Annotated in this window: 54 protein-coding genes and 1 pseudogene (2 of these 55 cut by a window edge); 35 read left to right on the top strand and 20 right to left on the bottom strand. The window is 70.1% G+C overall.

Annotated features, from left to right (window positions below):
- Positions 1–255 carry the 5' portion of an HAD family hydrolase gene (locus CP970_RS18630; protein WP_055549423.1) on the bottom strand. 705 nt of this gene lie to the left of the window's left edge, so 255 of the gene's 960 nt are visible here — the first part of the coding sequence; it begins with the start codon at positions 253–255; the stop codon falls past the left edge of the window.
- Between the two features lie 139 nt (positions 256–394).
- On the opposite strand from CP970_RS18630, the gene CP970_RS18625 reads away from it, so the two are divergent.
- From CP970_RS18625 to CP970_RS18595, 7 genes are all read left to right on the top strand, one after another.
- Positions 395–742: a glutaredoxin family protein gene (locus tag CP970_RS18625; RefSeq protein ID WP_079043644.1), complete on the top strand. Its 348-nt coding sequence runs from the start codon at positions 395–397 to the stop codon at positions 740–742.
- 317 nt (positions 743–1,059) lie between these two features.
- Complete coding sequence (locus CP970_RS18620) at positions 1,060–1,818, top strand: redox-sensing transcriptional repressor Rex (RefSeq protein ID WP_055549421.1); 759 nt, start codon at positions 1,060–1,062, stop codon at positions 1,816–1,818.
- On the top strand, positions 1,815–3,491 hold the full coding sequence (locus CP970_RS18615; RefSeq protein ID WP_055549419.1) for a glutamyl-tRNA reductase: 1,677 nt from the start codon (positions 1,815–1,817) through the stop codon (positions 3,489–3,491). Before CP970_RS18620 ends, CP970_RS18615 begins: the two co-directional genes overlap by 4 nt.
- A complete protein-coding gene (gene hemC, locus CP970_RS18610; protein WP_055549417.1) occupies positions 3,488–4,447 on the top strand; it encodes a hydroxymethylbilane synthase in 960 nt (319 codons plus the stop codon). Before CP970_RS18615 ends, hemC begins: the two co-directional genes overlap by 4 nt.
- On the top strand, positions 4,444–6,102 hold the full coding sequence (locus CP970_RS18605) for a bifunctional uroporphyrinogen-III C-methyltransferase/uroporphyrinogen-III synthase (protein ID WP_055549415.1): 1,659 nt from the start codon (positions 4,444–4,446) through the stop codon (positions 6,100–6,102). Before hemC ends, CP970_RS18605 begins: the two co-directional genes overlap by 4 nt.
- 143 nt (positions 6,103–6,245) lie before the next feature.
- Positions 6,246–7,235, top strand: coding sequence for a porphobilinogen synthase (gene hemB / locus CP970_RS18600; protein WP_079043643.1), 990 nt, complete (start codon positions 6,246–6,248; stop codon positions 7,233–7,235).
- 122 nt (positions 7,236–7,357) lie between these two features.
- Entirely contained in the window at positions 7,358–8,338 is a 981-nt protein-coding gene (locus tag CP970_RS18595; protein WP_055549411.1) for a zinc-binding dehydrogenase, read from the top strand.
- A 7-nt stretch (positions 8,339–8,345) separates the two neighbouring features.
- Here the strand turns inward: CP970_RS18595 and CP970_RS18590 are convergent, their stop codons facing one another.
- Entirely contained in the window at positions 8,346–9,233 is an 888-nt protein-coding gene (locus CP970_RS18590; RefSeq protein WP_055549409.1) for an NAD(P)-dependent oxidoreductase, read from the bottom strand.
- 277 nt (positions 9,234–9,510) lie between these two features.
- On the opposite strand from CP970_RS18590, the gene CP970_RS18585 reads away from it, so the two are divergent.
- Entirely contained in the window at positions 9,511–10,107 is a 597-nt protein-coding gene (locus CP970_RS18585; protein ID WP_055549407.1) for a DUF4232 domain-containing protein, read from the top strand.
- On the opposite strand, the gene CP970_RS18580 is transcribed toward CP970_RS18585, so the two are convergent.
- From CP970_RS18580 to CP970_RS18570, 3 genes are all read right to left on the bottom strand, one after another.
- The gene (locus tag CP970_RS18580) at positions 10,101–10,337 is read right to left on the bottom strand and encodes a DUF397 domain-containing protein (protein WP_055549405.1); all 237 of its coding nucleotides are present in this window, start codon (positions 10,335–10,337) and stop codon (positions 10,101–10,103) included. The genes CP970_RS18585 and CP970_RS18580 overlap by 7 nt on opposite strands.
- The gene (locus CP970_RS18575; RefSeq protein ID WP_079043641.1) at positions 10,337–11,242 is read right to left on the bottom strand and encodes a helix-turn-helix domain-containing protein; all 906 of its coding nucleotides are present in this window, start codon (positions 11,240–11,242) and stop codon (positions 10,337–10,339) included. Before CP970_RS18575 ends, CP970_RS18580 begins: the two co-directional genes overlap by 1 nt.
- A 170-nt stretch (positions 11,243–11,412) precedes the next feature.
- Positions 11,413–11,946 (bottom strand): DUF4232 domain-containing protein, encoded by a 534-nt coding sequence (locus CP970_RS18570; protein WP_055549403.1) that lies wholly within the window; start codon positions 11,944–11,946, stop codon positions 11,413–11,415.
- Positions 11,947–12,122: 176 nt separating this feature from the next.
- Between CP970_RS18570 and CP970_RS44975 the strand changes: the two genes are divergently transcribed.
- Together CP970_RS44975 and CP970_RS18560 are read left to right on the top strand one after the other, a co-directional pair.
- The gene (locus tag CP970_RS44975) at positions 12,123–13,685 is read left to right on the top strand and encodes a helix-turn-helix domain-containing protein (RefSeq protein ID WP_224058511.1); all 1,563 of its coding nucleotides are present in this window, start codon (positions 12,123–12,125) and stop codon (positions 13,683–13,685) included.
- Between the two features lie 24 nt (positions 13,686–13,709).
- Positions 13,710–14,918 carry an aminotransferase-like domain-containing protein gene (locus CP970_RS18560; RefSeq protein ID WP_150493569.1) on the top strand — a complete coding sequence of 403 codons (1,209 nt, stop codon included), beginning with the start codon at positions 13,710–13,712 and terminating at the stop codon, positions 14,916–14,918.
- A gap of 171 nt (positions 14,919–15,089) precedes the next feature.
- Here the strand turns inward: CP970_RS18560 and CP970_RS18555 are convergent, their stop codons facing one another.
- Positions 15,090–16,298: an esterase/lipase family protein gene (locus CP970_RS18555; protein WP_063806296.1), complete on the bottom strand. Its 1,209-nt coding sequence runs from the start codon at positions 16,296–16,298 to the stop codon at positions 15,090–15,092.
- 258 nt (positions 16,299–16,556) lie between these two features.
- Positions 16,557–18,323, bottom strand: coding sequence for an arginine--tRNA ligase (gene argS, locus CP970_RS18550; protein ID WP_055557167.1), 1,767 nt, complete (start codon positions 18,321–18,323; stop codon positions 16,557–16,559).
- Positions 18,324–18,511: 188 nt separating this feature from the next.
- Between argS and lysS the strand changes: the two genes are divergently transcribed.
- From lysS to CP970_RS18535, 3 genes are all read left to right on the top strand, one after another.
- Entirely contained in the window at positions 18,512–20,281 is a 1,770-nt protein-coding gene (gene lysS, locus CP970_RS18545) for a lysine--tRNA ligase (RefSeq protein WP_079044107.1), read from the top strand.
- Between the two features lie 111 nt (positions 20,282–20,392).
- Positions 20,393–20,602, top strand: coding sequence for a hypothetical protein (locus CP970_RS18540; protein ID WP_150493567.1), 210 nt, complete (start codon positions 20,393–20,395; stop codon positions 20,600–20,602).
- A 492-nt stretch (positions 20,603–21,094) separates the two neighbouring features.
- Complete coding sequence (locus tag CP970_RS18535) at positions 21,095–22,711, top strand: trypsin-like serine peptidase (RefSeq protein WP_224058509.1); 1,617 nt, start codon at positions 21,095–21,097, stop codon at positions 22,709–22,711.
- A 17-nt stretch (positions 22,712–22,728) separates the two neighbouring features.
- On the opposite strand, the gene CP970_RS18530 is transcribed toward CP970_RS18535, so the two are convergent.
- The 5 genes from CP970_RS18530 to CP970_RS18510 all read right to left on the bottom strand — a co-directional run bounded on the left by CP970_RS18530 (position 22,729) and on the right by CP970_RS18510 (position 27,474).
- The gene (locus tag CP970_RS18530; RefSeq protein ID WP_150493565.1) at positions 22,729–24,081 is read right to left on the bottom strand and encodes a DUF2637 domain-containing protein; all 1,353 of its coding nucleotides are present in this window, start codon (positions 24,079–24,081) and stop codon (positions 22,729–22,731) included.
- 154 nt (positions 24,082–24,235) lie between these two features.
- Positions 24,236–25,054: an enoyl-CoA hydratase/isomerase family protein gene (locus CP970_RS18525; RefSeq protein ID WP_150493563.1), complete on the bottom strand. Its 819-nt coding sequence runs from the start codon at positions 25,052–25,054 to the stop codon at positions 24,236–24,238.
- Positions 25,051–26,262: a beta-ketoacyl synthase N-terminal-like domain-containing protein gene (locus CP970_RS18520; RefSeq protein ID WP_055553078.1), complete on the bottom strand. Its 1,212-nt coding sequence runs from the start codon at positions 26,260–26,262 to the stop codon at positions 25,051–25,053. Before CP970_RS18520 ends, CP970_RS18525 begins: the two co-directional genes overlap by 4 nt.
- Positions 26,259–27,134, bottom strand: a complete 876-nt coding sequence (locus tag CP970_RS18515) for a hypothetical protein (RefSeq protein ID WP_055553077.1) — start codon at positions 27,132–27,134, stop codon at positions 26,259–26,261. The genes CP970_RS18520 and CP970_RS18515 overlap by 4 nt, the downstream gene beginning before the upstream one ends.
- A gap of 91 nt (positions 27,135–27,225) precedes the next feature.
- Positions 27,226–27,474 carry an acyl carrier protein gene (locus CP970_RS18510; RefSeq protein ID WP_055553076.1) on the bottom strand — a complete coding sequence of 83 codons (249 nt, stop codon included), beginning with the start codon at positions 27,472–27,474 and terminating at the stop codon, positions 27,226–27,228.
- 287 nt (positions 27,475–27,761) lie between these two features.
- On the opposite strand from CP970_RS18510, the gene CP970_RS18505 reads away from it, so the two are divergent.
- The 11 genes from CP970_RS18505 to CP970_RS18455 all read left to right on the top strand — a co-directional run bounded on the left by CP970_RS18505 (position 27,762) and on the right by CP970_RS18455 (position 41,175).
- Positions 27,762–28,619 carry a 2OG-Fe dioxygenase family protein gene (locus tag CP970_RS18505; RefSeq protein ID WP_317987155.1) on the top strand — a complete coding sequence of 286 codons (858 nt, stop codon included), beginning with the start codon at positions 27,762–27,764 and terminating at the stop codon, positions 28,617–28,619.
- A gap of 21 nt (positions 28,620–28,640) precedes the next feature.
- Positions 28,641–29,774 (top strand): class-II aminoacyl-tRNA synthetase family protein, encoded by a 1,134-nt coding sequence (locus CP970_RS18500; RefSeq protein ID WP_150493561.1) that lies wholly within the window; start codon positions 28,641–28,643, stop codon positions 29,772–29,774.
- Positions 29,762–30,013, top strand: a complete 252-nt coding sequence (locus tag CP970_RS18495) for a hypothetical protein (protein ID WP_055553072.1) — start codon at positions 29,762–29,764, stop codon at positions 30,011–30,013. Before CP970_RS18500 ends, CP970_RS18495 begins: the two co-directional genes overlap by 13 nt.
- Positions 30,010–31,413, top strand: coding sequence for an MATE family efflux transporter (locus tag CP970_RS18490; protein WP_206188686.1), 1,404 nt, complete (start codon positions 30,010–30,012; stop codon positions 31,411–31,413). The genes CP970_RS18495 and CP970_RS18490 overlap by 4 nt, the downstream gene beginning before the upstream one ends.
- Positions 31,414–31,454: 41 nt before the next feature.
- Positions 31,455–32,666 (top strand): ATP-grasp domain-containing protein, encoded by a 1,212-nt coding sequence (locus CP970_RS18485; protein WP_055553071.1) that lies wholly within the window; start codon positions 31,455–31,457, stop codon positions 32,664–32,666.
- Positions 32,663–33,943, top strand: a complete 1,281-nt coding sequence (locus tag CP970_RS18480) for an aspartate aminotransferase family protein (protein ID WP_055553069.1) — start codon at positions 32,663–32,665, stop codon at positions 33,941–33,943. The genes CP970_RS18485 and CP970_RS18480 overlap by 4 nt, the downstream gene beginning before the upstream one ends.
- A gap of 90 nt (positions 33,944–34,033) precedes the next feature.
- A complete protein-coding gene (locus CP970_RS18475; protein ID WP_150493559.1) occupies positions 34,034–37,933 on the top strand; it encodes a non-ribosomal peptide synthetase in 3,900 nt (1,299 codons plus the stop codon).
- A gap of 9 nt (positions 37,934–37,942) precedes the next feature.
- Positions 37,943–38,647, top strand: a complete 705-nt coding sequence (fabG, locus tag CP970_RS18470; RefSeq protein ID WP_055553641.1) for a 3-oxoacyl-ACP reductase FabG — start codon at positions 37,943–37,945, stop codon at positions 38,645–38,647.
- Positions 38,648–38,678: 31 nt separating this feature from the next.
- Positions 38,679–39,323, top strand: coding sequence for a 4'-phosphopantetheinyl transferase family protein (locus CP970_RS18465; RefSeq protein WP_055553639.1), 645 nt, complete (start codon positions 38,679–38,681; stop codon positions 39,321–39,323).
- Positions 39,320–40,159 carry a dimethylargininase gene (gene ddaH / locus CP970_RS18460; protein WP_055553637.1) on the top strand — a complete coding sequence of 280 codons (840 nt, stop codon included), beginning with the start codon at positions 39,320–39,322 and terminating at the stop codon, positions 40,157–40,159. The genes CP970_RS18465 and ddaH overlap by 4 nt, the downstream gene beginning before the upstream one ends.
- Before the next feature lie 5 nt (positions 40,160–40,164).
- On the top strand, positions 40,165–41,175 hold the full coding sequence (locus tag CP970_RS18455; RefSeq protein ID WP_055553635.1) for a hypothetical protein: 1,011 nt from the start codon (positions 40,165–40,167) through the stop codon (positions 41,173–41,175).
- Positions 41,176–41,265: 90 nt separating this feature from the next.
- Here the strand turns inward: CP970_RS18455 and CP970_RS18450 are convergent, their stop codons facing one another.
- Together CP970_RS18450 and CP970_RS18445 are read right to left on the bottom strand one after the other, a co-directional pair.
- Positions 41,266–42,183, bottom strand: a complete 918-nt coding sequence (locus CP970_RS18450) for a DUF3558 domain-containing protein (protein WP_055553633.1) — start codon at positions 42,181–42,183, stop codon at positions 41,266–41,268.
- Positions 42,184–42,327: 144 nt separating this feature from the next.
- Positions 42,328–43,266 carry a DUF3558 domain-containing protein gene (locus CP970_RS18445; protein WP_150493557.1) on the bottom strand — a complete coding sequence of 313 codons (939 nt, stop codon included), beginning with the start codon at positions 43,264–43,266 and terminating at the stop codon, positions 42,328–42,330.
- A 181-nt stretch (positions 43,267–43,447) separates the two neighbouring features.
- Between CP970_RS18445 and CP970_RS18440 the strand changes: the two genes are divergently transcribed.
- The gene (locus CP970_RS18440) at positions 43,448–44,641 is read left to right on the top strand and encodes an RtcB family protein (RefSeq protein ID WP_150493555.1); all 1,194 of its coding nucleotides are present in this window, start codon (positions 43,448–43,450) and stop codon (positions 44,639–44,641) included.
- A 39-nt stretch (positions 44,642–44,680) separates the two neighbouring features.
- Here CP970_RS18440 and CP970_RS18435 read toward each other — a convergent pair whose 3' ends face one another.
- From CP970_RS18435 to CP970_RS18425, 3 genes are read right to left on the bottom strand one after another with little or no spacing between them, the layout of a single operon-like run.
- On the bottom strand, positions 44,681–44,890 hold the full coding sequence (locus CP970_RS18435; RefSeq protein WP_150494814.1) for a hypothetical protein: 210 nt from the start codon (positions 44,888–44,890) through the stop codon (positions 44,681–44,683).
- A gap of 2 nt (positions 44,891–44,892) precedes the next feature.
- A complete protein-coding gene (locus CP970_RS18430; RefSeq protein ID WP_150493553.1) occupies positions 44,893–45,660 on the bottom strand; it encodes an SDR family NAD(P)-dependent oxidoreductase in 768 nt (255 codons plus the stop codon).
- A gap of 55 nt (positions 45,661–45,715) precedes the next feature.
- Positions 45,716–46,051 carry a YnfA family protein gene (locus CP970_RS18425; protein ID WP_055557193.1) on the bottom strand — a complete coding sequence of 112 codons (336 nt, stop codon included), beginning with the start codon at positions 46,049–46,051 and terminating at the stop codon, positions 45,716–45,718.
- 144 nt (positions 46,052–46,195) lie between these two features.
- On the opposite strand from CP970_RS18425, the gene CP970_RS18420 reads away from it, so the two are divergent.
- Positions 46,196–46,588 (top strand): hypothetical protein, encoded by a 393-nt coding sequence (locus CP970_RS18420; RefSeq protein WP_224058505.1) that lies wholly within the window; start codon positions 46,196–46,198, stop codon positions 46,586–46,588.
- 95 nt (positions 46,589–46,683) lie between these two features.
- Here CP970_RS18420 and CP970_RS18415 read toward each other — a convergent pair whose 3' ends face one another.
- On the bottom strand, positions 46,684–47,205 hold the full coding sequence (locus tag CP970_RS18415; protein ID WP_150493551.1) for a GNAT family N-acetyltransferase: 522 nt from the start codon (positions 47,203–47,205) through the stop codon (positions 46,684–46,686).
- Positions 47,206–47,257: 52 nt separating this feature from the next.
- Positions 47,258–48,085: a helix-turn-helix domain-containing protein gene (locus tag CP970_RS18410; RefSeq protein ID WP_150493549.1), complete on the bottom strand. Its 828-nt coding sequence runs from the start codon at positions 48,083–48,085 to the stop codon at positions 47,258–47,260.
- Between the two features lie 113 nt (positions 48,086–48,198).
- Here CP970_RS18410 and CP970_RS18405 point away from each other — a divergent pair, with 113 nt between their 5' ends.
- The 3 genes and pseudogenes from CP970_RS18405 to CP970_RS45970 all read left to right on the top strand — a co-directional run bounded on the left by CP970_RS18405 (position 48,199) and on the right by CP970_RS45970 (position 49,749).
- Positions 48,199–48,786, top strand: coding sequence for a TIGR03086 family metal-binding protein (locus tag CP970_RS18405; protein ID WP_055549630.1), 588 nt, complete (start codon positions 48,199–48,201; stop codon positions 48,784–48,786).
- A 151-nt stretch (positions 48,787–48,937) separates the two neighbouring features.
- Positions 48,938–49,374 (top strand): annotated as a pseudogene (locus CP970_RS45975) (LLM class flavin-dependent oxidoreductase); the annotation flags it as partial.
- A 21-nt stretch (positions 49,375–49,395) separates the two neighbouring features.
- Positions 49,396–49,749, top strand: coding sequence for an NAD(P)H-dependent oxidoreductase (locus CP970_RS45970; RefSeq protein WP_398656951.1), 354 nt, complete (start codon positions 49,396–49,398; stop codon positions 49,747–49,749).
- 19 nt (positions 49,750–49,768) lie between these two features.
- Here the strand turns inward: CP970_RS45970 and CP970_RS18395 are convergent, their stop codons facing one another.
- Positions 49,769–50,371: a hypothetical protein gene (locus tag CP970_RS18395; RefSeq protein ID WP_079043654.1), complete on the bottom strand. Its 603-nt coding sequence runs from the start codon at positions 50,369–50,371 to the stop codon at positions 49,769–49,771.
- 164 nt (positions 50,372–50,535) lie between these two features.
- Between CP970_RS18395 and hemL the strand changes: the two genes are divergently transcribed.
- The 6 genes from hemL to resB form a co-directional block, all read left to right on the top strand.
- Positions 50,536–51,861, top strand: a complete 1,326-nt coding sequence (hemL, locus tag CP970_RS18390; RefSeq protein WP_079043653.1) for a glutamate-1-semialdehyde 2,1-aminomutase — start codon at positions 50,536–50,538, stop codon at positions 51,859–51,861.
- Positions 51,858–52,550: a histidine phosphatase family protein gene (locus CP970_RS18385; RefSeq protein ID WP_055549624.1), complete on the top strand. Its 693-nt coding sequence runs from the start codon at positions 51,858–51,860 to the stop codon at positions 52,548–52,550. The genes hemL and CP970_RS18385 overlap by 4 nt, the downstream gene beginning before the upstream one ends.
- A gap of 182 nt (positions 52,551–52,732) precedes the next feature.
- Positions 52,733–53,956 (top strand): polysaccharide deacetylase family protein, encoded by a 1,224-nt coding sequence (locus CP970_RS18380; RefSeq protein ID WP_055549622.1) that lies wholly within the window; start codon positions 52,733–52,735, stop codon positions 53,954–53,956.
- A gap of 66 nt (positions 53,957–54,022) precedes the next feature.
- Entirely contained in the window at positions 54,023–54,673 is a 651-nt protein-coding gene (locus CP970_RS18375) for a TlpA family protein disulfide reductase (RefSeq protein WP_055549620.1), read from the top strand.
- Positions 54,673–55,437, top strand: coding sequence for a cytochrome c biogenesis CcdA family protein (locus CP970_RS18370; protein WP_055549618.1), 765 nt, complete (start codon positions 54,673–54,675; stop codon positions 55,435–55,437). The genes CP970_RS18375 and CP970_RS18370 overlap by 1 nt, the downstream gene beginning before the upstream one ends.
- 3 nt (positions 55,438–55,440) lie before the next feature.
- Positions 55,441–55,948, top strand: the 5' portion of a protein-coding gene (gene resB / locus CP970_RS18365) for a cytochrome c biogenesis protein ResB (RefSeq protein WP_055549616.1). Its footprint extends 1,271 nt past the window's final position; 508 of the gene's 1,779 nt are visible here — the first part of the coding sequence; its start codon is at positions 55,441–55,443; the stop codon falls past the right edge of the window.

Here is a 55,948-nt window from a genome sequence, read left to right as displayed (position 1 = left end):
GTGGAAGATCGCGGCGCCCTGCATCACGGTGTTGTCGAGGTCGAAGAAGGCGGCGGCCTTGGTGTCGCCCGCGACGGGGAATTCCGGTTCCGCGGGCTCCGCGGCCTCTTCGGGCGGGGCGGCCGCGGCGAGCTCGTCGAGTTCCTCCTGCTCCTGGGAGGACTTGCGTGCTGCCTCAGCCGAGGCCTCGCCTGCCAACACGCTTCGCGCCGTGGCGGAGCGCCTACGGGGGGTGAGCCATCCGAGAGCGGCCATGTCGTGAGCATAGCCAGTTTGTTCGGTGGTTCCGGAGTCGGGAGGATTCGGGCCTGTGAACTCTCCGCGACCCGGCCGTTAAACGGACGTCGTACGCGGCGCCCGTCGGGCGCGTCGAGCCGCGTCGAGGGGGGCGAGAATGGGGGGCATGAGCCCGATCTTTCGTCGCAGCGGCGGTCGTACGGAGAAGAGCACGGAGAAGAGCACGGAGAAGAGCACGGAGAAGCGCGCAGAGAAGAAGGAGCCGGGGGAGCGGCTCGTCACCCTCATCGGGAAGCCCGGCTGTCATCTGTGCGATGACGCACAGTCGGTGATCGAGAAGGTCTGCGCGGAGGTGGGCGCTTCCTGGGAGAAGAAGGACATCACTCAGGACGAGGAACTGCACCGTGCCTACTGGGAGCAGATCCCCGTGGTGCTCGTGGACGGGGAGCAGCACACGTTCTGGCGCGTGGACGGGGATCGCCTGCGGCGCGAGCTGACCGGCTAGTTGATCACGTTGCGGCAGCACATACTGACCGAGCAGTCCAAAGAGCCCGCGAAGTCGTTTACGCTTTGGGGCGGTTTTGGTCTCGGGGGCGATGATCGTGAGGAGTGTGTGCGGTTTTGCCCCCATCAAGTGAGCGACGACACTGCCCGCGCGCCGGTTCCACGATCGCGCGCCGGGGGCGCGTGACCCCGGTCACGTTGGCCGGGCAAATCGGACACCATCTTTGTGCACGCGTTCACAAAGACATAGCCTGCATTCGACGGGGCGGTCTGGGGACGAGTGACCGCCTGCAGCCCCGCTCTACCCGCAGGAGCACCGTGGCAACTGGCCGAACTCACCGACCGGCGACCCGCAGCCGAGGGATTCCCGAGGCCACCGTCGCCAGGCTTCCGCTGTACCTCCGAGCCCTCACCGCTCTGTCGGAGCGCTCGGTACCCACGGTCTCCTCCGAGGAGCTCGCGGCCGCCGCGGGGGTCAACTCCGCGAAGCTGCGCAAGGATTTCTCGTACCTCGGTTCGTACGGGACGCGAGGCGTGGGCTACGACGTCGAGTATCTCGTGTACCAGATCTCCCGTGAACTGGGTCTGACCCAGGACTGGCCGGTTGTGATCGTCGGTATCGGTAACCTCGGCGCCGCGCTGGCCAATTACGGCGGCTTCGCCTCGCGTGGTTTCCGTGTCGCGGCCCTCATAGACGCCGATCCGGCAATGGCCGGAAAGCCCGTCGCGGGGATCTCCGTGCAGCACACCGATGAACTCGAAAAGATCATCGAGGACAACGGCGTCTCCATCGGCGTCATCGCGACCCCGGCCGGTGCCGCCCAGCAGGTCTGCGAGCGGCTCGTCGCCGCCGGTGTGACCTCCATCCTGAACTTCGCGCCGACCGTCCTCTCCGTCCCCGACGGCGTCGACGTGCGCAAGGTCGACCTCTCCATCGAGCTGCAGATCCTCGCCTTCCACGAGCAGCGCAAGGCCGGTGAGGAAGCGGCGGCCGCCGACGGCGTGCTGCCGCCCGTCGCCGCCAAGCAGCAGCGCAAGGGACCCGACGGGGACGTCCCCGCCGTGATGCCGGCATGAGTCTCCTGGTCGTGGGGCTGAGTCACCGCAGCGCACCGGTGAGCGTCCTTGAGCGGGCCGCGCTCGACGCGGACGCGCAGGCGAAGCTGTTGCAGGACACGCTCGCCGCCGAGCCCGCCGCCGAGGCCGCGGTGCTCGCCACGTGCAACCGCATCGAGCTGTACGCCGACGTGGACAAGTTCCACGCGGGCGTCGCCGAGCTGTCCACGCTGCTCGCGCGGCACAGCGGCGTCAGTCTTGAGGAGCTCACTCCTTATCTGTACGTCCATTACGAGGACCGGGCCGTCCACCACCTCTTCTCGGTGGCGTGCGGACTGGACTCGATGGTCGTCGGCGAGGGGCAGATCCTCGGGCAGATCAAGGACGCCCTGGCGCGCTCGCAGGACCTGCACACCGCGGGCAAGCTCCTCAACGACCTCTTCCAGCAGGCCCTGCGGGTCGGCAAGCGGGCGCACTCGGAGACCGGCATCGACCGGGCCGGGCAGTCGCTCGTCACCTTCGGCCTCGAACAGCTCGCCGTGCGCGAGCCGGTGGAGACCTGGGCGAAGGGCAAGCGCGTCCTGGTGATCGGCGCGGGCTCGATGTCCTCGCTCGCCGCGGCGACGCTCGCGCGCGCCGGGGTCGAGGAAGTCGTCGTCGCCAACCGCACGTTGGAGCGCGCCGAGCGGCTCGCCGAGATCCTCGGCGGGCCCGGCGGCACCGGCGTGAGCGCGCGTGCCGTCGCCATGGACTCCGTCGCGGACGAACTGACACGTGCCGACGTGGCCGTCTCCTGCACCGGCGCGACCGGTCTCGTGCTGACCGCGGAGGCCGTCACGACGGCCGTCGCGGGCCGCACGCCCACCGCGGGCAGCCGGGTCGAAAGCCCCGCGGAGAAGGCCGTACGACCGGTCGTCGCGGGCGACGAGGACTGCCCCTTCGACCTCTCCGCGCCCGGCGGCTTCTCCGTCGCGGGCGAGGACGCCGTCGCGGGCATGGACGCCGCGACCCTGGAACAGCACGCCGCCTGGGTGGACAACGCGCCCGCCGAGCGCCGTGAGAGCGGACCGCAGGCCGAGGCCGGGGCCATCGCCGCCCTGGTGACGGCCGCGAGCGTGGCGGGCCGGGTGCCCGAGCTGCGCCGTCCCTCGCCGTCGGCGGGACCCGCCCGTACCGCCGTGCTCGCGCTGCTCGACCTCGCCATGCCGCGGGACATCGACGCCGCCGTGCACCGCATCGACGGGGTGCGCCTGGTCGACATCGAGTCGCTCGCCGAGGCGTCCGCGGACGCCCCGATGGCCGACGACGTGGAGATGGTGCGGGGCATCGTCTCCGACGAGGTCGCCGCTTTCGGTGCCGCGCAGCGGGCCGCGCACATCACGCCGACCGTGGTCGCCCTGCGCACCATGGCCGCCGATGTGGTGGCCGGTGAGATGACGCGCCTCGAAGGGCGCCTGCCGGGACTTGAGGACAAGCAACGCGCGGAGATCACGCAGACCGTGCGCCGCGTCGTCGACAAGCTGCTGCACGCGCCGACGGTGCGGGTCAAGCAGCTGGCCAGTGAGCCGGGCGGCGCCGGGTACGCGGACGCGCTGCGCACGCTGTTCGACCTCGACCCGCAGACGGTCGCCGCGGTCAGCCGCGCCGACCACACGAACAACGAGAACGACGACCCGAATCGAGGCCGGGCATGACCGAGAGGGCCCTCAGGCTCGGGACCAGGCGCAGCAAGCTGGCCATGGCCCAGTCCGGCCAAGTGGCCGAGGCCGTACAGCAGGTGACGGGCAGGACCGTCGAGCTCGTGGAGATCACGACGTACGGCGACACCTCGCGCGAGCACCTGGCGCAGATCGGCGGCACCGGTGTGTTCGTCGCCGCGCTGCGCGACGCGCTCGCCCGCGACGAGGTCGACTTCGCCGTGCACTCGCTCAAGGACCTGCCCACCGCGCAGCCCGACGAGCTCACCCTCGCCGCCGTGCCGGTGCGCGAGGACCCGCGCGACATCATGGTCGCGCGCGACGGCATGACCTTCCCGGAGCTGCCCGAGGGCGCCCGCGTGGGCACAGGGTCGCCGCGCCGCATGGCGCAGCTGAACGCCTACGCGCGCAGCCACGGCATGACCATCGAGACCGTGCCGATCCGAGGCAACATCGACACCCGCATCGGATACGTGCACAAGGGGGAGCTCGACGCCGTCGTGCTCGCCGCCGCCGGACTCAGCCGCGTCGGACGCATCGACGAGGTGACCGACTTCCTGTCGGTCGACACTGTTCTGCCCGCCCCCGGCCAGGGGGCACTGGCGATCGAATGTGCCGCGCACAACGCGTCACTCGCCGCCGCGCTCGCCGAGCTCGACGACCCGTACACCCGGGCCGCCGTGACCGCCGAGCGGTCCCTGCTCGCCGCCCTGGAAGCCGGTTGCAGCGCCCCCGTGGGCGCGCTGGCCGACTTGCTGGCCGACGGGCAGATTGTCAAGGAAATGCGCCTGCGCGGCGTCGTCGGTACGACCGACGGCTCGACGCTGGTGCAGCTGTCCACCACCGGTCCCGTGCCCAAGACGGAGACCCAAGCCATGGCGCTGGGCCGCGAACTCGCGGCCGAGATGCTCGCCAAGGGCGCGGCCGGTCTGATGGGGGAGCGAGCACTTTGAGCCCCACCTCGAACTTTCCCGGCACTCCCGCACACGGGCACGTCACCTTCCTGGGTGCCGGACCCGGAGATCCGGGACTGCTGACCCTGCGCGCCGTCGAGGCGCTGGCCCGAGCGGATGTGCTGATCGCCGAGCCCGATGTGCTCGACGTCGTCCGCGTGCACGCCAGGGGAGGTGTGGACACACCCCGGGCAGCGGCAGTTGACGACGCGTCAGCTGCCGTGGACGCGCCTTCCGCGCGAGCCGCCGCCAATCTTGTCATGGAGGCCGCGAGGGGCGGCAGGCGGGTCGTGCGCGCGGTCAGCGGCGATCCGGGCCTCGACACCTACGCGGCGGGCGAGATGCTCGCCTGCGCCGCCGAGGGCATCTCCTTCGAGGTGGTGCCCGGCATCGCGGCCGCCGTCGGCGTGCCCGCCTACGCGGGTGTGCCGCTGCGCGACGCGGAGGGCGCGGACGTGCGCTTCGTCGACGCCCGTACGGCGTCGGACCGTTGCTGGAACGAGGTGGGCGCCTCGGACGGCACCGTCGTCGTCTCCACGTCGCTCGACTCGGTGGCCGCGGCCGCCGGTGAGCTGGTGTCCGCGGGCCGCAAGCCCGACACCCCGATGACCGTGACGGTGGCCGGTACGACGACGCGCCAGCGCACCTGGACCGCGACGCTCGGCACCATCGCGCAGGTGCTCAAGCAGGCCAAGGTGCTGCCGTCGCCGGACGGCGGGCAGCCGGTCATAGTCGTGGTCGGCGAACGCTCGGCCGCCGCCCAGCGCGACCAGCTGTCGTGGTTCGAGTCGAAGCCGCTCTTCGGGTGGCGCGTGCTCGTGCCGCGCACGAAGGAGCAGGCGGCCTCGCTCTCCGACCAGCTGCGTTCGTACGGCGCGGTGCCGCATGAGGTGCCGACCATCGCGGTCGAACCGCCGCGCACGCCCCAGCAGATGGAGCGCGCGGTCAAGGGCCTGGTCACGGGCCGCTACGAGTGGATCGCCTTCACCAGCGTCAACGCCGTCAAGGCGGTGCGCGAGAAGTTCGAGGAGTACGGGCTCGACGCGCGGGCCTTCGCCGGGATCAAGGTCGCGGCCGTCGGCGAGCAGACCGCCGCCGCGCTGATCGCCTTCGGCGTGAAGCCGGACCTGGTGCCCAGCGGCGAGCAGTCGGCCGCCGGACTCCTTGAGGACTGGCCGCCGTACGACCCGGTCTTCGACCCGATCGACCGTGTCTTCCTGCCGCGGGCCGACATCGCCACGGAGACCCTGGTCGCGGGCCTGATCGACCTCGGGTGGGAGGTCGACGACGTCACCGCCTACCGGACGGTGCGCGCTTCGCCGCCCCCGGCCGAGACGCGCGAGGCGATCAAGGGCGGTGGCTTCGACGCCGTTCTCTTCACCTCTTCGTCGACCGTGCGGAACCTCGTCGGCATCGCGGGCAAGCCGCACAACGTGACCGTGATCGCGTGCATCGGCCCGGCGACGGCCAAGACCGCGGAGGAGCACGGGCTCCGGGTGGACGTGATGGCTCCCGAGCCGTCGGTCCACAAGCTGGCCGAGGCGCTTGCCGAGTTCGGGTCTCGGCGGAGGGCTGCGGCGCTGGAGGCGGGGGATCCCGTCACCCGGCCCAGTGAGCGTCGGCCGGGGTCCCGTCGGCGCCGTACCGCCCCGTAGGTACCTTTGGGTGGGCGCCGCCCCTTTGGTGCTCTGCACCGGGGGCTGTGCCCACCCGTGCCGCCCTGCGGCACGATTGCCCACAGCGGGCAGCGCCCCAGACCACAGCGGGCGCAGCCGTAGCGGTATGAGGTGAGGTTTCAGTGACTAAGTACGGGTCTTTTCCGGGTGCGCGGCCGCGTCGGCTGCGGACCACCCCCGCCATGCGCCGCATGGTCGCCGAGACTCGGCTGCATCCGGCCGATCTGATCCTGCCCGCCTTCGTGCGCGAGGGGATCAGCGCTCCGGTGGAGATCGGCGCGATGCCCGGTGTCTACCAGCACACCCGCGACTCCCTGAAGAAGGCCGCCGTCGAGGCGATGGAGGCCGGGGTCGCCGGGATCATGCTCTTCGGCGTCCCCGAGGAGTCCAAGAAGGACGCCGTCGGCACGGCGGGCACCGACCCGGACGGGATCTTGCAGGTCGCGCTCCGCGACGTGCGCGCCGAGGTCGGGGACGACCTCATCGTCATGTCCGACCTGTGCCTGGACGAGACCACCGACCACGGGCACTGCGGTGTGCTGGACTCCGAAGGCCGCGTCGACAACGACGCGACCCTTGAGCGGTACGCCGAGATGGCGCAGGTCCAGGCCGACGCGGGCGCCCACGTGGTCGGTCCGAGCGGCATGATGGACGGTCAGATCGGCGTCATCCGCGACGCGTTGGACCAGGTCGGCCACGAGGACGTGTCGATCCTCGCGTACACCGTGAAGTACTCCTCCGCCTTCTTCGGCCCGTTCCGCGAGGCCGTCGGCTCCTCGCTCAAGGGGGACCGCAAGACGTACCAGCAGGACCCGGCCAACAGCCGCGAGTCCCTGCGGGAGCTGGCGCTCGACCTGGAGGAGGGCGCGGACATGGTCATGGTCAAGCCCGCGGGTCCCTACCTCGACATCCTGGCCCGCGTTGCCGACGCGGTGGACGTGCCGGTTGCCGCGTACCAGATCAGCGGGGAGTACTCCATGATCGAGGCGGCGGCTCAGCGGGGCTGGATCGACCGGGATGCGGCGATCATGGAGTCCCTGACCGGGATCAAGCGGGCGGGCGCGAACATGATTCTCACGTACTGGGCGACTGAGGTTGCTCGTCGCCTTTAGCGCCGCGCTGGCTGGGCGCGCAGTTCCCCGCGCCCCTTACGGGGCGCCTCCCCTTGACCTCAAGTCCGCTTGAGGTCAGATGGTGGTGTGCATCGACGTTCTGACGTTTTGAGGAGCACACCATGCGCGCTGTTGTTCTGCACGAGTTCGGGGCCCCCGAGAACCTGCGGTACGAGACTCTGCCCGACCCCGTCGCCGGGGCCGGGCAGGTGCGGATCGCCGTACGGGCGGCGGGAGTTCACTTCGTCGAGACCGTCATGCGCCAGGGTGACGCGTCCGACATGGCGCCCCCGCTGCCCGAGCTGCCCGCCGTCCTCGGTGGCGAGGTCGCGGGGACCGTGGATGCCGTGGGGCCGGGGGTCGACCCTGAGTGGGTCGGGCGGTCCGTCGTGGCCTCGCGGACCCAGCCTGGGGGGTACGCCGAGTTGTCCGTCGCCGATGTCGAAGGGCTGCACGTGCTGCCCGTCGGGCTCGGGCCCGAGGACGCGGTGACCATGGTGATGACCGGGGCGACCACCATGGGGCTGCTCGACTCCGCTCAACTCAAGCCCGACGACGTGGTGTTGGTGACATCCGCGGCCGGTGGGGTCGGACGGCTCGTCGTGCAGTACGCCCACGCGCTCGGTGCCACCGTTGTCGGCGCGGCGGGCGGGTCCGCCAAGACCGCCGCCGTACAGGCCCTCGGCGCCGATGTCGTCGTCGACTACAACGAGGCCGGGTGGGCGGACGTCGTCCGCGAGCGGCTCGGTGCGGACCGGCCCGTCAGTGTCGTACTCGATGGGGTGGGTGGTCAAAAGGCCGCCAGCGCCTACGAGTTGATCGGTGAGGGCGGGCGGTTCGTCGCCATCGGGTGGGCCTCGCAGGAGCCCTTCGAGCCGACGCCCGAGGAACTCGCCGAGCACGGCACGTCGTACGTGAACGCCCTGCTCGAACTGATCGGCCACCCCGAGCGCGCCCCCGAGCGCGAGCGGGCCGCCCTGGAGGCCGCCGCCAAGGGGGAGTTGGTGGCCGCCTGGCAGGCGTTCCCGCTGGTGCGGGCGGCCGACGCGCATGCGGCGATGGAGCGGCGCGAGACGACAGGCAAGGTGCTCCTCGTCCCGTGACAGAGGGCTAGTCCTTCTTGAGCAGCAGCGCCAGGCGCGAGAAGCCGTCGGCGCCGTGGCCCTGCTCGACGGCCCGGTCCAGGAGGTCCTGGAACGGGTCGAACAGGTCGGTGCGCAGGCCCTGTTCGGTGAACGCGCTGGTGAAGTTGGGGAACGCCGCCCGGTTCATGGCGAGGTTCGAGACGTCCGTGAGGTGCTGGCCCGTGGCGAGGCCCTCGGCCATGCCGGGGATGGTTCCGTGCGCCATCGCGATCACCCAGTCCGTGAGCAGCGGTGCGAAGTCGCGGGGCGGGATGCCCTCGCTCTCGGTCAGCGCGAGGGCCTGGGCGACGCCCATCGCCATGCCGTACATGCCGGTGAGCAGGGAGAGGTCGTAGAGCGCCGCGAGGCCGGGGTCGGTGCCGACCCACTTGGTGTCGGCGAGTGCGGACAGGGTCTCGCGGTGCGTGGCGAAGGCCGCCTCGTCCGTGCCGCTGTAGAGGATGTACGCGCCGGGCGTCGCGATCATCTGCGGTACGGCCATGATGCCGCCGTCGACGTACGTGATGCCGTGCGCCGCCGCCCAGTCGGCCAGCTCCCGCGCCTGGGCCGGGGTGCCGTTGGTGAGGTTCACGACCGTGCGGCCCTTGAGGGCGGTGGCCTCGGGTTCGAGGAGGGCGCGGACGTGGTCGTTGGTGGTGAGGCAGACGATGACGAGCGGGGCGGCCTCGATGGCGTCCCGCGCGGTGTCGGCCGGGGTCGCGCCCTGGGCGGCGAGCGGGCCCGTCTTGGACGCGGTGCGGTTCCACACGGTGGTGGCGTGGCCCGCCTTGAGCAGCGCGGCGGCGAGGGCGCTGCCCATCAGGCCGAGGCCGAGGACGGTGACGGGGGCGGTCTGCGCGGGCTGTGCGGGCATGGCTGGTGGGCTCCGATCGGAGGTGGTGTCTGGTGGGGACGTCTTCGATCCTTCCCGGCGGCGCGAAGGGGGACAAGTACCGACTTTTTTGTGGGTACTTACCGGCAGGTGCGTGTGCGGGCATCCCAGGACGGCGTTCCAGCGGAGGGCGTTTTCCCAGGTCACGCGGGTGAAATCGTTCCAGCGTGCCAGATCGGCCGGGAATCCTTGTGCGGCCTCGGCCGTGGCTGTTTCGCTCATGGCCGTGCCACACGTTCCTTGTTCCCGGGGGCTCCCAGTGAAGTTCACCCGCACCACGACCCGCTCGGTGGTCGCCGGTCTCTCCCTCGTCTCCGCGCTCACGCTCACCGCGTGCGACGACGGCACGGGCGTGCGGGTGTCCACGTCCACGATCGCGGTCGACCCGTCGGCGGGCCGGAGCCCGGTCAGCGCCCCGGGCAGCGGCGGCTCGGTCGCGGGCGTCGACAAGTGTCGTACGGACGGGCTTGAGATCTCGGCGTCGGACAGCACCGTGGAGGGCGATCCTGACAGCTCCGTCGCCGTGACGCTGACGAACGGCAGTGGCCTGGACTGCGCGATCTCCGGGTACGCGGGCGTCGACCTGACGACGAGCGAGGGCGATCTGTCAGCCAGGCGTACGGGCCGGGAGTCCGCCCCGACGGTCCTCAAGGACGGCGACGCGGTCGCCTTCGGCATCACCTACCCGGCGCACGACGCGGGTGGCTCCGGTGTCCAGGTGACCGGTCTGGTCGTGACCCCGCCGGACGAGACGAAGTCGGTCACGCTGGATTGGCCGGGCGCCTCGACGCTGGCCGTCGCGGACGGCGCGGGATCCCCGGTCGAGGTCGGCCCGGTCGGCAGCGCGGGTCAGTAGGTCTGGCTCAGGAAACGGGTCCACGTGTCCGGGGCGACGGTGAGGGTGGGGCCCGTGGGGTTCTTGGAGTCGCGGATGTGGATGGCGGAGGGGTGGGCGGCGATTTCCAGGCACTGGCCGCCTTGGTCGCTGCTGTAGCTCGACTTGCGCCAGTCGTAGGCGACTTCGAGGCAGGCGCCGCCCTGGTCGTTGCTGTAACTCGCCTTGAACCACGTGAGTGCGCTGCTCATTACTCTCCTAGCAGACGGTTCAACAGGTCCTTCGTTTCTTGGGGGTTGAGGGCCTGTGACCGCAGCATCGCATACCTGTGTTCTAGGTGGGCCACCTCGTCGGGGTCAGCGATGATCTGGCTGCTTCGTGGGGCCTCGGTATAGGCAAGGCGCTGGTGGTCCGGGGTCTCGATGAGAGTGAAGGGGCCTGCGAGACCGGCATGGAAATCACGTCCGACCGGCATGACCTGGAGCGCGACACCGGGGAGATCTGCCCATTCGCGTAGGCGGCGCAACTGCTCGTAGTACACCTCGTCGCCGCCGAGCCGGTCGATCAGGGTCACCTCCGAGATGACGAAGCTGGCCCTCGGGGGACTCTTGCGATGGAGGATCTCCTGTCGGCCCATGCGCGCGGCCACACGCATGGCGATGTCGTCCTCGTTGAGGGTGGGAACGTCGTTGCTGAAGACGGCGCGGGCATACGCCTCCGTCTGGAGCAGCCCCGGCAGCACCTGGTTGTCGTACCAGGACAGTGCGATCGCCTCACGCTCCAGATCCATGTACTCCTCGGCCCACCGAGGAAACAGGTCGACCTCCGGCATGTTCTCCACCGCGGCCGTCAACACGCCCTTGGCGTCCAGGATCTCGTCCAGCGACGCCGCGAGATCCTCCTTCAGCGGGCGGCGGCCCTGCTCGATGGAGGCGACTGTTTCCTCGTCGACGAGGAGCCGCTTGGAGAGTTCGCGCTGGGTCAGGCCCGCCGCCCGGCGCAGCGCGGCGACCTGCGCGCCAAGCATCTTCATCGCGGAGGCGTTCTTCCGGCGGCGGTTCCTGGGTGGCATGGCGCTCAACTCCCCGTATGCGGAGATCATTTCACCCGTGCGCACCCGTACAGATTTCTGTAACGGGTGCGCACGCTGTTCCATGATGGATACAGAGCGTTACTGCCGCACCGTGAATCAACAAACCCGCTCGTACTTACACGGCTCCCGGCGCCAATCCGTCCCACCTGCAACCAACTCGCACCTTGGTGGCGTCCCACCTGGACGTGGACCTCATCCATACCTATGTTGCGACGCCGAAGGCGCGGGCCCCGTCACCACTGGAGGGCGTCCGCCGCCGACGTCTGCCAGTACGTGACGAAGGCCGAGCTGTCCACGTACACGCCACCGGCGGGCAGCTTGGCCGCGGCCGGGTTGCCCACGCTTCCGTTCATCGACCGGTTGGAGAAGTAGACGCCCAGGTCGTGCGCCTGGTAGCCCTCCGAACCCTCCGGCGAGGAGGTGCCGATGGCCGCGTACGCGGTCTCGCCCGGCTTGAGCGTGACGACCGCCTGGGGCTTGCTGTCCTCCAGCCACCCCGTCGCGGCCTGCGCCTGGTCGAAGCGGAGGAACGGGGCGCCGTACGCGTAGCAGGTCTTCGTGCCCGTGTTCTTGGCCTTCAGGAGAAGGTGGTTGATGGGGCGGTCGACCTGCTTGACGGTGACCTTCGTGGTCGCGGCGGTGCAGGTGACCGGCGCGGACTTGGCGGAGGGCGCGGCGGACGCGGTCGACGCGGTGCCGATCGCGGCGAGGGAGAGAGTGGCGGCGATGGCGGCGGCAGCTGCGGTGGCCTTGGTGGAGAGTCGCATGGCTGGTCTCTTTCCATGTGATGCGGGAGACGCGAGCCGCGCCGGGAAGGGCCCGGATGCGGCGTGCTTGTATGGCTCACAGCTTGTGCGGTGCTTTGTCCCAGCGGCCAGCGTGACACGGGGGGTTGGCAGCACCGGGACGTTCGCACGGCTGTGAGCTGCGAAAACTCCGTTCCTTGGAACGGCCGAACGGGATGGGAGAGAGCGTGGGGGCGGGCGATCTCGCGGAGTTGCTGCGGGAGCTGAAGGAGCGGTCGGGGCTCAGCTACGGGACCTTGGCCAAGCGGTTGCATGTGTCGACGTCGACGCTGCACCGGTATGTGAAGGGGACGGCCGTGCCCACGGAGTTCGCTCCGCTGGAGCGGCTCGCCCGGGTGTGCGGGGCCTCGCGCGAGGAGATGGTCGAGGTCCATCGGCGGTGGATCCTGGCCGATGCGTCGAGAGGTGATCGCAGGGAGGGGATGGCCGGTACGGCTGGGGCCGGTGCGGCTGGGTCCGACGCTGCGGGTGCGGCCGCTGCGGGCTCAGGGGCTGATGGCTCGGGTGGGGGCTCTGGTGCCAGTGCCAGTGCTGGTGCCAGTGCTGGTGGTGCCGGAGCTGATGGCTCTGGTGCTGGCGGTTCGGGCTCCGGTGGCTCGGGTGGCTCGGGCGGCTCCGGATCCGTAGGTCCGGACTCGCATCCCGACGACCCCGACGACTCTCCCGACATCGTTATCGGCCGGGCGCCCGCCACGGCAGGCACGCGCACGTGGAAGCGGCTGCCCAGGTCGCGCGTCCTCGTCGCCGCCGGTGTCGTCTTCGCGCTCGGCGCCACCGCCGTCGCCGTGCAGGCCGCGTCCGACGGCGGCAAGCGCGACCGCGCGTCCGTCAACTCCCCGACCGAGCAGGACGGGGAGTGGGGACAGGGTCCTTCCGGCGCCCAGTCCGTCTCGCCCTCGAAGGAGCCGTCGGGAAAGGCGTCCGACAAGGACAAGGACAAGGCGGGCAAGGGCGCGACGGGCTCCGAGGACCCGAAGAGCGAGGGCAAGGCGGGCGAGGACAAGAACGGCGGCGCCCCGAGTAGCGGGGACGGCGGCAAGGGCGGTGCCGGTGCCGGCCAGGGTGGTGTGCCGGTGAGCATCTCCACCCAGCCCCATCAGTGGCCGGGCGGCTGCCCCAGTCCCTACCTCGTCAACAAGTCCCCGACCGAGCTCTCCCCGCCACCCGGGGAACAGGACACCCCCGCCTGGGTGTCCGCGAACGGCGCCGTCGCCGCCCGGGACCAGACCGTGCGGTTCACCGTGCAGGGCAAGGGCAAGGAAACCGTCGTCCTGGAGTCGCTGAACGTCCGCGTCGCCGGATCGAGCGCGCCCCTGGAGTGGAACAACTTCAAAACGGCGTACCTCGGCGTCGGCTGTGGAAGCGGGGTGCCCAAGCACTCCTTCACCACCGACCTGGACTCGGCGGCGCCCGGCCTCAAGCCGGAGGACGAGGCCGACACCTTCCCCTACAAGGTGAGCGCCAACGACCCCGAGGCGTTCTTCGTCGACGCGTCCGTCAACAACCGTTACGTACGCTGGTACTTGGAGCTGACGTGGTCGAGCGGCGGTCGGCGCGGGACCATCCGCATCGACGACGAAGGCAAGCCGTTCGCCACGAGCGGTGACAAGAGCCGTCCCGTGTACGCCTTCTCGCTCAACAGCAAGAAGTGGACGCGGACGAACCGCGACGACGACAACGTGCCAGACCCGCCTGCGTAGCGGGAGAGCGAAGGAGCCCCGCTGATGTCCGTCACCGACGCACCCGTACCCGAGTTGGCAGCCCGCGCCCGTGACGTCGGTGGCTCGCCCGTACGCGCCATCCTCGCGGTCACCGCGCGGCCCGAGGTCATCAACTTCGCGGGCGGCCTGCCCGCGCCCGAACTCTTCGACGCCGACGGCATCGCGGCCGCTTTTCGCGCGGTTCTCGCCGAGGTGCCTGAGCGGGCGCTGCAGTACTCGACGACCGAGGGCGAGCCCACGCTGCGTGCGGCGCTCGCGGGGCGGTTCGCTGTGCGGGGGCTGCCGACTGTGGCTGATGACCTGGTCGTCACCACCGGGTCCCAGCAAGGGCTTTCGCTGCTCGCCACGGCTCTGATCGAGCCCGGTGACACCGTCCTCGTCGAGAATCCGTGTTACCTCGCCGCTCTGCAGGCCTTCGCGTTCGCGGGCGCGCGTGTGGTGCCCGTGCCCTGCGACGAGGCGGGCATCGACCCGGACGCTCTCGATGAACTGGTCGCGCTGCACCGGCCGAAGCTGCTCTACACCGTTCCCACTTTTCAGAACCCGACGGGGCGTACGTTGCCTGCGGAGCGGCGTGCGGCGGTTGCTCGCGTTGCCGGGCGGCGCGGGCTGTGGATCGTCGAGGACGATCCTTACGGGGAGCTGCGGTTCGAGGGCGAGCGGGTGCCTTGGGTTGCGACGTACGCCGGGGCCGAGGACCGGACGGTGCTACTCGGGAGCCTTTCCAAGGTGATGGCGCCGGGGTTGCGGCTGGGGTGGTTGCGGGGGCCTGCGGCGGTGGTGCGGGCTTGTGTTGTCGCCAAGCAGGCGGCGGATCTGCATACGCCTACGGTCAATCAGCTTGCTGCGGCTCGGTACTTGGCGGACTGTGATCTTGATGCGCATGTTGCTCGGGTTGCGGGGGTCTATCGGGAGCGGCGGGACGCGATGCTTGCGGGGCTCGGGGAGGCGTTGCCCTCGGGGGCGAGCTGGATTCGGCCTGAGGGTGGGATGTTCGTCTGGGCGACGTTGCCTGACGGGTACGACGCGGGGGCGTTGTTGCCGGGTGTCATCGCGCATGACGTGGCGTATGTGCCTGGGGCGCCGTTCTTCGCAGGGGCGGTGGATGTGGCTACCCTGCGGCTTTGCTTTGTGACGCAGACTCCCGATGAGATCGGGGAGGGGCTGCGGAGGCTTGGGGAGGGGTTGCGGGTGGGTGGGGGCGGGGCTTAACGATTGCGCAGTTCCCCGCGCCCCTAAAAGATTGCGCCGTTCCCCGCGCCCCTAGACCCCCCGGTTCCCTTCCGCCGTCTGAAGGTGCGGCTTCAAGATTGCGCAGTTCCCCGCGCCCCTAACTGCCTGCGCCGTTCCCCGCACCCCCACAAGTTTCCCCTCGGGGAAGCCCTAGTTGGCCAGCTGGTTCACGATCCACTCGCCCAGTTGCCGCGTCATCGACGTGTGCGGGGTGCTCGTCTCCGAGAGCAGGTAGGAGTGCAGGCCGCTGTTCTCCTCCGACACCTTGCGGAGGTCGGCGAAGGGGTCGGCCTCCGGGGTCGCCAGGTCGAAGTCCAGGAGGTCGACCGCGCTGCCCGAGGGCACGAAGCAGGTGGCCGGGTGGTGCGCGGTCGCGGGTGCGCCGAGCTGCTGGAGGAGGCCCGCCACCAGGCTGAAGTTGCCGAGGGTGCCGCCGGGGGCGCCGTCCAGTTCGGGGATGGTGTCGGTGCGGACGGTGACCGGGTCCGCGCCCGTCTTCGCCAGCTCCGCGACCAGGGCGCCCTTGCCCCCGGGCTGGGTGTAGAGCTTGGTTCCCTTGAGGTCACCCTCGGCGGTCAGGGCGGCCTCACCGGCCTTGATGCCGTTGCCGACGCCCTTGCCGTCGCCGTTCGCGACGCCGATGAGGCGGGGGATCATGGGCCAGTTGCCGAGCTTCTCCAGCGCTTGGAGGAAGGTCTTGCGGTCGTCGTGCATGGCCGGTTCGCCCTCGACCTTGCTGGTGTGCCAGCGCAGCATCTGCTTCGCGGCCGGGCTGCTCACCAGGCTCAGCATGCGCGAGTCGCCGAGCAGGTAGGGGACGAGCTTCTCGATGCCGATGGGCAGCCAGGCGCCGCGGTGCGGGGTGTCGTAGGAGAGGTACACGGCGGTGTTGTGGTTCATCCGCTTGCGTTCCATGTCGGCCAGTGCGTAGCGGGTGATGAGCCCGCCCATGCTGAAGCCGCCGACGGTGAGGAGGGCGTCGCCCTCCTGGCGGGCGATCGCGTTGTGGATGCACTCGGTGGCGACCTTGGCGTTGTCGATGATCGACTTCGTGCGGTCCTGGTAGCCGAGGAGCACCAGGTCGTAGCCGCGCTCGTGCAGGGCGGAGATGAACTTGTAGTCCGGGGAGCCCGCGCCCTCCAGGCCGTAGTAGAGCTCGTTGTACGAGCTGGGCAGGCTGGAGAACCCGTCGGAGAGGATCACGGGCCGCCGGATGTTGTCGTGGCCGGGGGCGCGGTAGACCCACGCGGTGCCGCCGTCCCTGAGCTCCCAGGTCTCGTCAGGGCGCTTCGCTTCGGGGAATTCGACGCGGTTGTTCGGGTCGAGGTCGCCCCAGAAATTGGCCACAGGTGCCGACATGCGTTCCTCCGTACGGTGGGTGATCCGCCGAGAGTGCCCGACGGCTCACCGAACGTAATCGGCGGCGTGTGCGGTACGAGCGAATTCGCGCACCTTTGGCCGTAAACCGGCGGTCGGGGGGAAAAGTGATCTGGGCGAATTCCGGCCATGTATGCACCGATCGCGGCATCCGCGGCTTAAAGACTGCGCAGTTCCCCGCGCCCCCTAAAAAACACCCGCGCCCCCTCGGGAGGGGGCGCGGGCGGGGCAAGGGGCGGGTTACAGGCGCTCGGGGGTCCTGATGCCCAGGAGGGACATTCCCTTGGTCAGGGTGCGGGCCGTGAGGTCGCAGAGGAAGAGGCGGTTCTCCGTCTGGGACGGGGTGTCTGCCTTGAGGACCGGGCACTGGTCGTAGAACGTCGTGTAGAGCGAGGCCAGTTGGTAGAGGTACGCCGCCAGTTTGTGGGGGGCGTACTCCGCCGTCGCGTCCGTGAGCTGTTCGCCGAAGGCGTCCAGGTGGAGGCCCAGCGCCCGCTCCGCGGGGGCGAGTTCGAGTTCCGGGTGGGCGGCGGGGGACGCCGCGTCCGCCTTGCGCAGGATCGACTTGATGCGGGCGTAGGCGTACTGGAGGTAGACCGACGTGTCGCCGTTGAGCGAGACCATCTGGTCCAGGTCGAACTTGTAGTCGCGGTTCGCCGAGGTGGAGAGGTCCGCGTACTTGACCGCGCCGATGCCCACGTAGCGGCCGTTCTCGATGATCTCGGCCTCGGTCAGGCCGATCTTCTCGGCCTTCTCGCGGACCACCGCCGTCGCCCGCTCCACCGCCTCGTCGAGGAGGTCCTCCAGGCGTACCGTCTCGCCCGCGCGCGTCTTGAAGGGCTTGCCGTCGGCGCCGAGCACCGTGCCGTAGCCCATGTTGTGCGCGGTGACGTCGTCGTTCAGCCAGCCCATCCGGCGGGCCGCCTCGAAGACCATCTTGAAGTGGAGGGACTGGCGCACGTCCACCACGTAGAGGAGCGTCGTGGCGTTCAGGTCCAGGACGCGGTCGCGGATCGCGGAGAGGTCGGACGCCGCGTAACCGAAGCCGCCGTCGGCCTTCTGCACGATCAGCGGGACCGGCTGGTCGTCCTTGCCGCGGATCTCGTCGAAGAAGACGACGAGGGCGCCCTCGGAGCGGACGGCCACGCCCGACTCCTCAAGGAGGCGGGCCGTCTCCGGCATCAGGTCGTTGTACGCGGACTCGCCGACGATCTCGTCGTCCCGGACCTCCATGTCCAGCTTCTCGAAGACCGAGTAGAAGTAGACCTTCGACTCGTCCACGAACCGCTGCCAGAGGTCCAGGGTCTCCTTGTCGCCGGACTGCAGGGCGACGACCCGCTTGCGGGCCCGCTCCTTGAACGCCTCGTCGGAGTCGAAGACGGCGCGCGACGCCTTGTAGACCTTGTTCAGGTTCGACATGGCCTGCTCGCCGTCGACGTCCTCGGCGGGGGCCAGGGTGTCCGGGTTCTCGATCAGGTACTGGATGAGCATGCCGAACTGGGTGCCCCAGTCGCCGATGTGGTGGCGGCCGATCGTCTTCTCGCCGGTGAAGTCCAGCATGCCGCGCAGGGCGTCGCCGATGACCGCCGAGCGGAGGTGGCCGACGTGCATCTCCTTCGCCACGTTCGGCTGGGCGTAGTCGATGACCGTCGTGCCCGCGGCGGGGTTCAGCGGGACGCCGAGCCGGTCGCCGTCGGCGGCGCGCGCGGCGAGGGTCTCGGTGATCGCCTTGTCGGTGACCGTCACGTTCAGGAAGCCGGGGCCGGACACCTCGACGTCGGCGAGGAGATCGCCGTTGGTGATCTTCTCGACGACCTGGGTCGCGAGCTCGCGCGGGTTCGCCTTGGCCTTCTTCGCGAGGGCCAGGATGCCGTTGGCCTGGAAGTCCGCTCGGTCGCTCCGTCGCAGCAGCGGGTCCGCGTCGGCGCCGGTCTCCGGCAGGGCAGCCGAGAGGGCGTCCGCGAGGCGCTGGTGGACGGAGGCGGTGAGGGACGTGACCGGGGCCATGAGCTTCCGTTCTCGTAAGTTCTCGAGTTCTCGAGTTCTCGAAAAAATGAGGTGCGTCAGGGTGAGCGTCAAGTGTCCCATGAGCGTGGACGCCGTTTCTCCTGGACAAGAGCAACCCCGGACCGGCTCCTTCCGTCTGGGACAATGGCTGACGCCAGCTTCCGAGAATCCCGAGGAAACAAGAGGACGTGCCGATCGTGGCAGCTCAGAGCACTGATACCACCGACTGGGTCGCCCGCTACGCGGACGAGGTCATCGCCGAGTCGGAGCGTCGTGCCCCGGGCAAACCTGTGGTCGTCGCCTCCGGACTCTCCCCGTCCGGGCCGATCCACCTGGGCAACCTGCGCGAGGTCATGACCCCACACCTGGTCGCCGACGAGATCCGCCGTCGCGGCCTTGAGGTCAGGCACCTGATCTCCTGGGACGACTACGACCGCTACCGCAAGGTCCCGGCCGGTGTCCCCGGCGTCGACGAGTCCTGGGCCGAGCACATCGGCAAGCCGCTGACCTCGGTCCCGGCCCCGGCGGGCTCCGCGTACGCGAACTGGGCCGAGCACTTCAAGGCCGCCATGACCGAGGCGCTCGACGAGCTCGGCGTGGCGTACGACGGGATCAGCCAGACCGCGCAGTACACCTCCGGTGTCTACCGCGAGCAGGTCCTGCACGCGATGAAGCACCGGGGTGACATCGACGGGATCCTCGACCAGTACCGCACCAAGAAGGACCCGTCGAAGGGCGGTAAGGGCGGCAAGCAGTCGCAGAAGCCCGTCGACGAGGCCGAGCTCGAAGCCGCCGAGGGGTCGGGCGCCGCGGGCGAGGACGACGGCAGCGGCGGCACCAGCGGGTACTTCCCGTACAAGCCCTACTGCGGGCGGTGCGAGAAGGACCTGACCGCCGTCGTGTCGTACGACGACGAGACCACCGAGCTCGTCTACACCTGCACGGCCGAGGGCTGCGGCTTCGGCGAGACCGTCCGGCTGAGCGAGTTCAACCGCGGCAAGCTGGTCTGGAAGGTCGACTGGCCGATGCGCTGGGCGTACGAGGGCGTGATCTTCGAGCCGAGCGGTGTCGACCACTCGTCCCCGGGGTCCTCCTTCGTCGTCGGCGGGCAGATCGTCCGGCAGATCTTCGACGGCGTACAGCCGATCGGGCCCATGTACGCCTTCGTGGGCATCAGCGGCATGGCGAAGATGTCGTCCAGCAAGGGCGGCGTGCCGACCCCCGGCGACGCGCTGAAGATCATGGAGGCGCCGCTGCTGCGTTGGCTGTACGCGCGGCGCAAGCCCAATCAGTCGTTCAAGATCGCCTTCGACCAGGAGATCCAGCGGCTCTACGACGAGTGGGACAAGCTGGAGTCCAAGGTCGCGGACGGCTCCGTGCTGCCCGCCGACGCGGCCGCGCACTCGCGGGCCGTGCGGACCGCCGCGGGTGAGCTGCCGCGTACGCCGCGGCCGCTGCCGTACCGGACGCTGGCGTCCGTCGCCGACGTCACCGCCGGGGCGGAGGACCAGACCCTGCGGATCCTGCGCGATCTCGACCCGTCGGCGCCGATCGGGTCGCTCGACGAGGTGCGGCCGCGGCTGGACCGTGCGGAGAACTGGATCACCACGCAGGTGCCTGCCGACGCGCGGACCATCGTGCGGGGCGAGCCGGACGTGGAGCTGCTTTCGTCTTTGGATGAGGAGGGGCGTAAGTCGCTTCGGCTGCTTCTTGAGGGGCTCGACTCGCACTGGTCCCTGGATGGTCTGACCCATCTGGTGTACGGCGTGCCGAAGGTGCGGGCCGGGTTCTCCCCGGACGCTACGGCGAAGGAGCTGCCGCCGGAGATCAAGGTCGCGCAGCGGTCGTTCTTCGCGCTGCTCTACCGGCTGCTCGTCACTCGGGAGACCGGGCCTCGGCTGCCTACGCTTCTGCTCGCCGTGGGCGCGGAGCGGGTGCGGAAGTTGCTCGGCGCGTAGGTGGGGTGTGGGTGTCGGTGCCGGGGTGCCTCGGCGCTGCATCCTTTGGACTACCCGTGGATCCGCCGGGGGCAGGACGAATTCGTCTCTGTCCCCGGCGATTCTCTTTGTATGAAGGAAATCATCGCCGTTGTTGGGTGGGTCGTCGGGGTTCAGGGCGGGCTGGGGGTTGGTGGGCGGGTCTTTGGGGATGAGCCCTGGGGGCTGTTGCACAAGTGGTGGGATGTGCCTACGCCGCTGTATGTGGTGCTGTTTGTGGGAGGCGTCTCTGTTGCGGTTTATGCGGAGGTTGCCAAGAAGCGGAAGTCTTGGGCGGCTTGACGTTCCCTGCGGGTGGGTGGGGGCGGGGTTCAAGATTGCGCCGTTCCTCGCGCCCCTAAAAGATTGCGCCGTTCCCCGCGCCCCTAGACCCCCCGGTTCCCTTCCGCCGTTTGAGGGTGCGGCTTAAAGATTGCGCAGTTCCCCGCGCCCCTAACTGCCTGCGCAGTTCCCCGCGCCCCTGACTGCCTGCGCCGTTTCCCGCGCCCCTGACTGCCTGCGCCGTTTCCCGCGCCCCTGACTGCCTGCGCCGTTCCTCGCACCTCTAACCTTGCCCCTCAGGCCTGAGGTTGTAGCAGGAAGGTAGTTGTGCGCAGTTCTTGTTGGGTGAGAGCCGTCTCTGTGGGGGTGGGGGGTGCGTTGCTCGCCGCTTCGGCGGTTACCGCCTTCGCCGTGCCGAAGCCGTCAACTGGCGGTGAGAGTTGGGCCGTTCCGCGCGAGAGTGGCGGGGGATGGGGGGTTCGGAGTGCGGAGGAGTTCTGGACCGTTGCGCGTATGGAGTCGGCTACGCCGCCTCAGCCGCAGGGGGAGGGGACTGGGGAGAGCGCTGAGGAAGGGGCGTTGAAGGTGGCGGCTTCTCGCGGCGTTGTTTATGGCGATCGTGCTCAGGTTGATTACCAAGGGTCCAAGACCGTCGGCGTTCTGTACTTCGTCGACAAAGGCATGGCCACGCACAACTGCACCGCCAGCGTCGTGCACAGCCCCAAGGGCAATCTGATCCTCACCGCCGGTCACTGCGGCAACGGTGACAAGTACGCCTTCGTGCCCCAGTACCGCACGGGCAAGGCGCCCGCGCGGCAGCCCCATGGCATCTGGGCCGTCGACCGGGTCTTCAAGGATCCGCGGCACACCGCCTACGGGCCAGGATCCGACCTCGACTTCGCCTTCGCCACGGTCAAGCCCGACAAGCTCGGCCGTCAGATCGAGAAGGTCACCGGCGCCAACACGCTTACCCGTACGCCCAGTTACCGCGTGCAGGTCACCGTCATGGGCTATCCGTCGGCCAGGAACGCCCCCAAGGACCAGGCGATCAAGTGCCGGACGAAGACCACCCGGCTCTCCGGGTACAAGCAGCTGCGCATGGAGTGCGGCGGCTTCTTCGGCGGTACGTCGGGCAGCCCCTGGCTGATGAACTTCGACGAGAGGACCAAGACGGGGCAGGTCGTCGGCAACATCGGCGGCGCCGGTGGCGGCGGTGCCACTGATTCCGTCTCGTACGCGCCGTTCTATGATGATCAGGTCTTCGCGCTCTATGGTGACGCGGTGCGTGATGTTGGAGTCGTCGAGCGTCCGCCGTTTCCCAACTCCCTTGGTGCAGGGGAGACTTGGCAGCACGCGAAGCAGTTTGCCGGCGGTGACTACACCGGTGACGGCAGCGCCGATCTGCTCGTCGTCTGGAAGGACGGCGAGGTCACCCTCCACCCGGGCGACGGCAGGGGCGGCTTCACCGCGGAACGGCGGCTGCGGAAGGCCAACCCCGCCTGGAAGCAGGCCGTGACGATCACCGGCGGCGACTTCACCGGCGAGGGACTCTCCGACCTGATGGTGCGCTGGTCCGACGGCAAGGTCAGCCTGTACCCGGACGTGAGCGCCGCGGGCTTCGGCAAGGAGATCGAGCTCGCCGCCGCCAAGTCCACCTGGAAGCACGCCGTACAGATCACCGCGGGTCGCTTCAGCGGCAACGAGCGGGTCGACGACGTGGTCGTACGCTGGAGCGATGGCGAGGTCAGCCTCTATAGGGATGTCGATCGCCGCGGCTTCGTCAAGGAGAGCAGGCTTCGGAAGGCCGGGCCCATTTGGAAGAGTGCCGGTCTGGTTGCCAGTGGTGACTTCACCGGTAACCGGTCCTGGGACATCGTCGTCCGTTGGGGCAGCGGCAAGCTCAGCCTCTACCAGGACGTGGGCGCGGGTGGCATCGGCAAGGAGACGCAGCTGCGGGCGCCGAGTGCCTCGTGGAAGAACGCCCAGGTGATGACCGCCGGCAACTACACCGCCAACGGCCGCCCCGACGACCTGGTCGTGCGTCGCGGCGACGGGGCGGTCACCCTCTACGCCGACACCGGCACCGCCCTCGGCGCCGAGCGCAATCTCGTGCCGCCCAGGGCGTCCTGAGTTACTGGGGTGCTGAGTTACGCGATGTGGTCTTCCATCAGCTCGTCGTTGAGCCGGGCCGTGAACTGGTCCATGTAGCTGTTCAGCGCGCGGGACTGGAGGCGCAGGCCGTACGTCGCCTCGACGTTGGCCGCGAACGCGCCCGGGGTGGGCATGCCCTCGCCCCCTATCGAGTAGCGGAACACCTCGTAGAGCTCCTCGTCGGTGGGGGCGGCGGGGGGCTCGGGGGCGGGCTGGGGTTCCGGCTGGGGGGAGCCGTCGCCTAGCGGGCGTGTGCCGCCTGCTCCGTTCGGTACCGGGAACTCCTGGGCGGGCTGCTCGTGTTGCGCGGGCTGCTCGTGCTGCACCTGCACTTGCTGCTGCGTCTGCTGCGTCTGCTGCGGCACCTGCACCTGCTGCGTCTGCTGGCCTTGCTGTTCCTGCTGGAGGCGTTCCTGCTCGGCGTACCACTCGTCGTACGGGACCACGGGCTCGTACGAGGCGTTGTGCGCCGAGAACCAGGGGCTCGCGTGCTGGGCCACCGGGAGCGTTTCGACCGGGGCCTCGGGCTGCTGGGGCTGGGGCTGGGGCTGGGGATGGGCGGGTTCCGGAGTCTGGGCGGGGAGCGCGGCGGCCAGTTGGGGTTGCTGGGGCTGTGCGGTCTGCTCCGGGGCCGGTTCCACCGCCTTCGGCGCGGGCGGCAGCAGGACCGGTTCGATGCCCGCCGCCGCGAGGCCCGCGGGGGCGGTCTCCGCGAGCGGGACGCCGAAGCGGGCCAGGCGCAGCGGCATCAGCGACTCGACCGGGGCCTTGCGGCGCCAGGAGCGGCCGAAGCGGGCCTGGAGGCGGGCCTGGTAGACGAGGCGGTCCTGTTCGAGCTTGATGACCTGCTCGTAGGAGCGCAGTTCCCACAGCTTCATCCGGCGCCACAGTTTGAACGTGGGGACCGGCGAGAGCAGCCAGCGCGTGAGGCGCACGCCCTCCATGTGCTTGTCGGCCGTGATGTCCGCGATCCGGCCCACCGCGTGCCGCGCCGCCTCGACCGAGACCACGAAGAGCACCGGGATGACCGCGTGCATGCCCACGCCGAGCGGGTCGGGCCAGGCCGCCGCGCCGTTGAACGCGATGGTCGCCGCCGTCAGCAGCCACGCCGTCTGGCGCAGGAGCGGGAACGGGATGCGGATCCAGGTCAGCAGGAGGTCGAGGGCGAGCAGGACGCAGATGCCCGCGTCGATGCCGATCGGGAAGACCACCGAGAAGCCGCCGAAGCCCTTCTTCTCGGCGAGTTCGCGCACGGCCGCGTACGACCCCGCGAAGCCGATTCCGGCGATGACGACGGCACCGGCGACGACCACCCCGATGAGTATCCGGTGCGTCCGTGTCAGCTGCATCGCGGCCACCCGCGAACCCCTCCCTGTACGGCCTGTGTCGGCTTGTTGCGTGCGACAGCCTGGCACATGCGTACGGGAGGGAGGGCGCGGGGCCGGTGGAGAGGGGTGTTTCTCAGGCGTCCATCAGGCTTCCACCAGCGGCTCTCAGCGGCTCTCAGCGGCCTTCGTACTCCGTTTCGTGCTCCGGACCGTCCGTCAGGAACGCCGTGACGGCGCGTCGGTGGTCGCCGGTCCCCGTGACGTCGGCGGCGATGTGCGGCAGGGCGTCGTCCGCCGCCGCGATGCCGTCGGTCAGGCACCGGCGCACGATCTCCTTGGTGGCCCGATGGGCGGCGGTCGGTCCGGTGGCGAGGCGCATCGCGTACGCGCGGGCGTCGGTGTCGAAGGACGCCTGCGGCAGCAGGGCGTTGACCACGCCCCAGTCGGCGAGCACGGACCCGCGGTAGAGGTCGCCCGTCATGACGAGCTCACGCGCCCGGGACGGGCCCGCGCGCAGGGCGAGCCGCTGGGTGCCTCCCATCGACGGAGTGAACGCGATCTTCCGCTCGACCAGGCCGAACCGGGCCTGCGCGGTCGCCACCACCAGGTCACAGGCCAGGGCCAGTTCGAAGGCGGCGGTCAGGGTCAGCGAGTGCGCGGCGAACACGGTGGGGCAGGGCAGCGCCTCCAACGCCTGGGTGACGCCCAGCTTCGTACGCCAGAAGGACTCCGCGTCGGCCGGGTCGAGGTCGGCGAAGACGCGTACGTCGACGCCCGCGCTGACGACCCGGCCCTCGGCGCGGACGAGGAGCGCGCGGGGCGGATGGGCGGTCAGCCACTCGACCGCGTCCGCCCACGCCCCCCACATCGCCTCGTCGAACAGGTTCATCGGCGCGCTGTCCATGGAGAGGACGGCGAGCGGCCCGTCGAAGGTGAGGCGCAGCACCGACTTTTCGCCCGTGAGGGACGAAGGGACGGACGGGGGGACCGTCATGACGCGCTCCGGAAGATGCTGATCGCGTTGTTGCCGCCGAAGCCGAACGCGTTGTTCTGGACGTGCCGCAGGTCCGGTACGGAGAGCGGCTCCCCGGTGACCAGGTTGATGTCCAGCTCGACGTCGTCGGGGTCGACCGCGGTCGGCGGTACCTGGCGGTGCCGCAGCGCCAGACAGGCCGCCACGACTCCGGCCGCGCCCGCCGCGCCCATCAGGTGCCCGATGGTGCTCTTGATCGCGGTGACCGCCGCCCGCGGGTACCGCTCCGCGAAGATGCCGCCCTCGATGGTGTCGTTGGCCCTGCTGCCCGTGCCGTGCGCGAAGATCACGTCGATGTCGTCGGCCTTGAGCCCGGCCTCCTCCAGCGAACGCCGGTGACAGGCGGCGACGCCCTCGCGGTCGGGGGCCGTCGGGTGGCTCGCGTCGTTGCTGATGGCGGTGGCGAGCACCTCCGCGTACGGAGTCGCGTCCGGGCGGAGCGCGCGCTCGGTCTGCAGCACGAACATGCCCGAGCCCTCCGACGGCGTGACGAAGCGCCGCCCCTTGGTGAAGGGCTTGCAGGGCTTGGGGCCGATGGCCTGGAGGGTGTTGAACCCGATGATGTTCTTCTCCGAGTACGGGTCGCAGCCCCCGACCACGGCGGTGTCCGCGATGCCCGCGCGGAGCATCTCCAAGGCGCAGGACAGCGCGACGTTCGCCGACGCGCAGGTGCTCTGGAGCAGGTAGGCGGGGCCCGAAGCACCGACCGTGCGGGCCACGCCCTGGGCGATGGAGTAGCTGGCGAACCCGCCGGTGCCGGTGGCGTCCCCGCGCCCCGCGACCACGTCCTCCAGCGCCTCCGCCTGGCCGTCACTGCTGCCGACGCAGACGACGGCGGAGCGCAGCGCGGCGTCCCCGGGGGTGAGACCGGCGTCCCGCAGCGCCTCAAGGGCGGCGAACTCCGCGAACAGGGACGCGGCCCTCGGGCGCTCCCTGGTGACCGCGTCCACGCGCGCGAGCGCGGTCTCGCGGGCCTCCTGGGGCACCCGCCCGCCGAGGATGCCGGGCTTCATCCCCGCGTACAGCGGAGGCAGTTCCTCGAAGCGGCTGCGGCCCGCGCACAGGTCGTTCCAGAAGGGCTCGACGCCCGCGCCCGCGGGCGAGATGACGCCGAGCCCGGTGATGAAGACCCTCGCTGATCCAGTGGTGCTCGCTGCTCCCCGGCTCACAGGGACCTCCCGCTCGTGCTGTTCGCTTGTCTCCGGGTCACCGTCACGGTGGCGTGCCTGCCGTCGGGGGCGTGGCATTCGAGTACCGCGCGCTCCGCGGGTGCCAGGGAGTGGACCAGGTCCAGGAAGGCGCGGGTGGCGAAGGCGCTGTTGCGCTCGGCGAACGCGACGGGGGAGGTGCCTTCGGCGGTGGCGTCGGTGCCGCCTGACCTGCGCACCGTGCGCAGCGCGCCCTTGTACGGCTCGTCGGCCGCGCCGAACGCGAACTCGGCGGTGAACTCCGCGCCCTTGCGCAGGAAGGCGTGCGTGACGCCGTCCCGGCAGGTGGCGTCGGGCGCGTCGAGTGCCGCGTCGGCGACGGCCTCCGGTGCGTAGACGTCGCCGATCAGGAGGCGGCCGACGTCGGAGCGCTCCTGGTGCAGGGTCGACAGGGCCTGCCAGAGGGCCACGACCGGGGTGAGCGTCCCCGCGTTGATCGTCATGCTGCGGCCGGTCGCCCCGGTGCGGATGTTGACGAACGCCGACGCCGAACTGGACGTGGCGTTGGGGAAGTACTGGGCGGACAGCAGCCGCCCCTTCTCGGCCGCGGCGCGCTGCAGGCCCGCGAGGGCCGCGGTGTTGCCGTACTCGGTGCCGATCACGATGGTGTCGTCCGTGCGGGCGGGGGCCTCGTCCGTACGCTCCGACTCCGGGGGAGCCTCGCCGCCGCCGAGGACGAGGTAGAGGCAGATGCGCGTGAACGCGTCGCGGAACTTGTCTCCGGCGGTGCCGATGACCTCGTGCAGATCGGGGGGCAGGCCCTCGTGTTCGTCCTGGCCGGCCGCGGGGCCGGGCGCGCACAGCGCGACCGGGCCCAGGGTGAACTCAAACAACGCATACTCCGTGGCGCTGGAATCGGGTGGGCGGGCGCGCGGAACCTCGGGCTCCGACGTGCGGAACCTCAGGTTCCGACGTGCGGAACCGTCAGGCTCCGACGTGCTCGCTCACCTGGCGCTGGAGATCTCCGACCGTGACCAGATCACGGGAGAATTCATCGCCGAGTTCGATGTCCAGGACGGCCTCCACCTGAACGACGATGTCGATCAGCTTGAGGGAGTCGATGTTCAGATCGGCCTTGAGGTCCTGCTCGGCCGAGATTTCAAAGGATTCCGGCAGTTCGGCGATCTCCTTGAGGACTTCGGAAATGCGCTCGTCGATGACAATGCTCGACATTATTCCCCCATGTTTCCAGACTGGCTTGTCGGTCACGGATGTAATCACGGGGTCGTCCGGCTGTCAACGAAACCAAGGTCAAGATTTCCCCCGTCTCCTCAAGCATGGATAGGTCAATCTTCAATCACTTCCATGTGGGGGGAAAGGGGTATGCCCCGCACTGGCGGAGCGGTGAACTCCGGGCGACTTCCTCCGTGATTTCCGGGCGGCCACGCAATAAAAGATGCATAGAATCGGACAAAAGGGCCCGCATGTCCTGTCATCAGCGCTAACAGTGCGTCATCTCGGTGACTTGCATCACGTTGAGTTGCTGTGTTCGCCCGGCTACTGTCTGCCGCATCGAAGCTTTCATCGATTCACGGGGGATTTTTGCTGTGCCCGAAAACATCTCTACTCTCGCCCGCCAGGGATACGACCGATGGGATCTTGGATCCCATTTCGGAATAGGCGAGGAAGACGCCGACTACAAGGCGCTCAGGGCCGCTTACGACGATCTCCCCGAAGACCCTTACGCGACCGGCTCCGGACGCTACCGCCGCTATGCGCGCGGTGTATTCCTGCCGTGGTCCAAGGAATTCTTCTGGATGCCCGCCACGGAAAGCCAGGCGCGGGACGGCATGAACGGCTACTACCAGGGCGACAACAATCCCGAGTACGTGAACGTCACTCGCGATCTCCCCGCGATCAGCGACGAGGTGTGCAACAACAAGCTCCTCCTCGACATGATCCAGTTCGACTTCTCCCAGACGCACTGGAACGAGGACGACTCGGTCTGGCCCCTCTACGTAGGGGTCCACCTGATCAAGCTGCACATCGCCGAGGACGGCTACGAGGCGGTGTCGTCGCCGAACGAGCTGCACCAGGACGGCGAGCCCTACGTGTTCGCCCACATGATCTACCGGCACAACGCCGAGGGCGGCGCCAACCTCATCGCCACCCCCGACTACCGCGGCAAGCAGCCCGAGGACGTGCCGCCCGCCGACCGGCTCGCCGAGTTCCAGATGGAGCGCCCGCTGGAGGCGTACGCCATCACGGACGACCTCGTCAGCCACTACGTCGGTCCCATCCGCAAGGGCAGCGCCCCGGAGCCGGGCGAGCGGGCCATCCTGCTCGCCGACTGGGTCCCGATGCGTCACCGCATCTGAGAAGGGCGCGAGGTGAACGGCGTGCGATACCGCCACGAGCGCCCGGTGGACGCCGGGACCGCCGACGAACTGCGTAAAGCCCTCGGGTTCCACTACGACGGCGTCACCGTCGAACTCCTGGACAAGGGCGTCGAAGTAGGCGTCCCCGCCGGGCCGACCGAGGCCGAACTGGGGGAAATGGTCCGGCACTTCCTGCGCGGACACCGCGCGGTGGCCGCCACGGTCATCACCGAGCAGGCGGGGAGCCCCGGCCTCGCCTGCACCCTGCCCGACGACGACCGGATCGCCGTCGCCAGGGGCGCCTATCTGCACGGGCCCGAGTGGACCGCGGCCATGGACCACGTGCGCGCACTGTGTCGGGAGCGCCTCGCCGAGCCGTTCGGGGCGCCGCTCCTGGCAGGCTCGGCGCAGATCTCCCGGGACGTGCTCGTACGGGCGGGTTACTACCAGAAGTTCCCGAACCTGGTGAACGCCGTCGCCCGCATCCGCGACCACTACTGGGACGGCGTCACCGTCTCCCAGCTGCGGCCCAACCAGGCCGGGGCGCTCGACTCCTTCTACGCCCCGGGGGAGACCGTCCTCACGCCCGTCACCTGCTACCACGTGTACGAGAACGCGGCAGAGCTCAAGAGCCGTTACGACACCGGGGTGTTCGCGATCGACGGGCCGGTGTTCCGGCACGAGTCGCGCAACCACAGCGCCACCCGGCTCGGCGAGTTCAGGATGTTCGAACTCGTCGGGCTCGGCGGCGCCGAGGACATCGCGGCGGACTTCGAGCGGATGCTGAAGGCGTTCACCGCGTTCTTCGCCGACCTCGGCATCCCGCACCGCATCGTCAGCGCGTCCGACGCGTTCTTCGGGGACGCGCCGACCATGACGCGCGAGGCCCAGCTGCTCAACAAGAGCAAGTTCGAGGTGCGGGTGCCGCTCGGCGACGGCGAACTCTCCGTGGCCAGCGTCAACGCGCACGGCGAGGTGTTCGCCGACTCGTTCGGCCTGCGCGAGCTCGGCACCGACGCGACCTGCTGCGCCGGGATCGGCCTGGACCGCCTCACCTACGCCCTGCTGTCGTACGGACTGCTCGGCACGAAGGACCACCGGCCAGCCGGTTCCGCAATCCGACCCACCGGGGGAATGAAGTCATGGAAGACCTGAAGAACACCGTCGACGCCCTCCTCGAGCAGCTCGCGGCCGCGCGCGACGTCCCCGCAGACGCCGAACCCAACAAGATCGTCGTCAGCTCCCTCGACCAGATGCGGTTCCTGGTGGGCATCGAGGAGCGGCTCGACGTGATGCTGGACGTCGGCGACGTACTGCCCTTCGACCTGTCCAGCCGAGACGCCCTGCTCAAGAGCGTCCACGACCTGCTCGTCGAGTCCGGGGTGACTCCGTGACCCAGCGGGCCCGGCTGCTCGACCTGGCCACGGTGCGCGATGTCGTCCGCGTCTCGGTGCCTTTGATGTTCGGCATGGTCGGCAATCTGATCCTGATGCTGGTAGACCGGATCTGCCTGGCCCGCTACTCGGAGGACGCGCTCAAGGCGTCGGGACCCGCCGTCTTCACCGCCACCACGGTGGTCATGGTGACCACCGGCGCGGTCGGCATCACCCGCTCGTACGTCGCGCAGGCACACGGCCGCGGCGACGAGCGGGACGCGATGGACGAGGGCGCCAACGGATTCGTCGTCGGCGTGCTCCTGTCCGTGCTGCTCCTGCTGTCCACCCCGCTCCTGATGTGGGTGCCGACGCTCAGCGGACAGCCCGAGCACATCCAGGACCTCGAAGCGCAGTTCCTGGGTCTCTCCACGCTGTACGGCAGCGTCATGACCCTCAACATGGCGCTCTCCTCGTACTTCAACGGCATGGGCCGCACCCGGGTGCCGATGGCCGTCGGCATCGCCGGACAGATCGTCGGCGTCGTCATGACGGTCGGCCTGGTCTTCGGCCGCTTCGGTCTGCCGGAGCTCGGCATGCGGGGCTCCGCGCTCGGCACGCTCAGCGCCGTCTCCGTCATGTTCGTCGGATACGTTGTGTTCCTGCCCAAGGGGTACGCCGCGGGATTCGGCAGGCTCTGGCGCAAGGGCGGCCGACGGATCGCCGACGTGCTGTGGCTGCGCCTGCGGCGCGGCGCGCCCGCCGGTGGCTCGCTCAGCCTTGAGGAGCTGGGCCAGACCGCGTTCGTCTGGCTGGCCGGGGTGCTCGGCTCGGTGGCGCTGGCCGCCAACAACGTCGCGCTGTCCCTCAACTACGCCGCCGTCATCCCCCTGATCGGCCTGGGCATGGGCTGCAACATCCTGTGCGGAAAGGCCGTCGGCGCCGGACTCCACCAGAGCATCCCGCACATCATGCGCGTCACCCTGACCATCTCGGGCGCCTACGTGGCCGTGGTCGCCGTCTTCCAGATCGCCACCCCGACCCTGCTGCTCAGCCCCTTCGGTCTCGACGGCGCCGACTCCGCCGTGACCTCCCACGCCGTGGACGCCTCGCGGGTCCTGTGGACGTACTCCCTGGCCTTCATGTTCTCGATGGTCGGCTCCGCCGTCCTGGAGTGCCTCGGGCTCGCGCGCTTCGGATTCGTGGCGCGGATCGTCCTCATGTGGTGCCTGTGCGTTCCCACGATCATCGCGTTCGTGCTGCTCAACCGCGACGACCCGGACGTGCTCCCGGTCATGTGGGTGATCTTCTCCGCCTTCGAAGCGGTGATGGCCGCGGTCTGCCTGTGGCGCGTCAAGCGGGCCGTCGGCAACCAGGAGAACCGGCTCCACACCACCGAACAGGTCGAGCAGACCGCCTGACCGAATCATCAGACAGCCAGACAGAGAGTGTGGCCCCTTCCGTGAACGTACTGCTCCTCGGCCGCGAGGAAGACTGCCGCGACTACCTCGACTACGCCCACGGCCACGGCTTCACCGTGCGGTTCTTCGACCCGCCACAGCTCGCCGCCGACGACCGGGAGAACTGGCGCAGCACCGTCGTCGACGCCGCGCGGGACGCCGTGGACCTCGAAGGACTCGACGACGCCATCTCCTTCCACGACAGCTACCAGATCCAACTGGAGCTGATCCGCGGCGAACTGGGCATGCCCACCCGCGACATCGACACCCTGCTGTGCCTCGCCGACAAGACCCGCTTCAAGGCGCACCCCGCCGTCCGCGACCACATCACCCGCCACATCGAGCTCGACCCCTCGGCGAAGGCCCCCGCGGCGCTCGCCGCCGTCACCGACGCCCTCACCTTCCCCGTCGTGGTCAAGCCGTCCAACGGCTTCTACAGCGCGGGCGTGGTCAAGGCCGAGACGCCCGCCGATTTCCCCAAGGCGTTCCTGCAGACCAAGCGCGTCTGCACCGTCCTGCGCGAGGGCGCGGGCCAGTCCCGGATGCTCGCCGAGGAGTACCTCGACGGCAACGAGTACGCCATCGACGGCTTCGTCAGCGACGGCCGGATCATCCCCCTCCAGATCCACCGCAAGCTGCCGCCGCTGGTGGGCCCCCTCTTCCACGAAGTGGCCTACCTGACCGAGCCGTTCGACGCCGAACAGGGCCGCGACTTCACCGCGCTTCTGGAGAGCGTGATCCCCGGCGTCGGCCTGGACAACTCGCCCTTCCACGCCGAGTTCCGCTTCGACGGACAGGGCGGCCTGCGCGTCCTCGAACTCGCGCCCAGGCTCTGCGGCGGCGGCACCACCACCTACCAGCAACTGCGCATCTGCACCGGCCTCGACGCGTACGGCCTGCTCCACCAGCTGGGCAGGGAGCCCCTCGCGCCCGAACCGACGCACCACAAGGTGGCCCTGGAGTACGACGCCCCCATCGAGCGCAGCGGCTTCCTCAAGAACACCGCACGCGCGGTCGACGTGTGCCACAAGAACGACGTCACCACCGTGCACCTGCACCGCGCCGACGGCCAGTTCGTGCTCGCCCCGCCGCTCAACTTCGAGACGGTCCTGACCGCCTACTTCGCCCGCGACACCCGCGAAGAGGCCGAGGCCCTGCTGGACGTCCTGATGACCGACTGCACGATCGACACCGAAACGGAAAAGACCTCATGAGGCCGGAAATCAAGCGCGCCCAGCACACCATCCCCGTCGGCGCCAGCTCGCCGCTGCGCGCCTGCCGCAACGTGGGCACCGACCCGCTGGTCGTCGCCGAGGCGCACGGCCAGTACCTCCACGACGTCGACGGCACCCGCTACATCGACTTCATGTACGGGTTCGGGCCGCTGATCCTCGGCCACGCCCCCGAGGCCGTCAGCACCGCCATCGCCCGCCAGGCCGCCAACGGCACGCTGTTCGGGACGTACTGCACGCAGGAGATCGAGCTCGCCGAGCGCATCACCGCGACCGCCGACCACCTGGAGCAGCTGCGCTTCGTGTGCAGCGGCACCGAAGCCGTCATGTCCACCCTGCGCCTGGCCCGCGCCTACACGGGCCGCACCCGCGTACTGCGCTTCAACGGCGGCTACCACGGCCACTTCGACCTCGTCCAGAACAAGGACGAGACGCGGATGCGCGACTCCGGACTCGACCCGGCCGCCATGCGCTCCAACGTCTTCGCCGAGTACAACGACGCCGCCAGCGTCGAGCGGGCCTTCGCCGAGAGCCCCGGCGAGATCGCGGCCGTCGTCGTCGAGCCCATCGCCTGCAACATGTCCCTCGTCATGCCCGAGGAAGGCTTCCTCGCCGACCTGCGCCGCATCTGCGACCGCGAGGGCGCGGTGCTCATCTTCGACGAGGTCATCACCGGCTTCCGGCTCACCTACGGCCCCGCCAGCAACCTGCTCGGCGTCAGCCCCGACCTCACCGCCTTCGGCAAGATCATCGGCGGTGGCACGCCCGTCGGCGCGTTCGGCGGCCGCCGCGACATCATGCGCCTCCTCGACGAGGAGCGCGTCCTGCAGGGCGGCACCCTCTCCGGCAACCCGCTGACCATGGCGGCGGGCCTCGCCACCCTCGACGCCCTCGCGCAGCCCGGCTTCTACGAGGAGCTGGAGCGCAAGGGCGCCCTCCTGGAAGCCGCCGTCGAGCGCCACCGGGCCGCGAAGGGACTCGACTTCACCTTCACCAGGACCGGCAGCATCTTCGCGTTCATCTTCGTCCCGCAGGCTGCCCCCGTCCGCGTCAAGGCGGACGTCGCCGCGCAGGCGCAGTCGCCGTACACCACGATGTACGCGGGCCTGCGCACGGCCGGATACCACCTGGCGCCCGACATCGAGGAGCCGATGTACGTCTCCGCCGAGACGACCGACGAGACCCTCGAGGACTTCGCGGCCCGCGCCGTCGCCCTCCTCGCCACGGACCCGAACACCCCGGCCCTCGCCCCCGCCTAGGCCCTTCGCGGGCCGTGCTCCCCGGGGCACGGCCCGCCCCCGCGCCGCGAGGACCTGCGCGCCGCCCGCCCCACGCCGACGGGACTTCTCATGAACCACGAGGTCAGGAACCTCCCCCTGCTCCCCGCCCAGGAGAGCGTGCTGTTCGCCGAGACGGCACACGGCCGACCCGGCACCCACAACCTGGCCCTCGCCCTCCGGCTCACCGGGCCGCTCGACAGGACCGCCCTCGACACCGCGCTGCGCCAACTGACCGTGCGCCACGAGGCGTTGCGGGTCGCCATCACCACGGCTGCGGACGGCGTCACGCAGACCATCAGCGCCGACGTGACCGTCACCGTCGAAGAGGCCGACCTCACCGCGACAGGACCCGACACCCTCGACGCCGTCCTCGCACTGCACTTCACCCATGCCCAGGACCGGCCCTTCCACCTCGACCTGGCACCGCTGCTGCGCGTCACCCTGTTCCGGCTCGGGGACGACCGGCACGTACTCCTGCTGGTCGTGCACCACAGCGTCGCCGACGGGCACTCCATGGACGTCCTCGCACGCGAATTCACCACGCTGTACGAGGCGGCCGCCGAAGGACGACCCGACCCGCTCGGGCCACCCGCCCTCAGCTACGCCGACCACGTCACCGCCGCACTCTCCGGCGGCTCCGAACGCCGCAGGGCCCGCGCCCTCGACCACTGGCGCACCACCCTCGACGGCGCCCCCGCCACCCTCGACCTGCCCATGACCGAACTGGGCGGCACGACACGGCGACAGGCCGCCACCCACCGCCACGACCTGCCGCGCCCCGCCGTCGCCCGACTGCGCGCACTCGCCGACGACCAGCGCACCAGCCTCTTCTCCGTGCTCGCCGCGGGCGCCTTCGCCCTCCTCGGCCGCTACACCGGAGAGCGCGACATCGTGCTCGGCGTCCCCCTCTCCACCCGCCTGGCGCCGGGCTCCGAAGGTCTGGTCGCGCTCACCGTCAACACCATGCCGCTGCGCGCCGGGTTCGCCGACGACCAGGACTTCCTGACCCTCCTGCACACCGTCCAGGGCCGCACCTTCCAAGCCCTGCGCCACCAGGGCGTGGCCTTCCACGAACTCGTCCACACCCTCAACCCGCCCCGCTCGGCGGGCCGCCAGCCCGTGTTCCAGCTCGGCCTCAACCACATGCGCACCGAGCCCGCCGCCGCACCGGGCACCGCACTCCTCGTCGAACCGCTGCCCGTCGCCAACGCGACCGCCGCCTTCGAACTGATGCTGACCTTCGTCGAGTCGGCGGACGACGTCCGCGTCTACGTCGAGTACGACACCGGACGCTTCGGCCAGGACACCGTCGAGGCGCTGGCCCGGCACCTCGCGAACCTCCTCACCGCCGTCTCCGAGGACCCCCGCGCCCTCCTCGCCGACATCGAGCTGATGGACGAGGCGGAACACCGGCAGGTCCTGCACCACTGGAACGACACCGCCGCGCCCCTCACCGACGACACCATCCCGAGCCTCTTCGCGCGCCAAGCCGCACTGCGCGGCGACTCGACCGCCGTCGTGTGCGGCGCCGAGAGCCTCAACTACCGCGAACTCGACCGGCGTTCGGCGCGCCTGGCCCGGCTGCTCGCCGAGCGCGGCGCGGGCCCCGGCACCTTCGTCGGCCTCTCCCTGCACCGCTCCACCGACACCGTCGTCGCGCTGCTCGCCGTACTCAGAACGGGCGCCGCCTACGTGCCGCTCGACCCGGCCTACCCCGCCCAGCGGCTCGCCCACATGCTGGCCGACGCCGCCCCCGCCCTCGTACTCACCGAATCCGCGGCGGCCGCGGGACTGCCCACGGGGACCGGCACGCCGCCCCAACTCCTGCTTGACGACCCGGCGGTGGCAGCGGTCCTAGATGCCGTTGGCGACGACGTCTCGTTCGCGTGCCCGGCGACCGCGGACCAGACCGCCTACGTCATCTACACCTCAGGCTCCACCGGCCGCCCCAAGGGCGTCCCCGTCACCCACCGCAACGTCGCCAACCTCGCCGCCTGGGCCGCCGACGCCTTCGGCGACGGGCTCGCCCGGGTACTCGCCGCGACCTCCCTCAACTTCGACGTCTCCGTCTTCGAGATCCTCGGCCCCCTGCTCAACGGCGGCAGCATCGAGATCGTCCGCGACCTCCTGGAGATCGGCGAACGCGGCGGCTGGCACGGCACCCTCATCAGCGGCGTCCCCTCCGTCCTCGCGCGGCTCATCGCCGACGGCGCCCCCGACCTGCGCGCCGACCACCTCGTCCTCGCGGGCGAGGCACTGACCGCGCCGGTCGCCGCGCGCCTGCGGGCCGCCGTGCCGGGGGCCCGCCTCGTCAACGCGTACGGACCGACCGAGACCACCGTGTACGCCAGCGCCTCCGCCACCGGCGGGAAGGGCGACGACGACCGGGCCGAGGAGGACACGCCTCCCATCGGAGGCCCGCTGCGCAACACCCGCCTGTACGTCCTCGACGACCGGATGCGACCGGTGCCCGTCGGCGTCCCCGGCGAGCTCTACATCGCGGGCGCGGGCGTCACGCAGGGCTATCTGCACCGTCCCGACCTCACCGAATCCCGCTTCGTGCCCGACCCGTTCGCCGCCGAAGGCTCCGGATCCGTGCGGATGTACCGCTCCGGCGACATCGTCCTGCGCCGCCCCGACGGACAACTGCGCTACGTCGGCCGCTCCGACGACCAGGTCAAACTGCGCGGCTTCCGCGTCGAACCCAGCGAGATCGAAGCCGTCATCGCCGAACAGCACGACGTGGCACAGGCCGTCGTCGTCCCGCACGAGGACCGGCACGGCGAACACCGCCTCGTCGCCTACGTCACCGCCGCGCCCGGCACCACACCCGACCCGGCCCGACTGCGCACCGCCGCCGCCCGACTGCTGCCCGCCTACATGGTCCCCGCCGCCGTCGTACTCCTGGACGAACTGCCCCTGTCACCCGCGGGAAAGCTCGACCGGGCCCGGCTCCCCGACCCCGGCTTCAGCACCTGCGAAGGCCGCCCGCCCCACACCCCCGACGAGATCGCCGTCGCCGCACTCTTCGCCGACGCGCTCGGCCTCGACCGGGTATCGGCCACCGACAGCTTCTTCGACCTCGGCGGACACTCACTCCTCGGAATCCGCCTCGTCGGCCGACTCAGCACCGAACTGCGCGCCCAACTCACCGTGCGCGACCTGTTCGAGACACCCTCCGTCGAAGGAATCGCCGGGCGGCTGCGCCCGGACGACACCGCGCCCGACGACACCACGCCCGCAGCCGCCAAAGCCGACGACTTCGCGGTCCTCCTGCCGCTCCGCACCCGGGGCGACAGGCCCCCGCTGTTCTGCTTCCACCCCGGATTCGGCCTCAGCTGGAGCTACGCGGCCCTGACCCGGAGCCTCCACCCGGACCAGCCCGTATACGCGTTCCAGGCGCGCGGCATCGGGCGAGACGAGGAACTCCCCTCCACGTACGACGAGTTGCTCGACGACTACGTACGACAACTGCGCGCGATCCAGCCCGAAGGGCCCTACCGGCTGCTCGGCTGGTCCTTCGGCGGACTCGTCGCCCACTCACTGGCCGCCCGCCTCCAGGCCGAAGGTCACGACGTCGAACTCCTCGCCATGCTCGACACCGTCCTCGTCGGCACCGACGAGGACCTGGCACCGGATGAGACGCGCCGTCTCATCGAGGCCGAGACCGCCGACGTACGCCAAGTCGTGCCCGACACCGAGCGGCTGCTCTGTGTCGTCGAGAACCTGATCCGGCTGCGCACCCAGTTCCGCCCCGAGCCGTACCGCGGCGACCTGCTCTACTTCACCGCCGCGAACGAACCAGGTCGGCTGGAATCGGTCAGCGAACCGTGGGAGCCGCACGTCGAAGGACGCCTCGTGGAACACCGCGTCGACTGCGCCCACCTGGACATGATGAAGGCCCGCCCCGCCCGCGAGATCGGCGACCTGCTCGGCAAGGCGCTCGACGCCATCACCCCTCACGGATAAGGAACCCCCATGCCCCGTACCGCCCTGGTCCTCGGTGGCAACCGCGGCATCGGCCTCGCCGTCGCACGGCACCTGGCCGCGCGCGGCGACCGGGTCGCGGTCAGCCACCGCACGGGCGAGCCGCCCGAGCAGCTCTTCGGCGTGCACTGCGACGTCACCGACGCCGACGCGGTGAACGCCGCCTGCACCCGGGTCAAAGAAGAACTCGGCCCGGTCGAAGTGCTCGTCTTCAACGCGGGCATCACCCGAGACCGGCCGCTCGCCGCGATGTCCGCCGAGGACTTCACCGCCCCGCTGCGGACCAATCTGGTCGGCGCCTTCCACGGCATCAGGCCGGTCCTGCGCGGCATGATGCGCGCCAAATGGGGCCGGATCGTCCTGATGTCCTCCACCGTGGCGCTCTCCGGCGCCGTCGGACAGACCAACTACGCCGCGTCCAAGGCCGGACTCATCGGCCTGGCACGGTCGTTGGCGCTGGAAGTGGCGGGACACGGCATCACCGTCAACGTCGTCGCGCCCGGCTACACGGACACCGACATGGTCGCGGCCATGCCCGGCGCCCAGCGCGAGAACCTGCTGGCGACCGTGCCGATGCGCCGCATGGCCACCTCCGACGAGATCGCGTCCGCCGTCGGCTACCTCACCGGTGAGGACGCGGGCTACGTCACCGGCACGGTGCTGCGGGTCGACGGCGGCCTCGGCATGGGGCACTGACGAGCCGATGCGAGGAGAACGAGCGGCGTTCATGGTCCGCCCCACGGAGGACGTCCTGCCCTTCGCCGACCCCTTCGTCGGTCCCTTCGTCGACCAAGTCCAACTCGCCCCGTACGAAAGGGAGCGAGCGGCCCGGCTGCCCGCGGGGCCCCGGCGCCGGGACTACCTGGCCGCACACGTCCTGGTCCGGCTGTGCGCGGCCCGGCTCACCGGCACGCCCGCCGACACCCTCGTCCTCGGACAGCACTGCGACGACTGCGGCGGCGACGACCACGGCAGGCCGTTCCTCCGCGACCACCCCGGCATCCACGTCAGCCTCTCCCACACCACCGGCGCCGTCGCCGCGGCCGCGGGCACCGACCCCGTCGGCGTGGACGTCGAGGACGCCACCGCCGCCGTGTTCGACGCGCGGGTGGCCGCCCGGGTCCTCGCCCCCGCCGAACTCGCCGCCGTCCACGCCGACCCCGACCCCGCACGCGCCTTCCTGCGCCTGTGGGTACGGAAGGAGGCCCTGGTGAAGGTCGGCATCAGCGCGATCGGCCGACTGCGCGAACTCGACCTCACCGACACCGCCCCGCTGCCCGGCCTCAGCTTCCACGACCCGACAGACCGGCACGACCACCTCATCGCCGCCGCGGTCACCCGCACCACTCACCCAGGAGAACAGCACGCATGACTGCGAACCAGTCCACCGCACAGCACAGGACCCGCACGGCGACCCCGCGCCGGTTCCTGATGTGCTCCCCGAGCCACTTCGACGTCACCTACTCCATCAACCCCTGGATGCACCCCGCCAAGCCGGTGGACGGCGGACTCGCGCTGCGCCAGTGGGAAGGGCTCCGCGACCTGTACAAGGAGCTCGGCCACACCGTCCTCGACATCGACCCGATAGCGGGTCTGCCCGACATGGTCTTCGCCGCCAACGGCGCGACCGTCGTCGACGGCAAGGTCTTCGGCGCCCGCTTCCGCCACGTCGAGCGCACCGCCGAAGGCCCCGCCTACCTGGAGTGGTTCCGGCGCCAGGGCTTCGACGAGCTGTACTGGCCCGAGCACATCAACGAGGGCGAGGGCGACTACCTGGCCGTCGGCCGCCGACTGCTCGCGGGCACCGGCTTCCGCACCGACCCGCGCTCGCACTTCGAGGCCCAGGAGTTCTTCGGCCTTCCCGTCACCAGCCTCCGCCTGGTGAACCCCTCGTACTACCACCTGGACACCGCGCTCTCGGTCCTCTCGGACGACGAAGTGGCGTACTACCCCCAGGCGTTCTCCGAGGGCAGCCAGGCCGTACTGCGCGAGATGTTCCCCGACGCGATCCTCGCGACCGCCGAGGACGCGGCCGTGTTCGGCCTCAACATGCTCTCCGACGGCCGCCACGTCCTGCTCCCCAAGGCGGCCACCGGACTCGCCGAGCAGCTCTCCGAACGCGGCTTCGAGCCGATCGGCGTGGACCTGACCGAACTCCTCAAGGCGGGCGGCAGCGTGAAGTGCTGCACGCTCGAACTGCGGGGCTGACGCCGATGGACAGCCACATCAGGGACAGCCACATCGTCGAGCGCCACGACGACACCGCCGTCAACTGCCTCACCGGCAGCTACTCGATCCTCGCGGGCATCGCGGGCCGCCCCGTCGAGGAACAGGCCGTCTTCGAACGCGGCGACGGCTACCTCTTCCAGGCGGGCCTGGACGAGTCGGGCTACCCCGAGTACATCTTCCCGGTGGAGGAGGCCGGGGCGCTCGGCATGACGCGCTCCGCCTTCACGGTGCACAAGGAGCCCATCGACTTCCAGGCGCCCGGCACCCAGCTCGCCGCGCTCCTGAAGCGGCACCGGGCGGTCATCGTGTGGGTCAACACGGCCCACCTCAACTACGCCGACGTGTACCGCGACAACGCGCCCTACCTGCACGCGGTGGTCGTCGACGGGATCGCCGAGGACCACGGCCACGTCGAGGTCCACGACTCCCTCGTCGTCGACCTCAAGCCGTTCAGCTGCCGGGCCCTCGTCACCCTCGACGACCTCGTCGGCGCCGCGTCGGACCGGATCAGGAGCGAGGCCCACGACGCGATGGGCTTCTTCTACGCGGTCTCGGACGACCTGGCCACGGGCGCGGGATCCTCGGACGACAGGGACCTCGGCGGCGTCCTCACCCGCCAGGCCGAGCGCTTCTTCGCCGAGCCCCGCTTCCGCGAGGCGATCCGCCGCTATCAGGCCCTGTGCGAGGAGTGCTTCGCGGGCCCCGCGGAGCGCGCCACACACGGCGCCCGCAGGCTCTTCCACCACGCGTCGGTCCTCTACGCGGTGCCCAGCCTGAAACTGCTCGCCCGCTCGCTGCACGCAGCGGGGGCGTCGGAGCGCACCCTCGCCCTGCACGACGACACCGTGCGGCACTGGGAGGCCATGGGCGTACTCGCGCTGCGCTACGAAGCGACGTCGTCGCCCGCGGTGCTGAAGCGGATCACCCAGCGGTTCGACCAGCTGGACGAGGCGACGGTGCGGCTCTGGGAGTCGGTGGCGGGGCGCTCGGCGTAGCCCGGCGGGCAGCGGGCAGCGGGAAGCGGGAACGCAAGTGGCCCGGCCCATCCGGGCCGGGCCACTGCGACATCAACGGGCTTGCCGGTCCTAGGACTTGTGGCTCGCCTTGCTCTTGTCGTCGTCCGACTTCGAGCTGTCCGACGCCTTGGCGTCGCTCTTCTTGTCGTCGCTCTTGGGAGCGTCGTCCTTCTTGCCGTCGTCCTTCGGCTTCTCGTCCTTCGACTTGTCGCCCGAACCCGCGGGCTTGCCGCCGCCCTTGTTGGCGGCGACGACCGCGTCGACGGTCTCCTTCGCGGCCTTCTGCGCGGCCTTGCCGAGCTCGCCCGCGTCGGGGGCCTTGTCGCCCGCCAGGCCCGCGCCGTTGTAGTCGACGGTGATGACCGCGTTCTCCACGCGCGTCACGAACGTCTGCTGCTTGAAGGTGTCCTTGTCCTTCTTCAGGTCGTACTTCACCAGGGTCGCCTGGTCGCCGACGCCCTGCACGGGCTCGGCCTTGAGGCCCTTGGCGTCCTTGGTCCCCTGGGCGTCCGCGACCTGCTTGGCGAAGTTGTCCTGGGCGCGCTTGGCGCCGGTGCCGAGCGAGGCGTCCGAGTCGAAGCGCAGCGTCGAGACGCGCAGCCAGCGGAACTGCGAGCCGTCCACGCCGTTGTTGTCGAGGCTGTCCCACGAGCAGCTGCCACGGGTGGCGGTGTCGCTCGACGTGCCCGCCTTGCCCGACTTGTCCTTCGCCTTCGGGACGAGCTCGCCGAGCGTCTTCTTCGACAGGACGTCGCAGGGCTCGGGGAGCTTGCCGAACACGGCCTTCTCCACCTCGGCGGCCTTGTCGCCGCCGCCGTCGGCCTTGGCCGAGGCCGACGCCTTCGAGCCCGAGTCCTTCTTGGCCCCGTCGGAGCCGGAGTCGGAGTCGGAGGAGCAGCCGGAGGCGACGAGGATCACCGGTACGGCGGCCGCGCAGACGAGAAGGCGGCTGCGGAGCTGTCGCTGTCGCTGTGCAGGTCGGTGCATGGTTCCTTCACTCAGTTCGTCTCGTGACGTCCAGTTCGTCTCGTGACGTCGTCGGGTCCGAGGGGCCACGGTACGCGTACGGGACGGCGGGCGGCTCCGCTTCACCGGACCCGGGCCCCTCGCCGCCCCCGCTCTTCGCGACCGCTACTCGTCGAACTTCCCCGAGAGGCTGTCGGCCAGTTCCCGCGTCTTGTCCTGCATTTCCTTGCTGTCGGGGACGTCCGTGCGGCGCCCCGGCTGCTCGTCGTACTCGATGGTCACGATGACGTTCGACGTGCGGAACACCACAGTCACGGTGCGGTGCCGGGTGGCCGAGGTGGCGGTGGTGAGGGTGTCGTCGATGAAGGCCTCGTCGCCGAGGTCGTCGAGGGTGCGGGGTTCGAGGCCGGGGGGCGGGTCGGTGGGCTGGGAGGTGCCGTCGCTCACACCGCCGACGCCGCCATCAGCGCCCGCTTTCCCCTTTTTGCCCTTCTCGTCCTTGCTCCCCTTGCCGTCCTTGCTGGACTTGTCGGAGGGGACGGGGTCGTCGGCGTTGGACCCCTGGGGCTTGTCGCCCGCCTCGGAGCCGGCGGAGGGATCGTCGGTGGGCTGGCCCGTGGACTCCTCGGACTCGGTGGTGGAGGAGGGCTCGGGGAGACCGGCCTCCTCGAGCTTTCGCGCGTAGAGGGCGGCCGCGCGCTCGTCGTCGCTGACGGCCCCGTCGTACGACACGACGCGCTCGAAGTCGACGAGGAGGTGGTGCGAGGCACCCGCCGACTCGACCTTCCAGTTGCAGCCCACTCGCCGGTCGGTGTCGTACGTCACCGTGGGCTTGCCCTCGTACGCCTTCTCGCGCTGCTCCTCCTGCGCCATCTCCTTGATGCCGGGCAGCATCGAGTCGAGCGTGCCGCTGTCGACCTCGCCGCAGGGCTCGGGGAGCGTGCGGTACTTGCCGGGCTGCGCGGGGGCACTGGAACTGCCGGTGTCGCCGGGCTTCGAGTCGTCCGCACCGTCGCCGAGCCCGTCGCCACCGCTGCAGCCGGCGAGCAGCGCCGCGAGGAGCGCGGCCACACCGGGTACACAGGCCTTGGCCTTCCGCTGCACCGTGATGGCTCCTCTCGCCTGGCTTCGCCTGGATATTCGGTTGCCGCTGGTGGACGACCGGTGGACACAATGTCTATCGCACGCGCTGCCGTGGATGCCGGTCCGTTACCCCTTTCGTTGACCTTGGCTCCGGTATTTGCGCTTCAAGGCTTGTAGTTGATTACGGGGTAATGAGGACGATATGTCGTACGTAGAGGTTCCCGGCGCGAAGGTGCCGATCCGCATGTGGACCGACCCGACGTCGGTCGAGGAAGCGGCGATGCGCCAGCTCCAGAACGTCGCGACACTGCCGTGGATCAAGGGTCTGGCCGTCATGCCGGACGTCCACTTCGGCAAGGGCGCGACGGTCGGTTCGGTCATCGCGATGCGAGGCGCGGTGTGTCCGGCGGCAGTTGGGGTGGACATCGGCTGCGGGATGAGCGCCGTCAAGACGTCGCTGACCGCGAATGACCTTCCGGGTGACCTGTCGAGGCTGCGCTCGAAGATCGAGGCGGCGATTCCGGTGGGGCGCGGGATGCATGAGGAGCCCGTGGGGCCGGGGGGCTTTCATGGGATGGCTACGGCGGGGTGGGAGGACTTTTGGGGGCGGTTCGACGGCGTCGCCGAAGCGGTCAAATTCCGTCAGAGTCGGGCCGTGAAGCAGATGGGAACGCTCGGATCCGGAAACCACTTCATCGAGTTCTGTCTTGATGAGTCAGGTTCGGTCTGGCTGATGCTGCACTCCGGCTCCCGCAACATCGGCAAGGAACTGGCCGACCACCACATCGGTGTGGCCCAGGGGCTCCCGCACAACCAGGGCCTGGTCGACCGGGACCTGGCGGTCTTCGTCGCGGACACCCCGCAGATGGCGGCGTACCGGAACGACCTGTTCTGGGCGCAGGAGTACGCGAAGAACAACCGCGCGATCATGATGGGACTCTTCCAGGACGTGGTCCGCAAGGAGTTCAAGAAGGCGAAGGTGACCTTCGACCCGGTGATCTCCTGCCATCACAACTACGTCAGCGAGGAGCGCTACGACGGGATGGACCTCCTGGTCACCCGGAAGGGCGCGATCCGCGCGGGCAGCGGTGACTTCGGGATCATCCCGGGTTCGATGGGCACCGGTTCGTACATCGTGAAGGGCCTCGGCAACGAAGCGTCCTTCAACTCGGCCTCGCACGGCGCGGGTCGGCGCATGAGCCGTGGCGCCGCGAAGCGCCGCTTCTCGACGAAGGACCTGGAGGACCAGACGCGGGGCGTCGAGTGCCGCAAGGACTCGGGCGTCGTGGACGAGATCCCGGCGGCCTACAAGCCGATCGAGCAGGTCATCGACCAGCAGCTCGACCTCGTGGAGGTCGTGGCGAAGCTGAAGCAGGTCATCTGCGTCAAGGGGTGAGGCGGCGCCCCCTGTCCGGTAACGGGCCGGGGGCGTACGTCACTTCGCGTGCTTGACCGCGTAGATCATCACGAACGCGACGATGTGGATGCCGAAGAGGAAGTACGCGAGGTACCACCACACCATCCGCTCGTTCTTCTTCTCCTCCGCGAGGCGGCGGGACTCGTGTTCGTGGGTGAGGCGGTGGAGGGGGTCGGGGGCGTCGGCGGAGTAGGCGGGGGTGCCGGGGTCGTCGCCGGGGAGGGGCATCGTCACAGTTCCCGGTGGACCTTGGTGTTGGACGCCTGGGCGCGGGGGCGGACCACCAAGAGGTCGATGTTGACGTGCGGCGGGCGCGTGACCGCCCAGGTGATCGTGTCCGCCACGTCGTCGGCGGTGAGCGGCTCGGCGACGCCCGCGTAGACCTTGGCGGCCTTGTCGGCGTCGCCGCCGAAGCGGTTCAGCGCGAAGCCGTCCGTCTTGACCATGCCGGGCGCGATCTCGATGACGCGCACCGGCGTGCCGACGATCTCCAGGCGGAGGGTCTCGGCGAGGACGTGCTCGGCGTGCTTCGCCGCCACGTAGCCGCCGCCTCCCTCGTACGTGCCGTGCCCTGCGGTCGAGGAGAGGACCACCACCGTGCCGTCGCCGCTCGCGGTGAGCGCGGGCAGCAGGGCCTGGGTGACGTTCAGGGTGCCGATGACGTTCGTCTCGTACATCTGGCGCCAGTCCGCCGGATCGCCGGTGGCGATGGAGTCCGCGCCGAGCGCGCCGCCCGCGTTGTTCACCAGGACGGCGATCTTCTTGAAGGCCGTCGCGAAGGTGTCGACGGCCTCGCGGTCCGTCACGTCGAGCGCGTACGCCAGCGCGTCGTGTCCGGCGTCGGTGAGTTCGGCGGCGAGGGCCTCGATGCGGTCCTTGCGGCGCGCGGTGAGGACCACGCGGTATCCGGCGGCGGCCAGGCCGCGCGCGGTGGCGGCACCGATTCCGCTGCTCGCGCCGGTGACGATCGCGATGCGGGTGGCGGCGACGGCGGTCATGGTGCGCTCCTCGGGCAGGCGGGGTCGGTCCATCCGCCAGGATAAGCGTGCGATTTCAGCTGTCTCGTGGGGCGTACATGATCACGGCGACGCCCGCGAGGCAGACCAGCGCCCCGACGACGTCCCAGCGGTCGGGCCGGTAGCCGTCCGCGACCATGCCCCAGGCGAGCGATCCGGCGACGAAGACGCCGCCGTACGCGGCGAGGATGCGGCCGAACTCGGCGTCCGGCTGGAGCGTGGCCACGAATCCGTAGATGCCGAGTGCGATGACGCCCGCCCCGATCCAGGCCCAGCCGCGGTGCTCTCGTACGCCCTGCCAGACGAGCCAGGCCCCGCCGATCTCGAAGAGCGCGGCGAGGAGGAAGAGGGCCATGGAGCGGGTGGTGAGCATGGTCAACAGGGTGGCATGGGGATATCCGGCGCCGGTGGCGTGGCATGTATCGGGGCAAAGTTCCCGGTAGGTGGGTGGAGGTCGCTTGCTGTGTGGGGTGTCTTGGGTCTGGGTCTGGGGCTGAGTGCCGGAGCTGCTCTGGGGATGGTCGGTCCTGAGGCCGATCTCGCCTTCCACGGCGAGGTGTCCCTGCGCGAAGGCTCGGTACGCGTCCGGTTCACGCCGCAGAACCACGGCCCCTCGGACCTCGCGGGCGCCACCGTCCGACTGCGCTGGTCGACGCCCCTGGTGGGGGTGGAGCGGTTGCCCGAGGGGTGTCTGCGGGCGGGGGTCAGTGCGGTGCTGTGCCGTACGGGCGCGCTGGACGCGGGGAGCGCGGGCTCGCCCGTAGAGGTCGTGGTGCGGGTCGCGGGGGCGCCGGGGGAGGTCGGGGTGCGGATCGATACGGCGTGGGACGGCGGGGCAGTGGACCACAACCCCCGGAACAACAGGCATGCGGTGCTGGCGCTTGATACCGGGGACGTCTACTACTTCTGAGGGTGGGGGCGGTGCTCCTACGGGAGCGGTCCGGCGCGGAGATACGGGTGGGCGGGTGGGAACGCATCCGCCGCGAAGCGGCGGGGTAGTCGGCCCTACAGGGAGAGATCGGCACCGAGGGCGAGGCGCCAGTCGTTGCAGGCGTGCCAGTTCCCCTTCGGGTACTCGATCGTCGCCTCGCCGACCAACGTGAAGCCCGCCCTACGGCACACCGCGTTCGACGCCCCGTGCCCCGTCGCGGGAAACGCGTGGAGGAAGGCGTGGCGCCCCGCCGCCCTCGCCTCGGGGACGACGAGGCGAGCCGCCTTCGCCGCCAGGCCCCTGCCCTGGAACGCGGGCAGGACGCCCCAGCCCGTCTCCCAGACCTCCTCGCCCTGCCAGGTCGTCTCCCAGTAGCCGATGGAGCCCGCGACCTCGCCGTCCAGGGTGATGCGGAACATCTGGCCCCGGCCGTCGAGGCGGAGGTAGCGCCGGTGCCGGTCGACCACCTTCTCGGGGGTCTCGGGGCCGCCCAAGTGCTCGGTCAGCTCGGGGGTGTTGAGCGCGAGGAGCAGGTCGAGGCCGCCCTCGTCCGACCAGGGCTTGAGCTCTACGGCGGGCTGCTGTGAGGAGTCCATGGGGGCACGGTAGGGGCAGGGTCTGACAACGGGCCCGTGCGAGGGGGAGAGTTCAGTGCGCCGCGTACGCCGTCGGCGGCACCCCCACCGTCGCCGTGAAGTCCCGTACGAGGTGGGCCTGGTCGGCGTAGCCGAGTGAGGCGGCGAGGTCCGGCCAGTCGATGGTGGCGTGGGGCGTCGACTCGGCCTGTTCCAGGGCCTCGTGGATCCGGTAGCGCAGGATGATCCACTTCGGCCCGACCCCTACGTACGCGGAGAAGAGCCGTTGCAGCGACCGGACCGACAGACCCTCCGTGCGCGCGAGCGCGGACACGCGGCGTACCGAGCGGTCCTCGCGGACGTGGTCGACGAGGCTCATCGCGAGGTCCGCCCGCGGGTCGGGGGCGGGGCCGAGCGCCGTCAGGAACGCGTCGAGCGCCGCCACGCGCGCGTGCTCGTCGTCGGGGGTGAGGATCCGCCGCGCCGTGGCGCGGGGAGGGGCGGGGAGGTGGGGGAAGACGTCGGGCAGTGGCAACCGGTGGCCCGTCAGCGAGGCCACCTCCAGGTGCGGTGCGAAGGGGCGGAAGCCGCCCGGCCGGAACTGCACCCCGCAGACTCGTCCCCGCCCGGCCAGCTTCTTGGTGAAGAGGCCCGGTTGGATGCCCGCCACCTCGGCGATGGGGTGGGGCTCGGAGGACTGGAAGACGACGTTCACGGACGGGTGCGGGACGACGTGGGAGGCGTAGGGCTCGGTGAGGTCCCAGTCGATGAGCCAGTAGTGCTCCAGGTAGGGGCGCAGCGCCTCGGCGGGGGCGTGTCGGCGGAAACGTACCCGGGCGAACAGTCCGGCGGCGTCCACGATGCCGCGGGTGTCGCGGCGTGGGGTCCCGGGCGTGCGCATGACGGGATCGTAGGCCGGAATGGCCGAATGGCCCCGCCGCCCCGTCGGGTGCGCCGCGCGCGGTGTCGCGTTTCTTCAAGCCGGGGAGGGGCGCGCCTTCGTAGCGTTCAGATATGGACACCACAGACAAGGTCAGTGAGCTGCTCGCTCTCGCCGCCGCGAGGGCCGTTCCCGTCGTACGGGCGATTCCCGGCGGCCGCCTCGGCGACCCCACGCCCTGTGCGGAGTACGACGTACGCGCTCTGGTCAATCACCTCCTCCATGTGGTCGTGCAGTTCCAGGAGCTGGCGGCCAAGCGCGATTCCGACTTCTCGGCCACGCCCGATTACGTGGGGGAGGGCGGCTGGCGTGAGCGGTTCGCCGCCGAGACCGAGCGGCTCGTCGCCGCCTGGGGCGAGCCGGGCGCGGACGAGGGCACGACAGGGGCGATGGACATGCCCGCCGGGACCGTCGGCCGCATGGTGCTGCTCGACCTGACCGTGCACGCCTGGGACCTGGCCCGGGCCACGGGGCAGGAGCCGGTGGCCGTGGACGAGCGGGTGGTCCTGCGGCTGGCGGAGGCCGTCGAGGGGATGGCGCCGATGGCGCGGAAGATGGGCGTCTTCGGGGAGCCGGTGGCTGTGCGGGAGGGGGCTTCCGGCGTCGAGCGGCTGTTGGCCGCCACGGGGCGTGACCCGTACTGGAGGGTCGCGGGCCAGTAGGCGGGGCACGTCCGAGGCCCGTAGACAGGGAATGTCCGAGGGCCCGTAGACAGGGAATGGCCAGGGAATACGGGAGTGGCGCGCTCCGTTCCGACAGGTATAGTTGAACAGTCAACAACCTTCGGAGAGTGAGCCAGCCATGTAGTTCGGGATCTTCAGCGTCGGCGACGTGACCGCCGACCCGACCACCGGCCGCACCCCGACCGAGCGCAATGGGGTCTCCCCTGCTCTTTAAGAGCTTGGGGATGGATCAAGGCGATGGTCGCCATCGCGCTCAAGGCCGAGGAGGTGGGACTCGACGTCTTCGCGACCGGCGAGCACCACAACCCGCCCCTCGTGCCCTCGTCCCCGACCACGATGCTCGGCTACATCGCCGCCCGCACCGAGCGGCTCGTGCTCTCCACCTCCACCACCCTCATCACCACCAACGACCCGGTGAAGATCGCCGAGGACTTCGCGATGCTCCAGCACCTCGCGGACGGGCGGGTGGACCTGATGATGGGGCGCGGCAACACGGGCCCGGTCTATCCGTGGTTCGGCAAGGACATCCGCCAGGGCATCAACCTCGCCGTCGAGAACAGCGGGCTCTTCAAGTCCTTCTTCGACGCCGTGAGCGGATTCGACAAGGACGCGCTCGCGGGGACACCGGTCCTGATCGCGGCCACCGGTGGCACGGCCCGGCACTCCCTGGTCCTGGACCACGCGCTGCGCCCGCTCTTCGCCTACCTGCGCGCCGTCGTCGTACCCACCGGGGTGTACGCGGCCTCGGAGGACTGGGGAGCACAGGGGCTCGCGGAGCGGATCGAACGGGCGGGCGCCGAACTGGCCCGGATCGCAAGCCCTGCAGCAACCCCCACAGCAAGCCCCACAGCCTCTGCCCGCCCGGCGCGCAAGGGCGCCTCGGGCGGGTTCGGGACCGTCGTGCCCTTCGAGGAGCAACTGGCCGCGTTGCGGGGGGAGTAGCGGCGCGGTGGTCCGGTCCTCAGGGCCAGACCAGGCAGTACGCCTGGTGTCCCGCGTCATGCAGGCGATGCGAGAAGTCCTGCCACTCGTGCAGGAGTTGGTAGACGTTGAACGCATCCCGCGGCCCGCCCCGGTCGGGCACCGTGGACCAGATGAACGCCGCCGCGCCCACCGACTCCTCGCCGATGCCGCGCAGGGGGTCGACGACGGTCATGGGGAGCTTCACCACGGCGTAGTCGGGGTGCAGGACGACCAGTTCCAGCGGGGGGACCCTGTGCAGGGGTATGCCCTCGATGCCGGTGAGGACCATCGCGGCCATCGTCTCCGGCTTGATCTTCGTGAACATGCCGCCCATGCCGAGCTCGTCGCCGCCGAGTTCCTCGGGGCGCATGGAGATGGGCACGCGGGCGGCGGTCGCGCCGTCCGGGGCGCCGAAGTACTTGTAGGTCACCCCCACCCCGCCACTCCTGCTGCTCGCCCCGTTCCGCTCGATCCTGCCGGAACCGCTGCGTGCCTGTTCGGGCGTCTGCGCCGGTTCCGCATCGCGCCGGTGCTTGCCACCCCGGGCACGCCGGGGGCCCAGGCCGTCGGTCCCCTCGCCCAGTCCGCCACCGCGATGCATATCTCCACCCGACTGCTTTGCCAGGGCGGCACGGCCCTGTCTTTTCTAGGCCCCGCGGCCCCCGCCACGCAACCCGATCATCGTGTCAGTGACCTCCCCCACGGTCACCCGCTAAAACGTGGGGTGAAACACCTGTCCGCAGGATCTCCGAACCCTCTGACACCATGGCTCGTGTGAGCTTCCCGTATAGCGCCCCAGTTTCGCAGACTCTTTTCGACCGTGCGGCGGCCGTGACGCCCGGCGGTGTGAACTCTCCCGTGCGCGCGTTCCGCGCTGTGGGTGGTACGCCCCGTTTCATGGTGTCCGGTACCGGTCCGTACCTGACGGATGCCGACGGCCGCGAGTACGTCGACCTCGTGTGTTCGTGGGGTCCGATGATCCTCGGCCACGCGCACCCCGAGGTGACCGCCGCCGTGCAGGAGGCCGTCGCGCGCGGCACCTCCTTCGGTACGCCCGGCGAGGGCGAGGTCGCCCTCGCCGAGGAGATCGTGGCCCGCGTCGCCCCCGTCGAGCAGGTGCGGCTGGTCTCCAGCGGCACCGAGGCGACCATGTCGGCCATCCGCCTGGCGCGCGGTTTCACCGGCCGCGCCAAGGTCGTCAAGTTCGCCGGGTGCTACCACGGCCACGTCGACGCCCTCCTCGCCGCCGCCGGTTCGGGCGTGGCCACCCTCGGCCTTCCCGACACGCCCGGCGTGACCGGCGCCCAGGCGGGCGACACCATCGTCGTGCCGTACAACGACCTGGACGCCGTGCGCGCCGCGTTCGCCGCGAACGCCGGTCAGATCGCGTGTGTGATCACCGAGGCGTCGCCGGGCAACATGGGCGTCGTACCGCCGCGCGAGGGCTTCAACCAGGGGCTCGCCGACCTCTGCGGGGAGAACGGCGCGCTCTACATCTCCGACGAGGTGATGACCGGCTTCCGTACGTCGAAGGCCGGCTGGTTCGGCGTCGACGACGTCACGCCCGACCTGCTGACCTTCGGCAAGGTCATGGGCGGCGGCTTCCCCGCCGCGGCCTTCGGCGGCCGCGCCGACGTCATGGCGCACCTGGCCCCCGCGGGCCCGGTCTACCAGGCGGGCACGCTCTCCGGGAACCCGGTCGCGACGGCCGCGGGCCTCGCCCAGCTGCGGCTCCTCGACGACGCGGCGTACGACAAGGTCGACGCGGTGTCGGAGCGGATCCGCTCCCTGGTGACCGAGGCGCTGGCCAAGGAGGGCGTCGCGCACCGCGTGCAGAACGCCTCCAACATGTTCTCCGTCTTCTTCACCGACAGTGAAGTGCGCAACTACGACGACGCGAAGGCGCAGGAGTCGTTCCGCTTCACCGCCTTCTTCCACTCGATGCTGGCGCAGGGCGTCTATCTGCCGCCCTCGTCCTTCGAGTCCTGGTTCGTGTCCACCGCCCTCGACGAGCGGGCGATCGAGCGGATCGCCGCCGCCCTGCCGGGTGCCGCGCGCGCTGCCGCGGAAGCTACGGAGGTCACCGCATGAGCGGCACGGCAGCGGGCGACGAGCTGACCGTCGTCCACCTGATGCGCCACGGCGAGGTGCACAACCCCGAGGGCATCCTCTACGGGCGCCTGCCCGACTACCACCTGTCCGAGCTGGGCAGGCGGATGGCCGACCGGGTCGCCGAGCACCTCGCCCAGCGCGACATCACGCACGTGGTGGCCTCGCCGCTCGACCGCGCCCAGGAGACGGCCACGCCGATCGCCAAGGTGCACGGCATCGACCTGGCGACGGACGGGCGGCTCATCGAGGCGGGCAACGTCTTCGAGGGCAAGACCTTCGGGGTCGGCGACGGCGCGCTGAAGAACCCGGACAACTGGAAGCACCTCGTCAATCCCTTCAAGCCCTCCTGGGGCGAGCCGTACATCGAGCAGGTCGTGCGGATGATGGGCGCCCTGGACGCGGCGAAGGACGCGGCGCGCGGGCACGAAGCGGTGTGTGTCAGCCACCAGTTGCCGATCTGGATCGTGCGGAGCTTCGTGGAGAAGCGGCGCCTGTGGCACGACCCGCGCAAGCGGCAGTGCACGCTCGCTTCGCTGACGACGTTCACCTACCGCGGCGACAAGATCGTTTCGGTGGGATACACGGAGCCCGCGCGGGATCTCGTTCCCGCGCATCTCCTCGCGGGTGCCAAGCCGGTGAAGGGGAAGGCCAAGGCGTTCGGCGCCTGATATTCCGTCATTGATCGACGTCGAGTAATCGCGTGGCGACTGTAGGTCCCTTCTCGGCAAAAGCCCCATAAATATGTGCGACTTGTCGGAACCCCCGTGTTCGTCGCGCCCTCTAAGTGGTTGTCCGTCTTGCATGGCAGATACAGCAGGCACGGACCCAGGGCGCGACGAATGGGGATGGAATGCGCGACATCAGCCGCAGGGGAATGATGGGGCTCGGCGCCGGTGCGGTGGCCGCGCTCGGACTTGCGGGCTGCGGAAGCGGAAGCAACTCCGGCGGTTCGGGAAAGGGCAAGGACGGGCAGCCGGGTGCGGAAAAGCACCGCGCGAAGCCGATCGGTGACGGCTCGACCGCCTATACCGGAAAGCAGCCCAAGCAGCCCGGCAAGCCCGTGCCGCTGCAGCCGGGCGAGACGCCCCCACAGTTCGTGATCTTCTCCTGGGACGGTGCGGGCGAGGTCGGCAACGGTCTGTTCCCGCGCTTTTTGAAGCTCGCCGAGGAACACGACGCACGCATGACGTTCTTCCTCTCCGGGCTTTATCTCCTGCCCGAATCGAAGAAGCGCATGTACCGGCCGCCGAACAACGCGGTCGGCGCCTCCGACATCGGCTATCTCACCGACGGTCACGTCAAGGAGACGCTGAAGTACGTCCGGCAGGCCTGGCTCGAAGGCCATGAAATCGGCACGCACTTCAACGGGCACTTCTGCGCGGGAACGGGATCCGTCGCCAACTGGACGTCCGCGCAGTGGCAGGACGAGATCGACCAGGCCAAGTCCTTTGTGAAGAAGTGGCGTACGAACACCGGCTGGACCGATCTGCCGTCGCTGCCCTTCGACTACGACAAGGAACTCGTCGGCGGCCGCACCCCCTGTCTGCTCGGCCAGAACAACCTGCTGCCGACCGCGAAGAAGCTCGGCTGGCGCTATGACGCCTCCTCGCCCGGCGGCCGTCAGCGCTGGCCCGAGAAGAAGATGGGCGTCTGGGACCTGCCGCTGCAGGCCGTGCCCTTCCCCGGGCACTCCTTCGAGGTCCTCTCGATGGACTACAACATCCTCGCCAACCAGTCGCAGAACTCCACGAAGGCACCGCCGGCCAACTACCCGGGCTGGCGCAAGCAGGCCACCGAGGCCTACATCGCCGGATTCAAGCGGGCGTACGAGTCCAACCGCGCGCCGTTCTTCATCGGCAACCACTTCGAGGAGTGGAACGGCGGCATCTACATGGATGCCGTGGAGGCCGCCCTGAAGCACATCGCGGGCAAGAAGGACGTACGCCTGGTCTCCTTCAAGCAGTTCGTGGACTGGCTGGACGTGCAGGACCCCAAGGTCCTTCGCGACCTCCAGGGCCTCGATGTCGGCCAGGCTCCCGCAGGTGGCTGGAAGGGCCTCGGCAAGGCCGCCTGAAATGGGATCTTCCGCAACCCCGGGGGGTGCGGAAGATCCCCGAAACGGGCATGCGAAACTTTTCACATGAGTGCCGCCTGCCGCGTCCCCAAGACCGCGAACCGCAGCCGTAGCCGTCGCCCCGGCGGCCGCCGCGGGCGTCTGGCCCTGTTCGCCGCAGGGGCCGCGGTCGGTGCCCTGGTCCTTACGGCCTGTGGCTCGGGGGGCACGTCGGGCGGCTCGGGCAACACCAACTTCGTGGCCGGATCCGACGGCATCGCCACCGCCAAGAAGGCGGACCGCAAGCCGCTGCCCGAACTCGACGGCGAGACTCTCGAGGGCAAGCACCTCAACCTCTCCAAGGCGTACAAGGGCAAGATCCTCGTCATCAACGTATGGGGATCCTGGTGCGCGCCGTGCCGGGCCGAGGCGCCGAACTTCGTGAAGGTCGCCGCCGACACCAAGGCCAAGGGCGTCGAGTTCGTCGGCATCAACACCCGCGACCCCGAGCGCGGCCCGGCGATCGAGTTCGAGAAGGCGCACAAGATCACCTACCCGAGCCTGCACGACTCGACGGGCAAGCTGCTCCTTCGCTTCCCGCAGGGCTCGATGAACCCGAACTTCATCCCCTCGACGCTCGTCGTCGACCGGGACGGCAAGATCGCGGCCCGCTCGCAGCAGCCACTGAACGAAGAGAAGCTGCGCAAGATGATCGACCCCGTGCTCGCGGAGAAGTGATGTCCACCCTCGCGGCCATCACGGGCCCGAACCAGACCGTCATGAGCGGAGCGCTGCTCCTGGCCGTGCCGGTCGCCGTGCTCGGCGGGCTCGTCTCCTTCTTCTCGCCGTGCGTCCTGCCGCTCGTGCCCGGCTACCTGTCGTACGTCACCGGGGTCGGCGGCCAGGACCTGGCGGAGGCCAAGCGCGGCAGGATGGCCGCGGGGGCCGGTCTCTTCGTGGCCGGGTTCACCGTGGTCTTCGTCTCCGCGACCGTCTTCTTCGGGGCCATCGGGCGCACGCTGAAGGAACACCAGGACACCATCAACACCGTGCTCGGCGTGGTGATGATCGTCCTCGGGATCTTCTTCATGGGGCTCATGCCCTGGCTCACCCAGCGCGAGTTCCGCTTCCACAAGCGGCCCGCCATCGGGCTCGCGGGCGCCCCGATAGTGGGCGCCCTCTTCGCCGTCGGCTGGACGCCGTGCATCGGGCCGACGCTCGCCTCCGTCCTCGCGCTGGCCGCCGACGGGGCCAACCCGCAGCGCGGTGCCATCCTGGGGGTCGCCTACTCCCTGGGCCTCGGCATCCCGTTCATCCTCGCCGCCGTGGCCTTCCGCAAGGCGCTCGGCGCCTTCGGGTGGATCAAGCGGCACTACGCGTGGGTGATGCGCGTCGGCGGCATCATGATGATCGCGACCGGCCTGCTGCTCGTCACCGGAGTGTGGGACAGCATGATCCAGCAGATGCAGGTCTGGTCAAACGGCTACACGGTGGGGATCTGATCCATGAGCAAGACCGAAGCCCCCGAAGAACAGAACGAGCAGGGCGAGCAGAACGACCTCGGCGCGGCGGGCGCACAGCTGTCCACCGCCCCCAAGGAGGACGCGCCCAACCTCCCCGCGCTCGGTGTCATCGGCTGGCTGCGCTGGTTCTGGCGGCAGCTCACCTCGATGCGGGTCGCGCTGATCCTGCTCCTGCTGCTCTCGCTCGGCGCGATCCCCGGCTCGCTGATCCCGCAGACCAACGTCGACGAGCTCAAGGTCCAGGACTTCATGGACCGGCACACCACGCTCGGTCCCCTCTACGACAAGCTGCAGCTGTTCGACGTCTACAGCTCGGTGTGGTTCTCGGCGATCTACATCCTGCTGTTCGTCTCCCTCATCGGCTGCATCGTGCCCCGCACCTGGCAGTTCGTCGGCCAGCTGCGCGGCCGTCCGCCGGGCGCCCCCAAGAAGCTGACGCGCCTTCCCGCGTACACGACGTGGCGCACCGAGGCCGAGCCCGAGCAGGTGC

Origin of the sequence: Streptomyces kanamyceticus (assembly GCF_008704495.1) — a bacterium.
Taxonomy (GTDB): Bacteria; Actinomycetota; Actinomycetes; order Streptomycetales; family Streptomycetaceae; genus Streptomyces; species Streptomyces kanamyceticus.
The sequence above is the reverse complement of the archived record's forward strand: the minus strand, read 5'-3'. Positions and strand labels throughout refer to the sequence as shown.

What these genes read in the sequence shown, in the direction of transcription:
- CP970_RS18625 (WP_079043644.1), top strand. Translation starts at nt 395, where the DNA reads ATGGGGGGCATGAGCCCGATCTTTCGTCGCAGCGGCGGTCGTACGGAG.
- CP970_RS18615 (WP_055549419.1), top strand. Translation starts at nt 1,815, where the DNA reads ATGAGTCTCCTGGTCGTGGGGCTGAGTCACCGCAGCGCACCGGTGAGC.
- hemC (WP_055549417.1), top strand. Translation starts at nt 3,488, where the DNA reads ATGACCGAGAGGGCCCTCAGGCTCGGGACCAGGCGCAGCAAGCTGGCC.
- CP970_RS18595 (WP_055549411.1), top strand. Translation starts at nt 7,358, where the DNA reads ATGCGCGCTGTTGTTCTGCACGAGTTCGGGGCCCCCGAGAACCTGCGG.
- CP970_RS18590 (WP_055549409.1), bottom strand. Translation starts at nt 9,233, where the DNA reads ATGCCCGCACAGCCCGCGCAGACCGCCCCCGTCACCGTCCTCGGCCTC.
- CP970_RS18580 (WP_055549405.1), bottom strand. Translation starts at nt 10,337, where the DNA reads ATGAGCAGCGCACTCACGTGGTTCAAGGCGAGTTACAGCAACGACCAG.
- CP970_RS18575 (WP_079043641.1), bottom strand. Translation starts at nt 11,242, where the DNA reads ATGGAACAGCGTGCGCACCCGTTACAGAAATCTGTACGGGTGCGCACG.
- CP970_RS18570 (WP_055549403.1), bottom strand. Translation starts at nt 11,946, where the DNA reads ATGCGACTCTCCACCAAGGCCACCGCAGCTGCCGCCGCCATCGCCGCC.
- CP970_RS18560 (WP_150493569.1), top strand. Translation starts at nt 13,710, where the DNA reads ATGTCCGTCACCGACGCACCCGTACCCGAGTTGGCAGCCCGCGCCCGT.
- CP970_RS18555 (WP_063806296.1), bottom strand. Translation starts at nt 16,298, where the DNA reads ATGTCGGCACCTGTGGCCAATTTCTGGGGCGACCTCGACCCGAACAAC.
- argS (WP_055557167.1), bottom strand. Translation starts at nt 18,323, where the DNA reads ATGGCCCCGGTCACGTCCCTCACCGCCTCCGTCCACCAGCGCCTCGCG.
- CP970_RS18540 (WP_150493567.1), top strand. Translation starts at nt 20,393, where the DNA reads ATGAAGGAAATCATCGCCGTTGTTGGGTGGGTCGTCGGGGTTCAGGGC.
- CP970_RS18535 (WP_224058509.1), top strand. Translation starts at nt 21,095, where the DNA reads ATGGAGTCGGCTACGCCGCCTCAGCCGCAGGGGGAGGGGACTGGGGAG.
- CP970_RS18530 (WP_150493565.1), bottom strand. Translation starts at nt 24,081, where the DNA reads ATGCAGCTGACACGGACGCACCGGATACTCATCGGGGTGGTCGTCGCC.
- CP970_RS18525 (WP_150493563.1), bottom strand. Translation starts at nt 25,054, where the DNA reads ATGACGGTCCCCCCGTCCGTCCCTTCGTCCCTCACGGGCGAAAAGTCG.
- CP970_RS18510 (WP_055553076.1), bottom strand. Translation starts at nt 27,474, where the DNA reads ATGTCGAGCATTGTCATCGACGAGCGCATTTCCGAAGTCCTCAAGGAG.
- CP970_RS18495 (WP_055553072.1), top strand. Translation starts at nt 29,762, where the DNA reads ATGGAAGACCTGAAGAACACCGTCGACGCCCTCCTCGAGCAGCTCGCG.
- CP970_RS18480 (WP_055553069.1), top strand. Translation starts at nt 32,663, where the DNA reads ATGAGGCCGGAAATCAAGCGCGCCCAGCACACCATCCCCGTCGGCGCC.
- CP970_RS18475 (WP_150493559.1), top strand. Translation starts at nt 34,034, where the DNA reads ATGAACCACGAGGTCAGGAACCTCCCCCTGCTCCCCGCCCAGGAGAGC.
- fabG (WP_055553641.1), top strand. Translation starts at nt 37,943, where the DNA reads ATGCCCCGTACCGCCCTGGTCCTCGGTGGCAACCGCGGCATCGGCCTC.
- CP970_RS18465 (WP_055553639.1), top strand. Translation starts at nt 38,679, where the DNA reads ATGGTCCGCCCCACGGAGGACGTCCTGCCCTTCGCCGACCCCTTCGTC.
- ddaH (WP_055553637.1), top strand. Translation starts at nt 39,320, where the DNA reads ATGACTGCGAACCAGTCCACCGCACAGCACAGGACCCGCACGGCGACC.
- CP970_RS18455 (WP_055553635.1), top strand. Translation starts at nt 40,165, where the DNA reads ATGGACAGCCACATCAGGGACAGCCACATCGTCGAGCGCCACGACGAC.
- CP970_RS18450 (WP_055553633.1), bottom strand. Translation starts at nt 42,183, where the DNA reads ATGCACCGACCTGCACAGCGACAGCGACAGCTCCGCAGCCGCCTTCTC.
- CP970_RS18440 (WP_150493555.1), top strand. Translation starts at nt 43,448, where the DNA reads ATGTCGTACGTAGAGGTTCCCGGCGCGAAGGTGCCGATCCGCATGTGG.
- CP970_RS18435 (WP_150494814.1), bottom strand. Translation starts at nt 44,890, where the DNA reads ATGCCCCTCCCCGGCGACGACCCCGGCACCCCCGCCTACTCCGCCGAC.
- CP970_RS18430 (WP_150493553.1), bottom strand. Translation starts at nt 45,660, where the DNA reads ATGACCGCCGTCGCCGCCACCCGCATCGCGATCGTCACCGGCGCGAGC.
- CP970_RS18425 (WP_055557193.1), bottom strand. Translation starts at nt 46,051, where the DNA reads ATGCTCACCACCCGCTCCATGGCCCTCTTCCTCCTCGCCGCGCTCTTC.
- CP970_RS18420 (WP_224058505.1), top strand. Translation starts at nt 46,196, where the DNA reads ATGGTCGGTCCTGAGGCCGATCTCGCCTTCCACGGCGAGGTGTCCCTG.
- CP970_RS18415 (WP_150493551.1), bottom strand. Translation starts at nt 47,205, where the DNA reads ATGGACTCCTCACAGCAGCCCGCCGTAGAGCTCAAGCCCTGGTCGGAC.
- CP970_RS18410 (WP_150493549.1), bottom strand. Translation starts at nt 48,085, where the DNA reads ATGCGCACGCCCGGGACCCCACGCCGCGACACCCGCGGCATCGTGGAC.
- CP970_RS18405 (WP_055549630.1), top strand. Translation starts at nt 48,199, where the DNA reads ATGGACACCACAGACAAGGTCAGTGAGCTGCTCGCTCTCGCCGCCGCG.
- CP970_RS18395 (WP_079043654.1), bottom strand. Translation starts at nt 50,371, where the DNA reads ATGCATCGCGGTGGCGGACTGGGCGAGGGGACCGACGGCCTGGGCCCC.
- hemL (WP_079043653.1), top strand. Translation starts at nt 50,536, where the DNA reads ATGGCTCGTGTGAGCTTCCCGTATAGCGCCCCAGTTTCGCAGACTCTT.
- CP970_RS18385 (WP_055549624.1), top strand. Translation starts at nt 51,858, where the DNA reads ATGAGCGGCACGGCAGCGGGCGACGAGCTGACCGTCGTCCACCTGATG.
- CP970_RS18380 (WP_055549622.1), top strand. Translation starts at nt 52,733, where the DNA reads ATGCGCGACATCAGCCGCAGGGGAATGATGGGGCTCGGCGCCGGTGCG.
- CP970_RS18375 (WP_055549620.1), top strand. Translation starts at nt 54,023, where the DNA reads ATGAGTGCCGCCTGCCGCGTCCCCAAGACCGCGAACCGCAGCCGTAGC.
- CP970_RS18370 (WP_055549618.1), top strand. Translation starts at nt 54,673, where the DNA reads ATGTCCACCCTCGCGGCCATCACGGGCCCGAACCAGACCGTCATGAGC.